The organism is Pseudomonas sp. GW821-FHT01E10 (assembly GCF_059422365.1).
Genome location: NZ_JBWKWT010000012.1, coordinates 55083 through 110567, shown reverse-complemented (window position 1 = coordinate 110567; position 55485 = coordinate 55083). Strand labels below are relative to the sequence as shown.

Below are 55485 nucleotides of genomic sequence, written 5' to 3'. Positions count from 1 at the left end.
CACCACGGCGGTGAAACATGCGTCGTTCATGGACTTTGTGATGAACATCATCCCCGACACCATCGTGGATGCCTTCGCCAAAGGCAACGTCCTGCAAATCTTGCTGTTCTCCATTCTGCTGGGTGTTGCCCTGGCGCATGTCGGGCCGCGCGCAAAAGTGTTCGGACCTTCAACCCGAACGGCCAGGCGATCCACTACACCATCGCCGCGATCTTCATTGCCCAGGCGACCAACACGCCGCTGACCCTCATGGACCAGTTGATCGTGCTGGCGGTGCTGATGTTCACCTCCAAAGGCTCGGCGGGAGTGACCGGTTCGGGGTTCATCATCCTGGCGGCGACGCTGTCCTCCCTCGGCACCATCCCGGTGGCGGGCATGGTGCTGTTGCTGGGCGTCGATCGGTTCATGTCGGAAGCACGCGCGATCACCAACACCATCGGCAACGGCGTCGGCACCATGGCCATTGCCAAATGGGTCGGCGCGTTGGATACGGTGAAGATGAACAAGGCGCTGAACGGGGAGGGCGCGGAGGCAAAGCCCGAGATGGCTCAGGCGGACGTTATTGCTGTTCCTTCATCGATGACAGCAGGGCGGTTGAGCAACTAGCTTCTTCCCCTCGCAGCTGACGGCTCATGTCATCGCAGCTTTGCGACCAGGCCGTCAGCCACATCGACATCTCGGGAGACTGTTCGGCCAACCCCAGCTCGCGGACGAACTCGACCGGTGCAACCGTGCCTTTGGCCGAGCGGAACAGACCCCGCATGATGACGACGCCGATTACCCGGCCTTTGCTCACGAAGCGGTGCTCCATAAAGCTCCATTTATCGTCCCAGCCGAGTATGCGGGTATGAATCTCGAACGATTCGAACAGCTTCAGTTCACGCCGAAACTTGCCCCAGGTATCGCCAACGATCGGTACAGCCTTGTTGCGCAAGGCTACTCGAAAGGCGCCGCTGCGCAGCGTGAAATCGATGCGGCCTACGTCGGCCAGGGTGAAATAGCGGCCATTGGTGACGTGGCGGTTGAGGTCGAGGTCGAGCGGCCAGACGCGCATATGGATGACGGTGGTGGCCAGGCCGTCCACCGGTTTGCGCCATGGGCGACGGAACAGCATGAGGATAAGTCGAAACCAGAGATTCATAAGTACGCCGAGGATTGAATGACCGGTGAACTTTAGGGGGCGGAAATCGGATAAGGTAGGTGCACAAATGACTTTTTTCATGCGAAAAGCGCAATCTGGATGATTCATGCACGTCACCCTGCTACTGGCTGATCAATGCTCCGCCGCCAGCGCCACCCTGGCGCTGGAGGTGCTCAGTGCCGCCAACCTGTTCGCCGATACCGCCAGTGCGCCGTTTGAGGTGGTTGCCGCCTCGCTGGATGGCGCTGATGTCGCCGCATGGGGAGGGCAAACGCTGCGCGTGGACCGATCCATCGCCGACATCACCCGAACCGATCTGGTGCTGATCCCGGGGTTTCTCTTTACCCTGAAAGACGCCTTGCCGGCATTTTCCGGTTATGGGCAGTGGCTGCGTCAACAGCACGCGCAGGGTGCCGTCGTGGCTTCCATGTGTACGGCGACGTTCATGCTCGCAGAGGCGGGAATGCTGGACGGCGTTCGTGCCACCACGCACTGGGCCTTTGCCGATCTTTTTCGTCGCCGGTATGCAGACGCCTGTCTGGAGGCGGCGCAGATCCTCTGCGAGGACAATCGCGTAATCACCAGCGGCGGCGCGACGGCTGCCATGGACCTGTTGCTGCATCTGATCCGCCGCTTCGCATCACTGGAGCTGGCGCAGAAGTGCGGCAAATACTTGCTGGTCGACAATGCGCGCAGCGAGCAATCGGTCTATGTCATGTGGTCGATGCCGAAGAACCATGGGGATGGCGAAATCCTGCAGGTTCAAGCGTGGCTGGAAGATCACTTCCATCAGCCGCTGCTGATCAATGACATGGCCGAGCGATTCGGATTCGGCGTCAGGAACTTCAAAAGGCGCTTCAAGGAAGCCACCGGTTACACGCCGCTGACCTACCTGCAGACACTGCGTCTGGAAAAGGCAAAGCAGTTGCTCGAATCCACACGAATGACCCTGGACAGCATCACCTACAAAGTGGGCTATGAGGACAGCAACTCATTTCGCAGGCTTTTCCAGCAACGCGTGGGCCTGCTGCCGGCGGCTTACCGGAAGAAGTTTCAAGCGAGTGGGAGTTGAGTGGCATCCGCTTTTTATCGAGCCGCAGCGTTCGGACGAACATAGTAATTGTCGAACTCGCCGCTTTCGACGAATTGGAAGCCATGACGGATGTAAAACCGATTCGAAGCGCTCTCTTTGAGCGCGCCCACCCTGACAGGGAGCGCGGCGGCATCCGCTTCTTTGAAAATCTGTTCGAGGACAGCAGAACCTACACCTGTTCCCTGAGCATTCGGTCGCACATACAAGTGGTCAAGTAGCAGTTCGTTCAGCTGAGGCTTGACCACAATAAAACCGACTCGCTCACCGGCCAGCTCAATGTGACGCGTGTTGCGACAATCAAAACCGTTGATAAAACGCTCACGTGCACGTATCGGATCAAATCGCCCAATCCGTTCAAGACTTTCGCGCATGGCCTCAATTCGAATGGCCACAAGATTGTCCAGGTCGGCGGGGTGAGCCGGAACCAACATTACTAGAGGACTTTCAACAGGTATGACGGACATCGTTTGCACTCTAATTATCATCACGGGGAGCCAGCGCCAGTACGATGGATTTCATTCTGGCTCTCCTGCAGCGGCGTTAATGGAGCAAAGAGAGTTATAGATTAGCTTCAAGGCTTCGATGTGGGCGCCAGTCATGATGAAATAGCCACCCGCTTTTGCTGTCAGCCGCACCTGATTTGGAGCCGAACATGAAAAACGCCGTCGTACTCACCTTGGCCTTGATGCTCAACATGGGGTTGTTCAGTACGCAAGCAGCAGCGGCTGGCGATGCCGAGGCGGGCGAGAAACTGTTCAAGCGAATCTGTGGCGGCTGCCACCAGGTAGGGAGTTCGGCGCGGGGTTTTTTTGGTCCGCAACTCAATGCGATTTTCGGGCGCCCTGCGGGCAGCACGGCGGACTACCAGTACTCAGACGCGATGAAATCATCAGGCGTCGTCTGGACCCGCGAAACTCTCACCGCCTACATCGAAGCGCCAAAAACAGTGGTCCCCGGCACCCGCATGATTTTCTGGGGCCTCAGCGATCCGGAAAAGATCGAAAACCTGTTGGCCTATCTGCAGACGTTTCAGCCGCAATGATCGGAGCCTTATCGATCCGCTTTTTTCAGTGCTGAGTGATATCAATGGGCCACTTCATCCGTTAGAGTATGCGCCGCCCGAGAGATGGATCCCGGGTATTTCTAATGGAGTGACACAGTGAATTACCTCAGCAAAGCGGTTGCCGTAGCCCTGTTTGGCCTGGTTCTGGCGGGTTGCACCGGCACCCCGATGAAGACCCAGCAATACGACAGCAGCCAGTACACCGTTGTCGGCCACAGTGAAGCGACCGCCACTGGCCTGCTGCTGTTCGGCGTCATCCCGATCCAGCAGAACAACCGCTTCATCCGCGCTCAGGACGCGGCCATCAAAGCCAAGGGCGGCGATGCCATGATCAACACCCAAGTGCAGGAAAACTGGTTCTGGGCTTGGGTCCTGACCGGCTACACCACCAAAATCTCCGGTGATGTGGTCAAGCTGAAAACCGTTCAGTAAGTGCAGTGCGCCTTCAGTCATTTCAGCTGCGGCGCATTCCTTGTAGCAGCTGCCGAGCTCGCGAGGCTGCGTTCGGCTGCGAAGCAGTCGTGAATCCGACTGACGCGGTCTGCCTGATGCACCGCAAGTTCTGATCTTACGACTGCTGTGCAGCCGAACGCAGCCTCGCAAGCTCGGCAGCTGCTACAGATCGCATTACGGCTTAGGACATCGACCGGGGTGAGGCACATCCAGATGCCATCACCCGGCTCATTGATCGAACCTCACGCCCACGCTTTTCCGAGTTCCTCCAGACCGGCGTTTTGCAGGTCCTGCGGGTTCATGACCACACGGAATTTGCAGTTGGCCTGGAAGTTGAGGAAGAAGGGTTCCGCATACCCGGGTATTTCGGAGGGATCCACGATATCGATCAAAAAAATCCCATTTCGCATGCCATCTTGCTCAGTGAAATAAGTCGCCTCGGGCTTAATGGTGTCCAGGATACGGTTCATGATTTCGCCGACCTTCCCCGACCTGACAAACGCGTTGAAAGGCTCATGGGGAAACTCGACCATCAGTAGCATTTTCATTATTTGATACTCAGTTTGAAGTGGCGCACTCCTTACCCGGATCCTTACTCCTGGTTTTGATGCCGCAAGCCGTGCCCGCGGTGTGGTTAAGAATAGCGAAGGGTGAGAGGGCGTCGGGGCGGGGTTACGGACGGTCGTTGTTGATGATTCAGCGCGGGCGCTAATTCGCTGAAACCCGCATCTATACTGCTTCGGGCGAGCATCGATGTAGTCGGGTACTAAAAAAAGCATGAAAAAACCCGGCTGATGAGGCCGGGTTCTTTGGTCGAGTGTTGCGGTAAAGCCACTCACTCATGCTGCACGGTTTTCGATCAGACGATCCGAACCACCTTCAGCGACGCGATTCTCGATCAGACGATCCGAACCACCTTCAGCGACGCGGTTTTCGATCAGACGATCCGAGCCGCCTTCAGCGACGCGATTCTCGATCAGACGATCCGAACCACCTTCAGCCACACGGCTTTCAATCAGGCGATCCGAGCCGCCTTCAGCCACACGGCTTTCAATCAGGCGATCCGAACCACCTTCAGCGACGCGGCTTTCAATCAGGCGATCCGAGCCGCCTTCAGCGACGACCGGGTGAGCAGGGGAAGCGGCGAAAGCGTTTACTGCAAAAACCGAGAAAGCGATGCTGAGAAGGGTTTGGCGTTTCATGATGGTGTGCTCCGGGGTGTTATTGGTTGGGTATGGAGCGGATGTTACGCCGGGGATTTTTTATGAGAACTTCATTGACGTGATGGTGACTATCGACGTCAACAATGGTTGAAACGTGGTGGACAACCCCAGCCAATCTGGCGGTGCTGGGAGTGATGCTCTATGCCGCTACAGCCAGGCTGACAACGGCGGTCAGCGGTGTAAAGAACCACTTACTTCAGCGTGAATGTTGCTTTGAGCGGCATGACTACCTTGCGCAAGTTGTCTTTGAGGGTGATCTCCAGCGTCCAGACGCCTACGGGATCGTCAGGCTCACCGATGAAACCGATCACGGGGGCGGCGAGATACATGTTGTTCGGATCCCCTTTAAGACGCCCTTGAAAACAAACGGCATCTCGCTGATTGATCGATTCTGTACCGTTCGGCCTTGTGGCTTTCAAATCGCACGTGATGTTGGCTTCGTGATTGGCATTGAGCTTCGGGTTTGCAAAAAACGTAAGCGCGAAGATCCTTTCACCTCGGGTGACTATTTTGGCTTCGGTAAATACTGGAGTGGTTTCGGCCGGTGTATTCCACTTTTTCTCCCAATCGGGATCGGAAGTGATGAATAGCGAGCCACCAAACTCCCCGATGGTTCGTCTTGATTCAGAGTCCGGGATTGGATTGCCGTTTGAATCCTTCCAGTAGCCGGCCTGTGCACTTGTCCATGAAAGAGAAATCACGATGAAAGCGGTGAGCAATCGACGGTTCATGAACGACTCACTCTCAATAGACGATGGAAATGGCGTAATGCCTATGTGAAATGCCTTGCTCCGCTTGAGTGTAGCGGCAGAAAACGCGCTTACACGAACAGGTCATAGGACAGTTTGCCGATCAGGATCAGCAGCAACACCAGGAACAGCGCCCGGACAAAGGGCACGCCTTTATGAACCGCCAGCCAGGTGCCGGTCAGCGCGCCGAGGATGTTGAATGCAGCCATGGGGATGGCGATCAGGTAGAGCACGTTCCCCGTCGGAATGAAGAACATCAGCGCTGCTACGTTGGTCGCGATGTTCACCAGCTTGGCCGACGCCGAGGCATGCAGGAAGTCGAAGGCGAAGCAGCGGATAAACAGGAAGATCAGGAAGCTGCCAGTGCCGGGCCCGAACAGTCCGTCGTAGAAACCGATGGCGCCGCCGATGACGATCGCCAGCAGTTTTTCCTTGGTGCCGATGTGCATGGGCTTGTGCAGGGCGCCGAAGTCCTTTTTCCAGAAGGTGTAGATCGCCATCAGCACGATCAACACCAGCACCGCTGGCCGGATCACCGACTGGGGCACGAACGACACCGTGGCCGCTCCGAAGAAGGACATGACAAACGCCGCACTGGCGGCGGGGATCACCAGACTCCAGTTGATCACCACCTTGCGCACGAAGGATCGGGCGGCGAATGCAGTGCCGCAGGCTGCCGCAACCTTGTTGGTCCCCAGCAGCGCCGCTGGTTGTGCCGTGGGTAGCACGTTGAACAGCGCGGGTATCTGGATCAGTCCACCGCCGCCCACCGCCGCATCGATCAGGCCGGCAGAGAAGGCGAATACGCAAAGGATGACAATATCGATCATGGAATCAGGCTCTGACGGTGAAAGGTGGGTGAGAGTCCGGGGTTGAACGGAAGGTTAACCAAAGCGCTTTTTTTGTGTTGCAATGCCACGTTGTGAAAAGTGCAACGAGGTGGCGCATGGCATTGGATATGTTGGGGGAACTTGAAGCCTTCGCGACGGTGGCTCGCAAGCGCAGCTTCGTCGCGGCGGCACGTGCTCTGGGGCGCTCCCCCAGCGCGCTGACCCGCGCCGTTCAAGCCCTTGAGGAAAGTGTCGGGGTCAAGTTGTTCAATCGCTCCTCCAATGCCGTGAGCTTGACCGAGGCGGGTGAGCGCTTGTTGCCCCACGCCTACAAAATGCTGGATCTGCAACGTGAGGCGGATGAAGACCTGGCCGGCATCAGCGGCCAGGCCTACGGCTGGGTCCGCTTTTCCGCCCCCGAGTTTCTCGGGCGCGGGGTATTGCCCCGGCTGATCGCGCAGTACGCCGAGCGTTATCCGGACGTGAACGTCGATGGGATTTTCACCGATGAAACCATCGACCCGGCCAAGAGCAAACTGGACTTCTCGATTCGCGGCGGGTATCCGCAATCCAGTGACCTGATCGGCTTTCCACTCTGGAGTTATTCACGTTATCTGTACGCCAGCCCCGAGTATCTGGAGCGGCACGGGATACCCGACTCTATCGAGGCGCTGGAGGCGCACTCGCTGATCCTGCACACGGCGCCGCGGATTCTCAAAGAGTGGAATTTTCGCAGTGAGGTGCAGGCCATCAGCGTTCGGGCTCATCCCAAGTTTCGTTTCAACTCCGGTTCGGCGGTGTTCCAGGCGGCCCTGGCAGGCCTCGGCATTGCCCGCCTGGCGGACTGGCTGGCAGAGCCCGAAGTGCAAGCGGGGCGCCTGCTGCGGGTCTGTCCCGAGTACAAACTCACCTCCAGCAGCGGTGAGAGCCCGCAGATGCACGCGGTGTACCCGGCCGGCAATCTGCCGCTGCGGGTGAAGTCGTTGCTGGAGATGATCCGTGGTTTTGGTGAAAGTCTTGATCGAAAGCATGCAGTAACGCTCCAGGGTGGCTGATGCATCACCAATCGCGGACACAAAAAACGGGCGCCCCTTCAGGTGCCCGTTTTTATTTGCTCCATCGCTTGCGCGCAAGCGCCAAACGACCGGTTCTAACGCTTGATCAGGGAAATCTTGGTGCCTTCGATGCTGACCCCAGCCATTAACCCTTGCTGGTCGAAAATGAACGCGTAGGCATCGCCCTTCAGCGTCGTGCTGGACAGATTTTTCGCCACCCCCGCATCAACCAATACAACAGTGGGGCCTACGCCGATTTCCCAACCCTTGGTTTTACGGACATAGTCCACGGCTTTGTCGGTCATCAGGAAAACCGCATAGGCATACGACTGTGCACCTGCCTGTAGCCCCCAGGACCCGGTTACGGTGTTGTAGTAATTCTCTACTTTCTTGTTCTTCAACAATACGCCTTCGCCGTAGCTGCCGCCGAATACAAGACCCGCCTTGACGATATTCGGGAAGACAAGAATCGCTTTGGCATTGTGCGAAATGGATTCGGCCAGTGGTGTGGACTTGTAAAGAGTTTGCAACGCTTGCTGAGAGTCGGCATTCAGATCCTCAGCAGTTGCCGCACCTGCGGTGTTCGGGAAACTTGCCGATACCAGTGAAGCTGTCGCAAGGACGATCGATAAGAAGAACCGCATTGACTGAGTCATGTCAGGTACTCCAATACGGGAGCATTGGATGTCAGCAGCAGCCAGCACTTGCCCCGGCAGAATCCGGGCCTGCTGAAATTATCCGGCGCACCCTAAAGTGGTGTGAGCTACTGGCTTCGCCCTTGAATGAAGCAGGCCAGCGGCCTGTGATCAGTAGCGATGCCATCACTGGTTTCGACCTCTGCGTGTTGGCCGGGTTCGAAAAAAACAACACGGGTGCCTGACAAGGCGCTGGCATCATTCAAGTACTGACAAACCGAGTACACACCTTGCCAGCAGGGTGAAATGATTTGAATCCAATGCGCTCCTTGTAGAGAATCGCCGTCTTTGCCTCGAAAGGATGCGGGCGATGAAGTTCGAAGGGACTTTCCAATACATGGGCATTCACGGGATCGTCTTCAACGTCTCGCAGATCACCCTTACCGACAGCGAACGTGGACGCCTGCGCGAGTTGCATTTTTCACTGCCGCCACCAAGGCCGTGGCCCCCTCTTACGTGGCAATACCTGTAGGCGCCGGTGTGCGCACGTATGCCAATGAAATCCTACCCACCTACCATGCGGGCGACGTACTGGTCAGCATTGAGGCGCAGGTCAACGGCGGTATCGGCCCGCAACGCACCCTTTCGACATTGATCATCAAGACCTGACTGGAGACGTACATGTCCGTAATTACTCAATTGGTCATTGCCTTGGTGTTGTCCTTTCTGCTTGATCAATTCCTCAAACCGTATCTGCTACGCAAGTGGCTAGGAGTGGTGTTGGTGGCGGCGGGTGCGGTTGGCTGCGTTGTGGCAGGTCAGATCCGCTTGTTGGGGTTTGATCTGGGGTTGCTGTCGGTTTTTGCCGTGGCGATAGGGATGGGATTGTTCATGAAGCGGCGGCGGTTCGAGCAGATTGACTGAAGGGATGTAGGGATTTATCGCTACCAGGGATTAGTCCTATCGCTATGCAGGAGCTGTACAGCATCGCGATAAAGCGTTCACGCCATATCAAAAAAAAACGGGCGCCGGTCAGCACCCGTTTTCATTTACTCCGCAGCCTGCGCCCGCAAGCGTCGGCCAATCACATCCATCAAGTCACAGCCGTAGGACTCGTATGTAAAGCTGGCGTGATTCACTCATCCGTCGATCGTTCGCTTTCGGCCTAGCCCGGAAGCAGCCATTACACATCCAAATCCACAAAACAGGACCGCGTTATTCCCAGTCCCCTAGCGTAGAATTTCCAAAACGCCAGCCCCCACCCGAGACGGACCCTCAATGCAAACCCCAGCCAAACCCCAGCACCCCCTCTGGCAAACCTACCTCCTGTTCCTCGCCCCCATGGTCCTCTCCAACTTCCTCCAGGCCATGTCTGGCACCGTCAACAGCATCTACATCGGTCAATTGCTCGGCACCCAGGCGTTAGCGGCGGTGTCCGGCATGTTCCCCGTGGTGTTCTTCTTCATCGCCCTGGTCATCGGCCTCGGTGCGGGCGCTGGGGTGTTGATCGGTCAGGCCTGGGGCGCCCGGGAGCCGCATCTGGTGAAGGCCATCGCCGGTTCGACGTTGCTGTTGGGGGCGATGATCGGGTTGGTGGCGGCGGTGTTGGGCAGTGTGTTTGCCCGGCCTGCATTGCAGGGGTTGGGCACGCCGGGGGATGTGCTGGACGATGCGGTGGCGTATGCCCATGTGATGATGTGGATTTTGCCGTCGCTGTTGGTGTTTGTGTTGTTCACGCAGTTGCTGCGTGGGGTGAGCGATACGCTGTCGCCGTTGTTGGCGCTGGTGGTGTCGACGTGTGTCGGGCTGGCGCTGACGCCGGCGTTGATTCTCGGGTGGTTGGGGCTCCCGCCGATGGGGATTCAGAGTGCGGCGTGGGCGGGGTTGGCGGGTAACTTGTCGGCGATGGGGTGGCTGGCGTGGCGGTTGATTCGCAAGGGACATCCGTTGGCGCCGGATCGGGAGATGTTTGCGGCGATGCGGCTCGACAGGGTCATCCTCGGCAAGGTGTTGCGCATCGGGCTGCCGACCGGGTTGCAGATGGTGGTGCTGTCGTTGTCGGAGTTGGTGATTCTGGCGCTGGTGAACCAGCACGGGTCCCAGGCGACGGCGGCGTACGGGGCGGTGACGCAGATCGTCAACTACGTGCAGTTCCCGGCGCTGTCGATTGCGATCACGGCGTCGATCCTTGGCGCGCAGGCGATCGGGGCAGGGCGCCTTGAGCGCATGGGGGAGATTTTGCGCACCGGGTTGTTGATCAACGTGTGCCTGACCGGCGGCCTGGTGCTGTTGGGTTATCTGCTGTCGCACTGGTTGCTGGGGTTGTTTCTTACGGATGATTCCACCCGGGCAATGGCCGAGCACTTGTTGCACATCATGCTCTGGAGCCTGTTGGTGTTTGGTTTTCAGGCGATTGTCGGCGGTATCATGCGCGCCAGCGGCACGGTATTGGTGCCGGTCGCGGTGTCGATCGTTTGCGTGGTCGGGGTGCAGTTGCCGGTGGCGTATCTGCTGGATACGCGCTTCGGGCTGCCAGGGGTGTGGATGGCGTTTCCGGTGGCGTATCTGGGCATGCTGATGCTGCAGACGCTGTACTACAAAATGGTCTGGCAGCATCAGAAGATCGAGCGGTTGGTCTAGGGGGCGTTCTCCGTTAGTTTCCCGGCCCTTCGGGTTGTGCCTTAAAGCGGGCCAGCCTGCGTTGCAGGCCTTGGAAAGGGAACAATCATTCCCAGCAGCCTGCGCCTTGACTGGCTCGCTTTAAGGCGACAACGCGGCGGGGAAACTAATGGAGAACGCCCCCTAGGCCCTCGACGGCCCCTCAACTATTGCTCTTGAGCCAGGTTTCGAAGCGTGTCGGCCCGACGATGGGGTGCTCTCCCGGCGTCAGCGAGTGGTCATCGATCGGCGCGCCGAAGTAGGGGACCGTGTCGTCCGGTTGGGCCTGGCGCGGGTCGTTGGTGTGTTGCAAAAACAAGCGCACGAACTCCACCAGCGGCCAGCGCTCAGGCCCGGCCACTTCCAGGGTGTTATTGCTCGGCGCTTGCCCCGCGACTTTCGCCAGCGCCATCGCGACATCGGTTGCGGCAATCGGCTGCAACGCGGCGGAGGTCAAGCGCACGGTGTCGCCTTCCTGTACGCCCGAGTGGGAAATGGCCCCGATGAATTCGAAGAACTGCGTGGCCCGCAGGATTGTGTAAGGAATGCCTGAGTTCTTGATGAGTTGTTCCTGGGCCATTTTTGCCCGGAAATAGCCGCTGTCGAGCATGCGCTCGGTGCCTACCACCGAAAGCGCGACATGGTGTTTGACCCCGGCGGCCTTCTCGGCGGCGAGCAGGTTGCGTCCGGAGGTTTCGAAGAACTCGAGCACGGCAGCATCTTCGAAGGAGGGCGAGTTGGCCACGTCGACCACCACATCGGCGCCTTGCAAGGCGTTTTGCAAGCCCTCGCCGGTGAGGGCGTTGACGCCGGTGCTGGGTGATGCAACCAGGGTTTCATGCCCCAGGTCTTGCAGGTTTTTGCAGAGCTGCCTGCCGATCAGCCCGGTACCGCCAATCACGACGATTTTCATGACGAGTCTCCCGATGCGTGCGCAGTGGGGTGCGAGGTGTCAGCCCCGCTTGGACATCGTGTTTCTGGTCGGAGTGGGGGGGGGCTGGCTTGGAGTCCTGCAACCATTAAAGCTCCTGAATTCGTTCAATGGCAGCAGTGGCGGGAAGATCTTTTTGTTGTCCGATAGGTGGTCGAATGGGCTAATGCCGGTCAGTTAAGAAAAGGACGTACCAAGTGCAGACCTGTGGCGAGGGGCTTGGCCTTCACTTAACTGGCAGGCATTAGTCAGATGCTGCGGTTTTTCAAAACCATGTCAGCACTTTCCACACTCCTAGCACGTACAGCATGAAGGCAATCACGCTGTGCCATTGCCCACGATCCATGGCCAGTAACGGTGTCAGTAAGAAGTATCCCCCCAAGACAACCAGGAACAGCACCAACAGCATGAGTTGAGGTGCATAGTGTCCGAGCCCTACAGTCCACGGGCTTCTTTCACGGGCAAGATCGGGTTCAGCGGGTTTGTTTCCATCAAGAATGAAAGAGGCGATGACGTCCCAGTTTTCCTCTTTCAACGCAGCGCTGTGACCTCCTTTCACATATTCCGATTCGAAGAGTTCTTTGTCTTTCTGCTCGAAACCGTCATGGCCTGCGCTGCCAAGATCCTGCAACCTGAGCATCTGGAAAGTGCGGGGGAATATGGCAACGACCCAATCGGCACTGGCAACGAAGTTCACGACACGTTTGACCCGACCCAAACCGGTCAAGGTCTTCCAGTCATAATTGACGTTCACCACACTTCCGGCGAAAGCAATGTGTTTGAAGCGCAAACATGAATAAGTATTGAGGGCTTTGGCCAGCATATAGGTGCCGTGGCTGTGCCCAACATAGGAGAATGAGGCATCAGGGTAGACCGCTTTGTTCTCCGCGTAGCGATCCATCAACCACTCCACTCGTTTTCGCCGAATACTGGGTAGCAGAAAGGGCAGCATGGCGAAGTATCCGTAACTGGACGTCTCGGTTTTGATGATTTGTTTTTGCGGTGTCGGCCCAACAGTATTGGTGTTGATATGACGGTCAATGATCTTGTTCCGTTGGCGAGCCAGGGCAACAATCCGTCGGGCGATTTTCTGCGTCCAGTAGCCTTGGTCACGGATTCCATGAATGACAAACACCACATCGGTGATGGATTTGTCGGGTTTTGGCAGATTCTGGTCTGTCGGAAGGATAGATAAATCACTGAGTTCCTGCCGGGATGAATTGATGGCTTTGATGATCACTTGTCGCCGTAGATGACCCGCCGCGGTGTCATCGGCGTCGACCACGTTGACATGGCCTGACTTGGGCACGTCGAGATAATAGAAGTCATCGCCGGCGACAAGGTCGATGTTGTCCTCGGGAGAAACCAGGTCATCGGTAGAACCCAGTAATTGAACGGTGATGGCAGACGTTGATGATTCACTTTTGGCTTGCCTGCGCATCGCCATCCACTGAAGGCGCAGCTGTGTCAAAAAGGGCGCACCGTGATGAGTGGTGAAGGCCAGTGGCGTTAATCGGCCCATGGTTATCGCCATTACCATGTTACCGAGTGCAACCCCGGCCCCCCACCGCAGAAAATTAATAAAGGAAAGGTGAGGGGACAGACGCCAGCCTCGATTGATCGCTGCAAGCAGGATCACCCGCTTGACGCGCGAAGCCCACGGGCGTTTTACAGAACCTTTTAGCTGAGGCTCAAAAGGCGCTTCCGGCGTTTCTCCGCAGGCGCATACATAAACCTTGCGTGCCAGCAGAGCGCCCATGCTGTGCCCAATCAGGTAAATACCTGCAAAACCGTGTTCCGAGTTTTGCCAGAACCCATCGATTTGTTCCATTACAGATAGCGTGATGTCGCAAGGATCCGCGAAAGACAAGGTTCCAATCGGTAAGTTAGGGATGAAGATAATCGGCGCTGGAGCTTTACGCTGCTCCCAGGCTTGCAGAACCGCAGTCTTAAGATGTTGCAGCTGTTTTTCGGAGCCGCCCATGGCATGAAACAGCACAATCAGATCCTTCTGTTCCTCTGGGCCGGTGATTTGGTCATCGTAGGTAGGCTTTTCCATGTCCTCTCCCAAGTTCTGAATGTGCTGAAACGGTGGTATGGGGCTCGAATTGGAATATAGCCAAGAATCTGGAGATGGAGACGGACTTGCAGACCTGCCGAGTCGATCCCGGATCGCCGGGCTCGACTCGACCATTTCAGAGCGCAGTGTTGGTGCTGCATCAGGCCTGCACGCGAAGAGGCCGGCCCACCCAGCACAAAACCCATTAAGGCTTCTGCTGATTCTCCGCCACAGCAGCTTTGGACTTGGAGAACCGATAGAACAGGTTGGGCTCGCTCACAATGTACAGCTCGCCGGAGGTGTCCATGGTCATGCCTTCGGCTTGCGGTATGGTTTTTTTCAGGTCATTCAGGCCGAGCAGGGAGCGGAAGCTGACGAAGTTGCCGTCCTGGTCCAGTTCGGTCACGTTGCTGGATTGCTCGCTCAATAACAGCAAGTGACCGGTCCGCGGGTCATAGTAACCCTCGGAAAGGTCCAGGCCGAAGACGCTACGGTCGATCCAGTGGGTCAAGTCCTGGATGTGCACCTGCAACGGGCTGCCGATGGATGCCAGCATGCCCGTGACCGTAAACAGCTGCCGCGGATCGCGTTCCTTGATCGCGAAGATACGGTCATTGGCCGCATCATAGGTCACGCCTTCAAAGCCCTTGTTGTGTTCGCTCAGGTTGATCTCGATGGCAACGAACGGGGCGTTCTCGACATGGATCGGGCCAGGGCTGTCCGGCAAGGTGATGACGTACAGTCGCTGCAACTGTTCATCGGCGATCACTACGCGTCCGTTACCCAGGTAAGCAAGGCCTTCGGTGTCCTGGAAGCCGATCAGCGGGTAACGTTCAAGCAGATCGCCGTTGCGGTTCATGGCCACAATCTGCATGGGCCCACCATTGGTGATGCCCAGCAGTCGATCATGGTCCGGGTCATAGGCGATGCCGGACAGATTGGTGATGTCCGCGACAGGCTTGGCCTGGATCACGGCTTTATAGTCCGGCAGCCAGATATTTTTATCGGGCGCCTGATTACCATGCCAAAGAGTTTTCCAGTACGCATACAGCTGCTGGTGAACCATGAAATGTGCAGAAACCACGTAGGCGCCAAGCAATACAACAATGAACAATATCCCCAGCTTCCCTCTCTTGCTCATGACTTGTCCTTGTCCCAGCTGAAGCGATAGACCTTTTTGGGTTGTCCGGGCTGGCATTGGCCGTTATCGGCATCGGCGCCGACGATCGACCATTGCGCGCGAGACGTTTCGCCGAGCTCATGAGCGGCCTCGGGATTGAAACACTTGCTCAGCACTTCGTCCGGGACCAGGGCGTAGGCATCACGGTGTTCGCGTAGCCATTGCGCCGCTTGTTCGACCGAGGAACTGCTCATCCCGAAATGCACGATCGGCTGCCGGGCGAATAACCAGTGGCCCTCGCGCCAGTCGACCAGCACCAGCTCGGCACCGTGGGTCATGGTCGCCGCCTGCGCCATGATCGCTTCGTGGGGGTTGGGACCTTCCTTGATCGGCTCGATGAACCCGCGGGCGAACCACAGAACGAACCAGCTCACCACCAGCGCCTGGAATACCCGCATACCGCGCGGACGTTTTCCGAACCAGCGCTTGAGCAGCCAGGGAATCAGCGGCGCCGCCACCAGCACCAGACCGGGCAATGCCGGATAGATGTACAACTTGCGCTTGCCGGTGCTCAGGCAGAAAAACAGCACCACCAGCACGACCCAGCTCAACAGCACCAGCACTCGACCGTCGTGCTTGCGCAGTTGCTTGCGCCAGGCCGGCACCAGCCACGGCAGGGCCAGCACCAACGGCAGCCAGTATTGCGGGATCACGTTGACGAAGAAGTACCAGAACGGTTCGCGATGGTCCCACGCGGCGGCATAGCGTCCCGCTGTCTGGCGCAGCAGGATTTCTCGCGCATAGGCGACTTCTTCCGCGGTGCCATTGAGCACAATGGACAGTGCCAGAGGCAGCAGCCAGATCGCGATAGCCCCGAGCGCCACCAGAAAGCCCAGGAACCATTTGCGCTTCTGGCCGGGCATGGCCACCACGCCGGACCAGTTTTTGCGCACCGCGTAGGCATACGGAATCAGCATCAAGGCCGGGACGAAGCCGACCCCTTTGGTGATTATGCCAATGCCCATGGCGGCGCAGCCCACGTAAAACCAGCGCCAGGCTGGCCCGAGCAGCAGGTGCCGCGCCAGTCCGTACAGGCCCAGGGAGGTGAACAGAATCAACAGGCTGTCGATCTGGCCGGTACGCAGGATGCTGTAAGTCTGATAGGTGGCCAGGTACAACAGCGCGGCTATTCGACCGATGCGCTGATTCCACAGCCGGCGGCCCAGGTCGTAGACCACGGCCGTGACCGTCGCCGCCGACAACATCCCCGGAATATACAGGGCGAGGGCGGGCAGGCCGGTGAGCCACGCGAAGAACGCCACCATCCACATGAAGACCGGCGGTTTATCGCCGTAGATCTCCGCAGCGCGGTGAGGGATGAACCATGACCCGTTGTGCAGCATCTCCAGCGCTACGCCGAGGAAACGTTCCTCGTCGACGTTTTGCGGTTGACGCAGCCCCAGGCCAGCGCCGATCAACAGCAAGGCAAGCAGCACCAGGCCCAGGCATTCGATGCTGGGCGACAGGGTTTTACGCATGGCTCAGTCCTTCAGGTGTTTGGTGCGGGCAATCAATTGCAAATTGCGCAGATAGACGATGGAACCAAAGGCCTGGCCAGCGATGAACACCGGGTCTGCCCGGTAAATGGCATAAGCGAGCAGCAGCGCGCTGCCGACAATGCTCAGGTACCAGAAACTCACCGGGATCACGCTGCGTTTTTTGTACTCGCTATACAGCCACTGCAGGATGAAGCGACCGGTAAAGGCGATCTGGCCAGCGAAGCCGACCACTAGCCACAGGGTTTCGCGGGAGAGGTTCATCCTTCGATCTCCTGCGCGTTGGTGTTCAACCGCGTGCGCTTGATCAGCCACCACACACCGAACAGGTCAAGAATACCCACCAGGGCGCGGTCGATGTTGCCGTATTTGGACACACCCGCGGTGCGGGGCCGGTGGTTGACCGGGTGGACGATCATTCGGCCGTTGTGACGCTGGATCAGCGCGGGAATGTACCGATGCATGTGGTCGAAGTACGGCAGGCGCAGAAACGCCGCGCGTTCGATCAGTTTCAGCCCGCAGCCGGTGTCCGGGGTATCGTCATTGAGCAGGCGGCGACGCAGCCCGTTGGCAAAACGCGAAGCCCAGCGTTTGCTTGCGGTATCGCGGCGGTTGACCCGGTGCCCGGCTACCAGCTGAACGTCGACCAGACCCTTTTCACCGCGCACCAGCGCCAACATCCCGGGGATGTCCGCGGGGTCGTTTTGACCGTCGCCATCAAGCGTGGCCAGCCATTGCCCCCGGGCGGCGATTGCCGCGTGGTAGAGGGAGGTGCTTTGCCCCAGCGAGCGCTCATGGCGCAGGATGCGCAACGCGTCCAGGCCATTGTTTTTCAGCTGCCGCAGCTCATGCAGGGTGGAGTCGGTGCTGCCATCGTCCACCACAATAATTTCGTAGGCCTCACCGTTCAATGCGGCGTGGACTTCCTCAAGTAACGGCTTGAGGTTGTTTGCTTCATTCTTTGCTGGAATCAATACAGATACAAAAATGTCTTGGCTCATAGAGTCCTCTCCCTTGCTCCCTGGTCTATTTTTATCAAGGGCTAACGTTTTATATCTGATAGAAGTGGCGATACCACTTCACAAATTCCGCTACGCCAGTTTCAACCGCCACTTGAGGGCGGAAATCGACCCACTCGGCCAGCGCCGAAATGTCGGCCCAGGTCTTGATCACATCGCCTGCCTGTAGCGGCATGAAATTGCGTTGGGCCTTGATGCCCAGCGCCGATTCCAGGCAGTCGACAAACTCCAGCAGTGGCACGGGTTGGCCACGGCCGATGTTGAAAATCCGGTTTACGCCAGCGCCCGGCTCGTTCGGCACCGGTGGCTTGGAGCGCAGGCGGGCGACGCTTTCAACGATGTCGTCGACATAGGTGAAATCGCGCGACATCTGGCCATGGTTATAGATGTCGATCGGCAAGCCTTTCAGGATCGCCTCGGTAAACTTGAACAGCGCCATGTCGGGGCGCCCCCAAGGTCCGTAAACGGTGAAAAAGCGCAGGCCGCTGGCCTTCAGGCCATAAAGGTGGCAATAGCTGTGCGCCAGCAGTTCATTGGCGCGTTTGCTGGCGGCGTACAGCGAAATGGGGTGATCGACGGCGTCTTCGACACAGAACGGCATTTTGCTGTTGGTGCCATACACCGAGCTGCTCGAGGCATAGATCAAATGCGCGGGGCGATGGTGCCGGCAAGCTTCCAGCACATTCAGAAAGCCCACCAGATTGGACTGCGCATAGACATCCGGGTTGTCCAGTGAATAGCGAACACCCGCCTGGGCGGCCAGGTGCACAACCTCGGTGAAAGCATGTTCTTTGAACAAGGCCATCAAGGCCGGTTTGTCGACGATGTCCAAGGCCTGGAAACGAAAGCCCGGCAAGGATTCAAGCTCTTTGAGCCGTGCGTGTTTGAGTTCTACGCTGTAATAGTCGTTGAGATTGTCGATACCGACGACTTCAAGGCCTTCTTGACACAAACGCTTGACGGTGTGATACCCAATAAAACCGGCGGCGCCAGTAACCAGAACCGTCATGAGGCCTGCGCCTGTGCGTGACTGATTCCGATTCTGCGCAAAGGGCGCTTTTGCATCACAATCCCCTGTAAGTACTCGCTGATCAGTATATTTTTTGGGCTTTTTGCCACCATTGGCTCCATGCCTTGCTCCATTGTATTGGTAAAGTTCTGTGCAGTGCACATCATGAGCCGCAGAAATGGCAGCCGTATACCCTGCCAGTTGGATTGTAAAAAAAACGTTAAGTAATTACTTCGTTTTTCTGACCGCCTGCTTAAAGGCGTGCTGGTATGAGGGTGCTCACAACGCGGCGCCTAGCATTTGCAGGTAGTTGGGGCTCTCGGAGATCGAGTTGTGGCCCGTGTCCGGTATGACCTGCAGCGAGGCCACGCCTTTGGCGAAATGGGTGTAGAGCCGGTCTGTGCTTGCGCGCGGTATGACTTCGTCGTGCTCGGCCGCAACCAACAGCGTCGGGACGGTGATGTGAGCGGCGTATTTCCAGGATTCGAACTTGTCCTGCAACAGCCATTTCACCGGGAACCAGGGAAACTGGCGGGCGGCGAGGTCTTCAAGGCTGTTGTAGGGCGTGATCAGGATCAGCCGCGACGCCGGGCGCTGGCTGGCCAGGCGCACGGCAACGCCTGAACCCAGGCTGCGTCCGATCACTGCAATATCGGGATGGCTGTTGTAGACATAGTCGAACAAGGCCATGGCGTCACGCTGAATCGCCTCCTCGGACGGCGACCCGGTACTGCCACCGTAGCCTCGGTAATGCAGCAAGTAGATCGCATGATCCGCAAACGCTTGCGAAAACCCAGGCAGGCTGCGGGAAACGTCCTCGGCATTGCCACCAACGTAGATCAACGCCTTCGGCCCGTCGTGCGGCCTGACGGTCACCAGCACCTGCGCGTCGGCGACTGACAAGGTAAGAAGCGATTCGGGTGTGTCGATGGCGCGAGGTTGCGGGTAGTAGATGAGGGCCCGTTGAAATACGAACAGCGCGACGCAGAGCAGCAGGTATGCAACGGCAATGAAAGCGAAGAGAGACACCAGGGTTCGCGACATTCGGCTAAGTTTAGTGGACGGCATGGACTGCTTCGGGCCTTGAGACAGCTATTGCTGGAGCGTCGCCAGAGTGTAGTCCAGCAATTTCAGCTGTGCAGAAGCGCCGCCCAATGCCCGTGTGGGTGCGAGCACCTGTGGCGAGGGGGCTCGCCCCCGTTGGGTCGCGAAGCGGCCCCAAAACCTGCAATCGCGGTACACCACATGCAATGGTTTACGACTGCTGCGCAGCCGAACGGGGGCAAGCCCCCTCGCCACACGGAGGCAAGAACATGCTGACCCGAGCCATTCCTTCCAGCAACGAGCCGTTGCCCATCGTCGGCCTGGGTACTTATCGCGGTTTTGATGTCACGCCTGCCGACGCTGCTTACAAGCAACTGCAGGCGGTGCTCAGCGCGTTGTTCGAGAAGGGTGGAAAGGTGATCGACAGTTCGCCCATGTACGGTCGCGCCGAGCAGACCACTGGTGAGCTGCTGTCGATCCATCGCCCTCGCTCGCCGGCCTTCCTGGCCACCAAGGTCTGGACCCGTGGCCGCGAAGAAGGCATCGCGCAGATGGAGCAGTCGTTCAAACTGTTGCAGACCGACCGGATCGACCTGATGCAGATTCACAACCTGCTGGACTGGAAAACCCATTTGCCGACCTTGCGTCAATGGAAGGCAGAAGGGCGCATCCGCTACATCGGCATCAGCCATTACACGGCGTCGGCCTACGACGAAGTGGAGGCGGTGTTGAAAGGCGAGCCGATGGATTTTTTGCAGATCAACTATGCCCTGGACGACCGCGCTGTCGAAAAGCGAATCCTGCCGCTGTGTCGTGAGCGCGGTGTGGCGGTGATCTGCAATCGGCCCTTCGGTGGCGGCGGCCTGATCGCTCGATTGAAAGGCAAACCGCTACCGGGGTGGGCTGCGCAAGTGGGGATCAACAGCTGGGCGCAACTGGCGCTCAAGTTCCTGCTGGCTCATCCGGCGGTGACCTGCGTCATCCCCGGCACCGGCAACCCGCGCTACATGGCGGAAAGCGCCGGTGCCGGTTTTGGCCCGATGCTCACGGATGCACAGCGCCAGCAATTGATTGCGCTGGTGGGGTGACGGCTACCTTGTAGCAGCTGCCGAGCAGCGCGAGGCTGCGTTCGGCTGCGCAGCAGTCGTGAGTCCGACTGACGCGGTCTGCCTGATGCACCGCAAGCTCTGGTTTGACGACGGCTTCGCCGCCGAACGCAGCCTCGCAGGCTCGACAGCTGCTACCAGCGAACGCAGCCGCTGCTCGGCAGCTGCTACAGGCTTACGGCGGCTGGCATTACTTGCGCCATCTCCAGCGGAATTTCCAGGGTAAAAATCGCTCCCTGGCCGGGTCCATCGCTATGGACGCGAAGGTGCCCGTTCATTTCCACCGCCGCGAGTGCGCAACTGTGCAGGCCGAACCCATGACCTTCCTTGCGCGTGGTAAAGCCGTGATTGAAGATGCGGGCCATGTTCTCGGCGGCGATCCCTTCGCCCTGATCCTCTACGCTGAAGCGCAGCGTTGCGTTATCGATAATCCTGACGCCCAGCGTCATACGGCGCTGATGATCGCTGACCCTGGACATCGCATATTTGGCATTGCTGATCAGGTTGATCAGGATCAACAACAGTCGGTGTTTGTCGCCGATGATGGTCGGTGTGGCCTGGTAGTCTTTAATGACCGTGACATGGTGCCGGCTCAAGGCGCCGGAATTCATGCGTAACGCATCTTCGAACAGATCGACGACATTCAACGGCTCGACCAGCCGGGCGGCGCCGGCATAGGCCTGTTGGGTGGCAACAATATCCTTGATGTGATCGATGCTCTTGGTGAGTTGCGCCAGCTCGTCAACGATGCTCGATTGCTCGGTCGCGATGGAATCGACCAGTTGATTGAAGTAAAGGGGCAGCAGTTTGCCTTTTTCATCGTGCGTCATGAACTGCCCCAGGTCTTCGGCATGTTCATTGATCATTTTTACCGCTTTTCCCAGGCCGAGGGTTTTGCTGGTCGACAATTTGCGGGTGATCAATTCCGCGGAGACGTTAACGCTATTCAACACATTACCGACGTTGTGCAGCACGTTGGTCGCGATCTCTGCCATACCGGCCATCCGCGCGGCGTCGATCAGTTCGCGCTCGGCTTCCAACAGTTCATGGGTGCGTTCCTCGACGCGTTGCTCCAGTCGCTCGTTCGCTGTCTGCAATTGGTTGTTCATCTTGTTGATCAGCGCATAACTGCGAATCAGACGGGCGGCCAGGTACAGCAACAGTAGCGCCATGATGCCGGCGCAGATCCCCAGGTAAAGGTGGTATTGGCGGTCTGTCGCGGCTGTGCGCCGTTGTGTCTCGTTCAATAACTCGTTGATGCTGTCCAGTTGCTGTGCGACCGGAATGACACTGATGCGATCAACCAGGTCATTGACGATGGGCTGCTCTCGCACAATGGCATTCACAGCGTCTACAAGTGCAGTGAAAGTCGGGCGCCGTTCAGGCGGCAGTTGATTGATGTACTCATTCAGATATTCCAGATGCCCGGAGATTTCCTCAGCCCGTTCGCTGCTGACATAGAGGGCGTACTCAAGGGTGTCCAAGGTAAGATCGAACACCACTGACGCCGCCCGAGCATCCACCGACGAGAGTTTGTCGTTGGAATCTTCCTGCAGCACCCGAATGGCATCTTCCAGCGTAGGCAGGGCCTCGAATGCTGTTCGCAAGGCCGTGTTGTGCTGTTTGAATTGCTCAACCAACCGGGCTTTGTTTTCTACCGCTTCCAGATAACCCTGGCGTCGGGTTTGCCAAAGGGTCGGGAGCGGGCCGACAGCGTTGAGGCTATCGAGCTGTTGCCAGCGCTCTTCCGCTTCAGGCGGCGCCACCAGCAACAGGTTGTTGTTCATGCCGATTTTTGCTCGCAGGAGCTTCACGTTCCAATTGGCATCGTATTGCTTGAGTTGACGCACGAAGTCGCGCGACTCGAAGTAGGTCGATGTGTCGTACGTGTAGGATTTGATCAGCAAAAATATCAGTACGCTGAAGAGGGTCAGTGCAATGGCTGCCAAGGCAGACCATTTGTAATGATTAGAAATCTGCATGGCGGCATTCCTCCCTGATACAGGCTGTCCTGAGAGAGAGAGGCTGCCAACGGTCAATTAATTCCATTTTTTGCGCTCCCTGCAGAATGACGAGGCATCGCCGCGTCATCCGTAAGCCTAGCGTTGTTAGTGGACGGTGCCGGAAAAAACACCGAACGGCAGGGGCGAGCGTCAGGGGACGAGCACGATCGCCCCTTTGACCTGACCGGCCCGCAGGCTTGCCAGCGCCTGATTGGCATCGTCCAGGGCAAAACAGGTGACGTCGCTGTGCACGGGCGTATGACGCAGCTCTGCAAAAAACGCCGTGCCGTCTTCGCGGGTCAGGTTCGCCACCGAGCGGACGCTGCGTTCGCCCCACAACAGTCGATAGGGGAAGCTGGGGACGTCGCTCATGTGGATGCCGGCGCAAATCACACAACCGCCCTTGGCGCTGGCCTCCAGCGCCAGCGGCACCAGCGCACCGACGGGGGCGAAGATCAGGCTGGCATCGAGCGGATGCGGTGGCGGCTGATCCGAGGAACCTGCCCACACGGCTCCCAGCGTCCGGGCATAAGCCTGGCCCTCGCTGTCGCCCGGTCGAGTGAAGGCGTACACCTGCTGTCCTCGGCCCCGCGCCACCTGAATCGCCAGATGCGCTGCCGCGCCGAAGCCATAGAGGCCCAGGTGGCGTGCACCTTTGGCCATTTGCAGGGCGCGAAAACCGATCAGCCCGGCGCACAGCAGCGGTGCGGCTTCGGTGGCCGAGAGCGTGTCCGGGAGGGGGAAACAGAAGTGGGCATCGGCAACCGTGTAGTCGGCATAACCGCCATCCCGATGACAGCCGGTGAACTGCGCCCGGTCGCAGAGGTTTTCCCGGCCCGAGCAGCAAAACGTGCACTCACCGCACGTCCAGCCAAGCCAGGGAACGCCGACGCGCTTGCCGACCCAGTCGGGCGAAACGTCGCCACCCACCGCTGTCACTTCACCGACGATTTCATGGCCCGGCACCCGCGGCAGCACTGCTTGCGGCAGTTCACCGTCCACTAAATGCAGGTCGGTGCGGCACACGCCACAGGCCAAAACCTTGATCAACAGTTGCTGCGCGCCGGGCTGCGGCACGGGACGTTCTTCCCGTTGCAGCGGCTGGCCGGGGGCATGCAGAACCATGGCGCGCATGACGATTCTCCAAAAGCCGATGCACCGCAAGGCGTTACAGGGGGGATTCCCGGTGGCAGCCGGCGACCAGTTGCTTGAGCCCGTCCAGATTCAGCACTTTGACGTTACGCCCGGAAATCTCGACCAGTTCCGAGTCCCGTAGATGAGCGATGCCCCGACAAATGGTTTCCAGACGCAGGCCCAAGTAGGAGCCGATCTCTTCGCGACGCATCTTCAGCACAAAGTCTCGGGACGAGTACCCCCGAATGCTCAGCCGTTGCGACAGGTTCAGGAGGAAGGCGGCCAGGCGTTCATCGGAGTTCATGTTGCCCATCATCATCAGCAGGTTGTGCTCCCGGACGATTTCCCGGCTCAGGATCTTGTTCATGTTGTGCTGCAACGAGGGCAGCTCCAGGGCGAGTTTCTCCAGTTGGGCGAAGTTGAAGGGGCAGACTTCACTGTCCTCCAGGGCAAAGGCACTGCAAGTGTGATGATCGTCGCTGATAGCGTCCAGACCGAGCATCTCGCCGGGGATCTGAAACCCGGTGACCTGCTCGCGGCCGTCGACCGACAGCATGCTGGTCTTGAATGAACCGATCCGCACCGCGTAGAGCGAGCGCAACGGATCGCCGGCCCGGTACAGGGCTGCACCTTTTTTAACCTTTACACGCTGAATGATCAGGGTATCCAGTCGTTCGACTTCGTTGCTGGTCAGGCCAATCGGCAGACACAACTCCAGAACACTGCAATTGGAGCACGCGGCTTTCAGATAGTGATGTTGATATGGCCGGGTTTCAGGCATTGCAAAAGTTCCCCCCCTGACAGGAGCTTAAAGCATAGTTCGGATCCCCCGTTTCAATCGGGCGTTTACAGATAGAGTCGATGAGCGGGGGAAAGCTTGTTCCTGTTGAGCCGGGATAGACGGCCTAAGATTTGATGTAAATCAAGTCTTAGGCCGTGCAGACACCCAGAATCGACGCATGTCTTGCGGTTTAAACCGAAGCCCAGGCGGAGGACGTCATGAGCGATTTTCTGAGTGCCGAGCAGCTGGAAGGGCTGGATGCCTACTGGCGGGCGTCCAATTACCTGGCGGTCGGGCAGATCTACCTCAAGGACAATCCGCTGCTGGCGGTGCCGCTGACACTGACGGATGTAAAGCCACGGTTACTGGGGCACTGGGGCACGACGCCGGGGTTGAACCTGATCTATACGCACCTCAATCGCCTGATCACGGCCCACGACCTGAACATGATCTTCATCGCCGGCCCCGGGCATGGCGGGCCGGCCATCGTGGCCCAGACCTACCTGGAAGGCACGTACACCGAGCTCTACCCGTCGGTGGGGCGCAATACCAATGGCCTGGCCCGACTGTTTCGGCAGTTTTCCTGGCCGTATGGCATTTCCAGCCATGTGTCGGCGCAGATTCCGGGGTCGATCCATGAAGGCGGCGAGCTGGGCTACAGCCTGGCCCATGCCTATGGCGCCGCGTTCGACAACCCGGACCTGATCGTGGCGTGTGTGATTGGCGACGGCGAGGCGGAAACCGGGGCGTTGGCGGCCAGTTGGCATTCCAACAAGTTCCTCAACCCGGCGCGTGACGGGGCGGTGCTGCCGATTCTGCATTTGAACGGATACAAAATCGCCAACCCGACGGTGCTCTCCAGCATCAGCGAGGAGGAGTTGTCGGCGTTGATGTACGGCTATGGCTACGACCCATATTTCGTCGAAGGCGATGACCCGACAGAGGTTCATCAAACCCTGGCCAGAACGCTGGACACCATCGTGCAGGAGATTCGCGACATTCAGCGGGGCGCGCGTCAACGATCGTCGTCCCGGACGCTGGAGCGGCCCCTGTGGCCAATGCTGATCTTGCGTACGCCAAAGGGCTGGACGGGGCCGACATTCGTCGATGGCCAGCGGGTCGAAGGCACCTGGCGGGCGCATCAAGTGCCCTTGGCCGACTTCCAGCAGCCGCAGCATCTGCGGCAACTGGAGGAATGGCTCCGCAGCTACCGCCCCGACGAATTGTTTGACGCCAATGGCACCCTGTTGCCCGAGATCGCGGCGTTGGCGCCGACCGGCCATCGGCGAATGAGCGCCAACCCCCACGCCAACGGTGGGCTGCTGTTGCGCGCGCTGGATCTGCCACGGTTCACCCAGTATGCGGTGAACGTCGAGACGCCCGGTGGCCTGCGGGCAGAGGCCACGCGGGTGCTGGGCCGGTTTTTGCGCGACGTGATGAAATGCAATCTGACGTCGAGCAATTTTCGCCTGTTCGGCCCGGACGAAACCGCCTCGAACCGGCTGGATGCGGTGTATGAGGTCAGTGCCAAGGCGTGGATGGAGCCGCTGGGGCCTGATGACGTCAATCTGTCGGCCGATGGCCGGGTGATGGAGATTCTGAGCGAACAGGTGTGCGAAGGCTGGCTCGAAGGTTATTTGCTGACCGGCCGGCATGGGGTGTTTTCCTGTTACGAGGCGTTCATCCACATCGTCGACTCGATGTTCAACCAGCATGCCAAATGGCTGAAAGCCGCCGCCGAAGTGCCGTGGCGCAAACCCGTAGCCTCGCTCAACTATGTGCTCACCTCCCATGTCTGGCGCCAGGACCACAACGGCTTCTCCCATCAGGACCCGGGGTTCATCGATCTGGTGGCGAACAAAACGGCGGACGTGGTCCGGATCTACCTGCCGCCCGATGCCAATTGCCTGCTGTCAGTGGCCGATCACTGCCTCAGGAGCCGCAACTACATCAACGTGATCGTGGCCGGCAAGCAACCGGAGTGGCAGTGGCTGGACATCGATGCCGCCATTCGTCATTGCCAGGCCGGTATCGGACGCTGGGATTGGGCCTGCCGCGATGACAGCGATCCGGACGTGGTGATGGCCTGTGCCGGCGACGTTCCGACCCTGGAAACCCTGGCGGCGGTCACTTTGCTGCGCGAATACGTGCCGGATTTGCGGGTGCGGGTGATCAATGTCGTCGACCTGATGGTCCTGCAGCCGTCGTACCACCATCCCCACGGTTTGCCCGACAGCGTCTTCGATGAACTGTTTACCGTCGACCGGCCGGTGATCTTTGCTTTCCACGGCTACCCCGCGCTGATCCACCGGCTGCTGTACAAGCGCACCAATCATGAAAACTTCCATGTTCGCGGCTTCAAGGACGAGGGGGCAACCACCACGCCGTTCGACATGGCGGTGCTCAATAATCTGGATCGGTATCAGTTGGCCCTGGATGTCATCGAACGCGTGCCCCGGCTGCACGATCAACTTCAGACCGCCCGGGCGCGCTACTGGGCGACGATGGAGAAACACAAGCTTTACCTCATCGAACACGGGCAGGACATGCCCGAAGTGATGGAGTGGCAATGGACGCCTGCGCCGGGCAATCAGGGTTGATGGGCGGCGCCGGGCGTTACTTGCTCTTCCAGTATTTCTGCATCTCCAGAAACAGGAACGAGGCGGTCCAGGAAATCAGCACCAGCCCCGTCAGTGCCTCCAACCCGGTCAGGTACTTGAGGTTACCCATGGGTGAAATATCGCCGAAACCGATAGTCGTGAACGTGGTGAAGGAAAAGTACACGCAGTCCATGAACGAACCATCGAAATTGCCGCGCAGGCTACCCCATTCACCGGAGCGGATCAGCAGGTAATAGATCAGCGCGAAACACCAGACCTCTAACGCATGGGCCACCATGGCGCCGAATACCCCGACGACGATCCGAAAGCGGCTCCAGAGTTTGAGCCTGGGCAGCCAATCGTTCAGACGCAGCAGGCATTCGTAGTGGATCACCACCGTGATGACCACCACCAACGTGTTGATTAGCGTGACTGCGAACATGATGGGCCTTCAGCGATGGGGGCAGGGCGCCGTCTGCGGGCGATTGTTCGCAGCGTCACGGGGCTGGTAATGCCGGGGTGGGCTTGAATGGCATCAGCGCCGGGAACTCCTCGGGCGTGAGGGTTTCCTTTTCCAGTAACAGGCGGGCGCCCTCGTCCAGGTCGGCCCGACGACTCTGAAGCAGCGCCTTGGCCCGTTGGTAGGCTTCATCGAGCAGGGCGCGAATACCCAGGTCGATTTCCCGGGCTGTCTGTTCCGAATAATCCTTTTCGCCCATCGTGGCCATGCGATCTCCCAGATACGTTGGGGTTTGCTTTTCCAGCACCGACTGCCCGAGCTCGGGGCTCATGCCGAAGCGGGTGATCAGTTGCCGGGCGATATCGGTCGCGCGGCCCAGATCGTCGGCGGCCCCGGTGGAGATCTGGCCGTAGACAAGGTCCTCGGCGGCGCGTCCGGCCATCAGCACGACAATCCGGTCCTTGAGTGTCTGGCAACTGATCAGGAAGTGATCCTCGGTCGGTCGCTGCAAGGTATAGCCCAGCGAGCCGATGGCCCGGGGCACGATCGAGACTTTATGCACCGGGTCCATGGCCGGCAGGCTGCTCGCGGCCAGGGCATGCCCCATCTCGTGATAGGCCACCACCCGGCGCTCGTCGGCATCGAGCAGGCTGCTCTTGCGTTCAAGCCCCGCGATAAGGCGTTCCACTGCGGCGGTGAAGTCGTTCAGGCTGACCGCCTCGGCACCGCGACGGGTGGCGACGATGGCTGCTTCGTTCACCAGGTTGGCCAGGTCGGCGCCGGTGAAACCAGTGGTGATTTCGGCGATACGTGCGCTATCGAGGCCTGGTTCCACGGTGATTTTCTTCAGATGAACCTTAAGAATCGACTGCCGCCCTTTGCGATCGGGACGGTCGATCAGAATCTGCCGGTCGAAGCGCCCTGCGCGCAACAGCGCCGGATCAAGGACCTCCGGCCGGTTGGTCGCAGCCAGCAAAACCACGCCCTCACGCGGATCGAAGCCGTCCAGCTCGGCCAATAACTGGTTGAGGGTCTGTTCTTTTTCGTCATTGCCGCCCAACACGCCGACGCCACGCATCTTGCCCAGCGCATCGAGTTCATCAATGAAGATGATGCAGGGTGAGGCCTGGCGGGCCTGTTCGAACAGGTCGCGGACCCGGGCCGCACCGACCCCGACGAACATTTCGACAAATTCGGACCCCGAAATCGAGAAAAACGGCACACCGGCTTCACCGGCGATGGCTTTGGCCACCAGGGTCTTGCCGGTGCCTGGCGGGCCCACCAGCAAGGTGCCCTTGGGAATGTGTGCGCCCAGGCGTGCGTATCGGGCCTTGTCCTTGAGGAACGAGACGATTTCCACCAGTTCGGCCTTGGCTTCGTCGATGCCCGCGACATCGGCGAAGGTCACTCCAGTGTCCCGTTCGACAAAGATCCTGGCCCGCGACTTGCCGACATTCATCAACCCGCCAAGGCCTTGTTTGTCCGCCATCCCGCGAAACAGGAAATGCCAGAACACCATGATCATTATGAACGGCAACAACCAGCCCAACAGGCTGTTCATAAAGGTGTTTTCATTGACCCCGGTAAAGCCGACGCCCGATTGGGAGAGTTCGGTCGCCAGCGCCGGATCGACCCGCACCGTGGAGAACCGGTCGCGTCCGTCGATGGGTTCCACCAATTTGCCGCTGATCCGGTCCTTGTCGATCTGCAAGTCACTGACTTTTTGCTCGTTCAACAATTGCATGAACTGGCTGTAGGGCAGGGGCTGCACGGCCTGGCGCTCGACAAAGAAGACCTGCATGAGGCCCATGACGATAAAAGCGATCGCGAAGTAGGACAGGTTCCACCGGTCGTTCTTTTTCATGGCCTTGGCTCAGAGTGTGAACGCATATCGGTAAGCCAGCGGCCATCCCGTTTACTATAAAGATAGCCTGCTTCAGCTTCTCCCTCGCGCAGGGCGCCGGATGATGTGCACAGAGACCTCGGGTCTGGATCACCTCACCTCGTGCCGGTCATTCAGGAAACGGTGGCTGGGCAGGCGATTCCTTTTCTGGAATATCCGTCATGGTCGCCTCGGTGAGCAGCAGGACACTGGCAACCGACACGGCATTTTCCAGGGCAATACGCACCACCTTGGTCGGGTCGATGATGCCGGCTTCGTACATGTCCACATAACAATTGGCTGCCGCATCGAAGCCCACGTTGCCCGGTTCGGCGAGCATGCGGGCAATGACCACGCCGGCATCCACCGCCGAGTTTTCAGCGATGAACCGGGCCGGTGCTTCCAGAGCCCGGCGCAGAATCTGCAGGCCGGTTTTGACATCGCCCTCATGGCTGGCTTCCTCGGCTGCGATCATCGGCACCGCCTTGAGCAGCGCCAGGCCGCCACCTGGAACAATGCCTTCGGCGATCGCTGCCCGGGTCGCGGAAATCGCATCGTCGAGTGCATCCTTGCGCGATTTCATTTCCGCTTCGGAAGGCGCGCCGACGCGGATCACCGCCACGCCGCCAGACAGCCTGGCCAGGCGTTCCTGAAGTTTTTCCCGGTCGTAATCGCTGGTGGTGTTGTCCATTTGTACGCGGATCTGTTGCAGGCGCGCCTCGATAGCCTCGCGTGCACCTGCGCCGCCAATCAGCGCGGTGCTGTCTTTTTGCACCACGACGCGATGAGCCCGGCCCAACTGGCTCAATTCCACCTGTTCGAGGCTGATCCCCAACTCATTGGAGATCAGGGTTGCGCCGGTCAGAACGGCAATGTCCTGAAGCATTTCCTTGCGTCGATCACCGAAACCTGGCGCCTTGATCGCCACCGCGCGCAAAACTCCCCGAATCTGGTTGACCACCAACGTGGTCAACGCTTCACCTTCTATGTCGTCGGCGATCAGGACCAGTGGCTGGCCACTTTTGGCAATCAATTCCAGCAATGGCAGCAGGTCTTTGAGCACGCCGATCTTATGGTCACAGAGCAGCAGGTAGGCATCGTCGAGTTCGGCCTGCATCTTCTCGGTATCGGTTACGAAGTAGGGCGAGACATATCCACGATCCAGGCGCATCCCTTCCATGACCTCGACCACTGTTTCGGTGGTCTTGGACTCTTCGACACTGACAACACCTTCAATGCCGACCTTATCCAGAGCGTCGGCCACCAGCTGACCGATGACCGCGTCGTTGTGGGCCGAAAGCGTGGCCACCTGGGCCTTTTCCTTGGGCGTGCTGACCGGGCGCGATTGCGCCAGCAGTGATTGCATGACCAGAGAAAGCCCCCGGTCCATACCGCGCTTGAGGTCGATCGCACTGGCACCGGCGACGACGTTGCGGATGCCGTCGGCCAGGATTGCATGGGCCAGGACCGTCGATGTGCTGGTCCCGTCCCCCACGGCCTCGCCGGTGCGTTCCGCCGCCTGACGCAGCATTTGCGCACCCAGATTCTCCTCGGGGTCCAGCAGGTCGATCCGTTTGGCAATCGTCACGCCATCGTTGCAGACCGTCGGATTGCCCCATTTATTCTGGATCAACACCGATTTCGATTTCGGTCCCAGGGTCACCCGGACAGCGTCCGCCAATTGTGTGGCTCCGCTGAGGATTTTCTCGCGAGCGCCAGCACGAAACAGGATTTTAGTGTGAGCCATCAGGTTGTTCTCCTGAAGAGTTCTGCATTGTTTCAGCTTCTATGAAATGGCACGTGCAGCGTTGATTTTTATCAACAAAGTCACACAGGCAGGCGTGCAGTCGCAGTACGTACCGTTCGGATGATCGACCGTCGGTTGTTGGCCCGAATTGACAAATATCAACCTGCGCCGCAGCAAACCGGGCCCAAATGAAATCTTCAAATCCACCGTGTTTTCAGTGGACCTGACTGGAAGGGGGGGCGATTTGAAAACACGGTTCGCGTGGGATTTTTAGCCAACTCATTTGCGAGGAAAGACCATGGACAAGTTTCAGCAGAGTCAGAAAAACCAGCTGTTCAAAACACCGGCCCATGATCCTTATTGCTTGCCGAAAATCGAAGGCTCTGCCGTCTGCCCGCAGTGTGGGGCCGCTTACCAGGCAGGTAACTGGACCTGGAAAGTTCCTGAAAACACGGTGGTTCATGATGCGCAATCAGTGACCTGTCCAGCCTGTCAGCGTACCAATGACAATCATCCGGCGGGTACGCTCACGCTATCGGGCAGCTTCTTGCCCGCGCATCGGAACGAAATCATCAACCTGATCGCAAACACCGAGAAAAAGGAAAAAGCGGAGCATGCCCTGGAGCGCATCATGAGTCTGACCGATTCGGAGGGGGCGCTGGTTGTGACCACCACGGGCATCCATCTCGCGAACCGCCTGGGTCATGCACTGAAAGCGGCCTTCAAGGGGCACGCCGATTATCAGTACAGCGATGACGAGTTCGGGGTGAACATCGACTGGACGCGTGACGAGTAGAACCGGGGGAAGGTGTACTCGACGCTACAAAACTTGAAGAAATGACAGGAGGTCGGGATCGAGGAGTACGACCATGATCGCCAATGATTCAACGACAAAATCCGCCGCCTGTTCTGAATCAATCAATCGTTGCGCGGAGCTCTTTTCCGGAGCCGACCGACTGAGCAAACAAGCCTATGCGTTGTTGAGCGAGCCTGTTTCGACCCAGACGATACAGCGATTTTCTGCAGCGAAAAAACTGGCGGATGACAAATACCGTCAAGCCCACCAGCAATGGTTGAAAACCATGAACAAGAGCGACTCATGATGGAGGGCTGCTGCCGGTAACCTGCCCGGCGAGGGTATTTGATTTATATCAACGCCAAAGCGATTCCAACGGAGGAGTCTGGGGTGACGCTGGTGCCTGGTCCAGCGAGGGCGCAACGACCGCGCCCTCGCAACAGGCCATGGCGCGTTGAAGCCCACCTGCCTGGAGTCAGATCATGAGCCAGTATCAACGGTTGTTATTGATCATCAACCCGGCCCTGCGCCAGTCTCCTGCGATACAACATGCGGCGGCCCTGGCCAAGGCCAGCGGGGCACGTTTGCATATCGCTGCCTTGATAAAGTCGTTGGATATTCTGTCGCTGCTTGAAGAGGGCGTGCGGGAAACGGCGCGGGAAACCTACCTGCAGGACCACCGCGACTGGTTGAAGTATCAGGCAAAAAATATCCGTGGCCTGGGGATCGAGGTGACGGCAGAAGTGGCCTGGGCCGATGACCTGCAGCAGGACATTCTGGATCACGTCACGGAAATGCAGCCCGACCTGTTGATCAAGGAGGTTCAGCATGAATCGGCGCTCAAGCGCGCGTTCTTCACCCCGCTGGATTGGCACTTGCTGCGCCACTGTCCAGTGCCGGTCTATCTGATGGGCGGCAGTGGCCATACCTTGCCGCACAAGATCGTGGCCGCCGTTGACGCTTCGGGTACCGATGCCGACAAAGAGTTGAATGACCGGATCATCCAGCAGGCCAATGGCCTTGCGCTGCAGTGCAATGCCGAGTTGCACCTGCTGTATGCCTGCGACACGACAGACTATCTGGGCGATATGGGCGGCGGCGGCCTGACTCTGTCGCAGCTGACCAAGCAGCTGCGCAGGGAGCTGGAAAAATCGTTCCTGGCGCTGGCCGGTCGGTACGGTGTGGCCTCTGACCGCCGGCATTTCATTCTGGGGCACCCGGTCTCGGCGCTGAGTGAGTTTGCCGAGGAAAATCAGGTGGACGTGATCGTGATGGGCAGAGTCCAGTCCCATGGATTGAACAAACTGGTGGGCAGCACGACCGAACATATTCTGTATCAGGTGCCATGTAGCGTCCTGGCGATCTAGGGACGGCCCGACAAAACCCAATAGGCTGGACAGCCATCGATAGGCAACCAATGACGCTGCCCATCAATACAACAAAGCCTCCTGCCGTAGCCGCGCGAAGCGCGCAAGTGGCACCGCGTCGAGCGCTTGCGCCGCGTCAGGTGTCGCGCCATCGCGAATCGCCTGCCACACGCTTTGCGAGCCGATTGAATCACGGGTCGCCGCCAGGTCGAGTATGTGGGGATAGAGCGTGTGCAAGGTGGCGAGCAGGGTCAGCCCCAGGCTGGCTACAGGGCGTTGCGCAGGCGTTGAGAGGCGGGTGATGCTCACACCATGACAGAGCCGACCGTGCCAGTTTGATTCGGTGGGGACGAAGTCGACCGGCTCGAAATGCGCGCCGACGTCAAACGCATTCAGTGCGTTTGCGAGCCGGGTCGCGTCGATCCACGGCGCGCCGACCCACTCGAACGGATGCGGCGTGCCACGCCCCACACTCAGATTTGCGCCTTCGAGTAAACCGATATCCGGGTACAGGTCCAGCTGGGAGAGCGTGCGCAGGTTCGGTGAGAGCGGCACCCATCCCAACCCGGTGTCGGCAAAGGTCATCGCGCGCCGGTATCCCAGCATCGGCACAACGCGCAGATCCGCACCAATGTGCTTGTTGCGATTGAATAGACGCGCCAGCTCGCCGACGGTCATGCCGGGCTGCAGCGGTGCAGGGAAATAGCCGGTAAACGATTCACGGCGACTGTCCATCACCGGGCCGCCGAAACGTTGTGCGCCGAGCGGGTCGGGCCGGTCCAGCACGAACAGCGCAATGCCTTGCGCCGCGGCGGCTTCGAGTGCGTAGCCGAGTGTCGTCTCATAGGTGAAGAAGCGCACGCCGGCGTCCTGAATATCGAAGATCAGCGCATCCAGCCCTTTGAGCGAACCGGCCGGGAAGCGCTGCGTTGCGCCGTAGAGACTGTGCACGGTGAGGCCCGTCGCCGGGTCGCGGGTGTCGCCGACTCGTTCGTCCACGTCGATGTTCAGCCCATGCTCCGGTGAGAACAATGCCGCCAGCCTGACACCTGGCGCGTGGGCGAGGACGTCGACGGTACGTCGGCCTTTGGCGTCGAATCCGCTGCGATTGGTGATCAGGCCCACGCGCAGGCCGGCGAGCGGGGCAAACTGCTGTGCCTCAAGCACATCAATGCCTGTCTGCACCGGGCCCGTCGAGGTGGGCAGGCGATCGGCGGCACGCAGCGCCGGCAACGCTGAGGGCAACAACCGGCCGATTTGCGCGCCGCTTGCAGGCGCCCCGCGACTGGCCATCAATGCGAGCAATTGCGCACGAAGCGGGCGCGCGTCACCGCTGTCATCGGGATACACCCGGTTGCTCAGGATGACGATGAATTGGCGGGTCACCAGATCAATCCACAGCCCCGTGCCGGTGTATCCGGTATGGCCGATGACGCCAATCGGCGGTAGACGATCATGGTTCGATACGAACGGTGCGGCCAGTTCCCAGCCGAGGCCGCGCCACGGCACGCTGTCGAGCGGCGAAGCGGCGCTCGCCAGGGCGGCGATGCTCGCCGGCCGCAGAATCTGCCGGCTGCCTGCGCGCCCCTGGTTCAGCACCATCTGCGCGAAACGCGCAAGGTCGTCCGCCGTGGAAAACAGCCCGGCGTTGCCGGAGACGCCGCCCATCCATTGCGCCGTCGGATCGTGTACGTGCCCCCGGAGCGTGCCAGCCTTGGTGGCGAGTGTCGGTGCGCTGCGTATCGCTCGCAGGGTATCGGGCAGAAAAACCGTGTCGCGCATGCCCAGCGGCCCGAAGATGTGAGCCTGGCAATAGGCGTCGAGCGAGCTGTGGGTGATGCGTTCGACCAGCTCGCCGAGCACCACGAAATTCAGGTCACTGTAAATGACTTGGGCACCCGGTGCGTTGCGCAGCCGCTGCGCCGCGATGGCGCTCAACACACCTTTGCGGCCCGCACCGGGTGGCCGCCCAGGCAAATCTGGGCGCAGCCCGGACGTGTGTGCAAGCAGGTCACGCACCTTCACCGCCTCTTTGCCCTGCGCCCCAAAGGCCGGCCAATACCGTGCAACGGGGGCGTCCAGGTTGATGCGGCCCGTTTCGGCCAGTTGCAGGATGGCCGTGGTCGTCGCGATGACTTTGGTCAGCGATGCCAGATCGAACTCGGTGTCCAGCGTCATCGGCTCGCGGGGGGGCGTCGTCGTGCGTTGTCCAAAGGCCTGACGATAGAACACCTTTGTGGCGTCACCGATCAGGACAACCGCCCCCGGAACGCGTCCGGCGGCGATCTGGCCCTCGACGATTTGTGCGGCTTGTAGGCGCGTCGTCGCATCGAGATCAGCGGCGCATGCGATGTGCGCCGCCATCGCCAGGCCAAGCAGCATCGCCCAGCGCTTCAGCGCTGTGGCAAGTCGGCGGCCTCGTAGTGATTGCGTGGGTTCCATAACATCCATCCATCGGTGCCGGCTGCGTCGGCGGCGTGAACCTGAGCACTGATCGCGGCCGCGTCAAACGGGCGACGATCGAAGGCATAGTCACGAAAGGCCTGCAACCAGGGACGAAAGCGCACGCCCGGCAGGTGGGTGCGCTTCATCGCCTCCGCCAGGGTACGCCTGACAATCTGGCCGGGGTCGGCTGTCGGGTTGGTAAAGCCCGGCAGCCCCCATGTGAAACCGGACGGGTACAGCATTGGCGAAATGTAGTCGAGCTCCGCGCCCAGCAGTTCGATTTGCTGGCCGATCGCCGTATCGTCGAGGTTCCAGCAGACGTAGCCGAAGATGTCCGCGGAGACGAATACATTGTAGGGGGCGAGCCGTGCGCGTGCGGCTTGCAGAAAGCCGATGATCGCCGCGGTCCGGTTGGCGCGGTTATTGGGGAGGGCAAAGCGTAGCCCGCTCTTGTCGGGAAAACGCACATAGTCGAACTGGATCTCGTCGAAACCCATCTGCGCGGCCTCCTCGGCGACATCGAGATTGTACTGCCAGACCTCGTGCGAAAACGGATCCATCCATTGCAGTTTTTCGAGATCCCGCCACGGCTGGCCGTCAGCGGTGTGCACGCTCCACTCTGGATGCGCACTGGCCAATGGATCGTCCTTGAACACCACGATGCGCGCGATCAGGTACGGGTGTTGCGCGCGCAGTTTGGCAAGCAATGCCGGCAAGTCGCGCATCTGAGGTGCCCGTGTGGTCAAGTGGGCCGTTGCGCCGATTGCCTCGCGCGCCGCACTGCGATAGGGCGTCAGGCCACGGTCACCCTTGACGTCGATCACCAATGCGTTGATCTCGGTGTTTTCAGCAAGGCTGACAGCGTTGTTGCGCAGGGTCGAACTGGTCACACCGAACACCGACAGATAGACCGCTTTGGGGCGAAACGGGGTCAGTGCGAGCGTCACGGGCGTTTCGTCGCTCACTTTGGCCTCGGTGCGCAAATACCCTGGGGCGCGGGCGGCGACACTCTCGACCGCCTCGGCCGTCTCGAACCGCCCGTTTTCGTCGGTACGCATCACGCCGGCCGAGGTCGTGATGATTGCGTCGGCGAGCGGGTTCTGCGTGCTCGAGTCGAGCACGACACCGGTGACAGCCAGTGCGCTTCGCCCGGTCAGCAGGGCCGTGACGACGAATAGCGCCGGGATCGCATAGCGCCTCAATGCGCGGATAACGGTCATCGCGGGTTCCCTGTTGTCGGCTGAGTGTCCGGTTCACCGAGCAACTGCGCGAACGCGTGTGCGCCATAGGCATCACTCATCAGAAAGCGCGGCAGGGCGAGCAGTCGCGCGTGCCGGTCAGCCTTGCGCGCGTCTAGTGTGAAGGCCACTGCGTAACCCTCTTCGGAGGCGAGTGCGATCAACTCGTCGTCATAGATACCGAACGGCCACGCGAGCATGTCGACCTGCTGCGCACCGGTTTGCGACTCGATGCGTTGACGTGATTTTTGCAGTTGGGTACGGACGAATTGCTGGAAATCCGCCGGCGTGCGGTGCCTGCGCTCGACGTTGAAATTGGGATGCCAGTACGTATGCGACTGGATGTCGAAGAGCCCGGTCTGTTTCAGGGTTCGCAACTGCTCCCAGGTCAGCGCATAGGACGCGTTGGAGATGGCCGATGGATAGATAAACAGGGTCACCGGAAAACGCTCGCGCTGGATGACGGGCAGCAGTTTGTCGAAGACCGAACGATGCCCGTCGTCGACGGTGATCGCCACCGGCTTCGACGCTAACGTCGCATCGGGATTGCGCAGCCAGTCGACCACCTCGCGCAGCGACACGATGTGATAACCGTGCTCGCGCAGGACGCGCAACTGGGTTTCGAAGGTGCTCATGCGCACGGTCATCGAGTCGTCCGCCGTGTCCGAGAAACGGTGGTAAACGAGGATCGTGACGCGTGGTTCGACGTTCTGTGCGGTGCTCTGTGCGGCGCCGCCCGTGCTCCAGGCCAGTGCGCAGACGCTTGTCAGCATGATGCGGATCAGCAGCCGGAACGCGACACTCCCACCGATACACGCCATGATTTTCCCGCACATGTCAGCGCTCCTGCGCGAGCCAGACGCTTGCAGTGTGTATTGAGCGTTCATCGTCTATCTGGTGCAGATCAATTTCGCGCAATGTGGTCCGCTCCGAGGGGGGCGAGTCGTCAGACAAAACGGGAGGCCGGTTGTGCCTTGATTTGATTTAGATCAACAGCAAGCCCTCGTGGGCGGATGACTTTATAAAGGATATGACACTCTTTTGAGGTATGCCCCCCATGAACATCAATAAGGCGATCTTGGGCCGTCGCTCGACACGGGAGTACACGACAGAAGCGGTTGATGAAGACATCATTCGTCGTTTGATCAGTGCCGCTGCGCAGGCGCCCAGCGCGATGAACCAACAACCGTGGACGTTTACCGTCATACGCGACCAGAGCCTGCTGGATCGGGTCTCGCGCGAAGCGAAGGCTCACCTGTTGGCGACGATACCCGCCGAGGCCCAGCCCGAGCACTTCCATACGTTGCTCGATGATGAAAACTATCAAATCTTCTACCACGCGCCGGTACTCATCCTGATTTCGGGAACCGCGCCGGGTCAGTGGGTCGTCGAAGACTGCGCACTGGCTGCCGAGAACCTGATGCTCGCGGCCTACGCTGAAGGGCTGGGGAGTTGCTGGATCGGTTTTGCCCAGGGGTTTCTCGGTACTGCGCAAGGAAAGCATGCACTTGGCCTTCCCACCGAGTGGACGCCAGTGGCACCGATCATCGTGGGGCACCCGAAATCTGCCCCCGCGCCCGTGCCCCGGAATGAACCCGTGATCCGCTGGATTGGGTGACAGCACCGTGGATAACGATTGTTGGCCGCTCCTCTTACGGGGCAGCTCGACCGTTTATCCACTTGCCCGACGGTCTGCCTGTTTTCTGATGTGGATCAGATACGCCCCCAGGCCGACTCCTATTCTCGAATCAACCCACGGTATCGAGATGAACTGAAATGAACAGATCAAGCCTGATCGGCCAATGCATTTTGATGGCGGCAAGCGTGTTGCTGGTGCCCTCTACCAGCGTCTTCGCCAACCCGCCGACGTCTGCTGCGCAAGGTGGTATGTATCATCGTTTTCAGGATTTCGACTGGGTCAAATACACGCAACAAACCCTGGACGATCTCAAGGGCAAGCTCAATCTCAAGCCGGAGCAAATGGCTGCCTGGGACACATGGGCCACGGGGGTCATGGCGGACGCCAATCAGCATCAGGAAAAGGCCAAGGCCGAACGTGATGAAAGCGCGAGCACGAAGAGGGCGTCGACGGATGAAACGACCCCCGAAAGAATGGCCAGAGAGATAGAGCGTTTGCGCACACAAACCAAGTGGATGGAGGCGCATCTGGAGCGCATGGATGCTGCGCTGGTGCGTACCAAAACTTTCTACGGGGTATTGGATGCTGAGCAGAAAACCATTTTCGACCTGTTCTGGACGGTGGTGCATCACCGGCTCTACGGCAATGACCGTTGGCAGATGCCGATGCACATGGTCAGACCACGAATGATGGAAGGCGACCAGGACGAAAAAAGCAAACCGTAAGCGCTACTCACTGTTCGATTACGCATGTTGCGCCGTCATCGCGCGGCGCCATGCCGCCAGACTTCAATACAAAACTCCCTTTCGTAAGGGGGCACGTTGCATTCGACGATGTCAGTGGCGGCCACTTGCAGATGCACGCCGACGATATCGGCATGGATCGGCTGCTGGCAGACGTGCCGGTCGACCAATACGGCCGTGTAGACCCGACGAGCACCGAGTTGCGCCAGATACGCGCAGGTACGCAGGAGCGAATGGCCTTCAAACAGCACATCGTCGACAACGAGCAGGGTGGTGCTGGCAAGGTCCAGCTCGCCCAGCTGCGGGTTTTCGGTCAGTTCGGTGTGGGCATGCAGCACTTTGAGGTCATCGGCATAGCGCTTGACCTTCAAGGGGTAGAGCGGCAGTCCTGGCTGGCCGGTCTGATGTGACAGATGCTGCTGTAAACGCTGCGCCAGAGGTTCGCCGCGGCGCTGGATGCCAATCAGTGCCGTTTGAGTGGGCGGCAACAGTGCCGCGGCCTGGCGCGCCATTGCCTGCAACACCGAATCGAGTTCATCGCTGTCGTACAAGCGCAATCGCGGGCTCGCAAATAAGGTCGGCATGACAGTCTCCCATAGCGCGCCGCTGCGGGGCGGCGCTGTCCACTATTGGCAACGTAATCCATTGCGCCCCAGCCTGATTGATATTGATCAACAACGGCGAAATGAAATGCCCGGTCCCTTGCGCGGACAGGGTTGGCCTTGCGCGCGAGCTTGATAAAAATCAACGACAAGGAGACTCCAGCGGAGGATTTTTAATAAAAACTGATGCTTGATCCCGCAAGGACGTGGAGAGGTCAAGGCTGTGTGATACGAACCGACAGGTGTGCTCGCCTGGGGAGGTTTTCAAGTGATTTATAGTCCCTCAACGCAAACCCTCCTGCGTGACCGGGTTGATGCCGGTCGAAGGCTGGTGGAGCCGCTGCTCAAATACGCTCATCGACCCGATGTCATCGTTCTCGCCTTGCCCCGTGGCGGCGTGCCGGTGGCCTATGAAATTGCCACGGCCCTGGAGGTTCGCCTGGACCTGATGCTGGTCCGCAAGCTCGGGGTGCCATTCCATGAGGAGTTCGCCATGGGCGCGATTGCCAGTGGCGGTATCCAGATCGTCAATGACGATACGCTGCGGGCGAACCGTATCGATCAGCGCACGCTCGATAACGTGGTGGCACGGGAAACCCAGGAGCTGTTGCGTCGTGAACGCCTGTACCGGGGCTCGCGTGCCCCCTTGGCGCTCAAGGATCAGGTGGTGATTCTGGTCGACGATGGCCTGGCGACCGGGGCCTCGATGATGGCGGCGGTCCAGGCGGCGCGCCTGCAAGCGCCGTCGCGGATTGTCGTCGCCGTGCCGGTGGCGCCACCGGAGACGGTAGAGGCGCTGTTTAGCGAAGTCGATGAGGTGATCTGCCCGCTCACCCCCGAGTGGCTGATGTCGATCGGCAATTGGTATTTGAATTTTTCCCAGACCTCGGACGAAGAAGTCATCGATCTTTTGCATCGGGCCTGGCGCAGAGAATCCGGCACGAGTGCTTCCGGTCAGGAGAACTCCGATGTTTGAGCTTCGCTATCGAAAGCTGGACCTGGGGAACGTGGAGCTGTCTGCCGACTTGCGTCTGCCGGTGCACGCTGGCGGCCTGGTGGTGTTCGTTCATGGCAGCGGCAGTGGTCGTTCAAGCCCGCGTAATCAACAGGTTGCGCTGTCGCTGGCTGAGCGAGGGTTGGGCACGTTGCTGTTCGATCTGCTCACGGAGCCAGAGCAATACCTGGATAACCAGACCCGGGAATTGCGTTTCAATATTGCGCTGCTGTCCAACCGACTGGTGAAGGTGATCGACTGGATTGGTCGGGACGCCGAACTGCAACCGCTACCGATCGGATTGTTCGGCGCAAGTACCGGTGCCGCGGCGGCACTGTTGGCAGCGGCCGAGCGGGCGGACGTGGTGCATGCGGTGGTGAGCCGGGGAGGGCGGACCGATCTTGCGGGTGAGGCGCTGTCCCGAGTGAAGGCGCCGACCTTGCAGATTGTCGGCGAGCGGGATCCGGTGGTGCTCAACCTCAATGTGCAAAGCAGTCGCGCCCTGCAGTGCGAACAGCGGCTGGAAGTGGTGGCCGGCGCGACACATCTTTTTGAGGAAGCAGGAACCCTCGAAGAAGTCGCCAGACTGGCCGGCGACTGGTTCGAGCAGTATTTGCGACGGTAGTCATCCCACGCAGACGACCACCGTCCGATGCCTGTCATATGCCGAATGGAAAGGTTTCGTCTTCCGGTTCCAGCGCCTGGCTTTTTGGCAGGGGCAACGCGGTTACCGGTTGCGTCTGTTCAATCCAGACCATGGCGTCGAATTGTTCGGTCAACACTGACTCGAAGTAGTGGCTGCTGCGCTCGCTGGCGGGTCGATAGATCACACCGATGGCCCGTTCCAGCAGCGGTTTGGACAGGGCCCGGCGCAGCTCTTTTCGCTGTGGATCCCGCCAGTCGGTCAATGAAGCCGGGACGCCGGCGTCGAGGAACTTGCGCTCCCAACTGTCTGGCCGGGAGGGCCGGATGTCCTTGATGAGCATCTCGCAGTCCCAGTCGTCGGCCGCGGCCACCTGGCCACGGTCGGTGCTCATGCCGATCAGAACCACATCGCGCCCATAGGCATTGCGGCACAGTTGACCGATATTGAACTGACCTTTCCAACCCATCTCTGTCGCGGCCGCATTGCCGATATGGGAGTTGTGCGCCCACACCACGGCCTTGGCTTGCGGACCGCGGTGTTCGAGCAACGCACGTAACGTGTCGAACATGTGCCTGTCGCGCAGGTTCCAGGAGGCCGTCGAACCTCGATATATCGCTCGGTAATATTGTTCCGCCGCCAGGATGACCCGGGCGTTCTGGGTCGCATCGAAGAACGCTTCATCGTCCTTGATATCCCCGGCCAGTTGCTCGGCGAGCATGGCATTGAGCTGTTCGACCACCGCATGCTCGCAGGGCATTATGCCGTCGCGTTCGACGAAGTGGCCGTACAGCGCAGGATCATCCTGCCACGGGGTCAAACAGCCATAGCGACGCCGTGCTTCGTGTGCCAGTTGCGGGTCGACACGGTCCAGATAGCTCAGCACCTCATGGATGGAATTGCGCAAACTGTAAACGTCCAGACCGCGAAACTCGACGCGCTGTTCAGGTGCGTGTTGGTGGTTGTATTGATGCAGCCAATGGGTGAACGCTCTCACATCGGTGTTGCGCCACATCCAGGTCGGGAACCGGCTGAAAATGTGCCGCGTCCACGCCGAGCGCGCCAACCCTCTGACATAACGGTCTACATGGCCCGCGTCCGGCCAGTCTGCTTCAACGGCCACGATATTGAATCCGTGTTGCTCGATCAGCCGTTGGGTAATCGCCGCCCGGGTCCGATAGATGTCACTGGTGCCATGGCTGGCTTCACCGATCATCACCACGCGCGCATCGGCGAAGCGGTCGAACATTTCGCCAAAGGCCGGTGAACTCAGTTCCGGCAGGGGTTCGGCGTATTGGCGCAAGAGCGGGACGATGGAGGCCTCGTCAATGTGGGTATGCGTGCCATACAGCTGGTTCAGCATGTTCTGGGAAGGTGTGTTCATGAACGTCATCCCCATAAGGGTGGATTGCCCGACGTGCGATGCGGCGCGGCATCACGTCGACTGTCAGGGCAGGGCTCGCACGGGGTTGTTTTCGATCCATTCGACGTCGCGGGCCTGTACCGCCTCTTCAATCATTCCTACGCCTGAATGCAGTCGAGCATTTGAGTTTTATCAATAGTCGGTGCACGAAATGGCCGATGAGTGTTCGGTTGCTGTCTGACCTATATCAATGCCGGGAAGGCTGGATCGGTAATGCTGATTTCATGAAGCCTGTGCGATGGGAGTCATGCCATGAAGCACGCTGTCGCGCCTTTCCAGGCACCTTCGTCGGCCTTGCCGCCCCCGACCAGCGGCGGTCAGGTGGTCGACAACGATCATATCGCTGCGGTTTTTGATGAAATCGCTGACCTGCTGGACATCGAGGACGCCAATCCCTTCCGGATCCGGGCTTACCGCAATGCAGCACGGACCCTGAGGGCGCTGACCTTTGACGTGGCGAAAACCCTCGCTCGTGGCGAGCCGCTACCCAAACTGACCGGGATCGGGGTTGATCTTGCCGGCAAGATCAATGAAATCGTGACCACCGGTGATTGCTCGCTACGCCAACGCTTGCGTTCGACATTGCCACCCGGGCTGGTCGGGCTGCTTTCCATTGCCGGGTTGGGACCCAGGCGCGTCAAAAACCTTTATCACGACCTGGGTATCGAAACTGCGCAGCAGCTCTGTCTGGCCGCTCAACAGGGTCGCATTCGCCATTTGCCCGGTTTCGGTGAGCGGATGGAAGCGCGGCTGTTGAGTGCCGCGCAGACTGACCGAATACCTGCAGCAGATGCCGGGAGTCGAGCAAGCAACCACTGCCGGAAGCCTGCGACGCATGCGCGACACCGTCGGCGACATCGATATTCTGGTGGCGGCAGCGCCTTCGGTGGATGTCACCACGCAGTTCATCAGCCATCCGGACATTTCCACCGTACTGGTCAAGGGGCACACGCGTGCAAGCGTCATGCTGAACTCAGGCATGCAAGTGGATGTGCGTGTCGTCGAGCCGGCGGTGTATGGCGCTGCACTGGTGTATTTCACCGGTAGCAAGGCTCATAACATCGCGATTCGTCAGAGGGCTCAGAAGCTGGGGCTCAAGCTCAATGAATATGGCGTGTTCCGGGCCAAAAATCGCCTGGCCAGCACCACCGAGGTTTCGGTCTATCAGGCATTGGGCTTGCCGTGGATCACGCCGGAACTGCGCGAAGACCGTGGCGAAGTCGCTGCGGCATTGGCCGGCCATTTGCCTGGGCTGATTGAGTTGACCGACCTCAAAGGCGACCTTCATGCGCATACCCGCGCTTCGGATGGAGGCAACAGCCTGGAAGAGATGGCGCTGGCGGCCCGGGAGGCCGGGCTGGAATACCTGGCGATCACCGACCATTCACAGTCCCTCAGGGTGGCCCATGGGCTGGGAGTCGAGCAATTGTTGAAGCAAATCGACCAAATCGATGCGCTTAACAGCCGCTTGCAGGGCATGACGTTGCTCAAGGGTATCGAGGTGGACATTCTCGAAGACGGCCACCTGGATTTACCCGACGATATTCTGGGACGCCTGGATCTGGTGGTGGGCGCCGTCCACAGTCATTTCGGCCTGACGCTGCGTCAACAGACCCAACGCCTTCTCAGGGCCATGGACCATCGCTACTTCACCATCCTGGCCCACCCCCTGTGTCGCCTGATCAACGAACGCGATCCTCTGAACCTGGACCTGCCGGCAATCATCAAGGCTGCCGCTCAGCGTGGTTGCTGCCTGGAACTCAACGCGCAACCGCAACGCATGGATCTGTTCGACCTGCAGTGCCAGTACGCCAAGGATGAAGGTGTGCTGATCAGCGTCAATTCGGATGCACACCGCGCCGCTGATTTCGCCAACTTGCGTTATGGCGTCGCTCAGGCACGCCGTGGCTGGCTGGAAAAACACAACGTGATCAATACCCGCTCGCTGGCCGAGCTCAAGGCATTGGTTGGTCGATAAGAGCACCACAACGTTCAGGAGATGAAGGGCGAGGTTGTCTGGTACCCATAAAAAAACCCTTGTCGGTTTCCCGACAAGGGGCAGGCCCGGGACTCAGTTGCCTTTGATCGGCACGACCTTGTCAGCCTTCAGGGCTTCAGGCTTTTTCGGCAACGAGATGCTCAGTACGCCTTTGCTGTAACTGGCTTCGATCTTATCGGCATCCACCTCTTTGGGCAGGTTGAACATCCGTTCGAAGGAGCCATAGCTACGTTCGCTGAGATGGTAGCCTTTCTTTTTTTCTTCCTTCGTTTCTTGCTTTTCCCCTTTGATGATCAGGCTGCCATTGGACAGTTTGATCTCAATGTCTTTCTGATCCATGCCGGGAAGCTCGGCAGTGATTTCGAAGCTTTTATCTTTCTCGACGATGTCTACCGCAGGCATGCTCTGACCGATCAACTCCCGGTCCCACAGGGGGGCGACATCGAACAGTCCACGGTTGAACAGCGACAACCCCGAGCCAAGACTGAAGTCTTCGAACAGATGGTCGACCTGTTGCCGAAGCTTTTCGAAGGGGCGCATCAGTTCAGTTGTCTTTGGGCGCGGAGCGGCTTTCGCTTCGGTATGAACGGGTACTTTCTTCACGGAGTTGCTCATTTTCTTTTCTCCTCTTGGCGAATAAGGTGAGCCGCGAGCATTGGTTTCGGCCCACCACGACAAAACAACAACCCGGCACTCGCCCTTACAAGGCCAGTGCTCCGGACCACAACATCCAGCCGGCGATGGCTGCCGCCACCCAGATAATGATCAACAGTCCCGTCTCGGGGCCGTTGAGCGCTTGTCCCTGACGAGCTTTCATGGTGCCCAGGTAAATCAACGAGCCGGGGGCGTAGAGCAAAGCGCTGAGCAACATGTATTTAGGCCCGGCGGCATACAGCAACCACAGGCAATACAGCGTGGCGACCGAGGCAATGGCCATGTCACGCAGTTGCAGGCCACGGTGACCGGCGTAGGTCTGGCCCTGCCAGGTCAGTTTCAATGCGTACAAACCGCTGAACAGGTACGGCAGCAGAATCATCGAAGTGGCCAGGGAAATCAGGGTCAGGTAAGTGGCGCTCGAGTACAGCGTCAGCAGCAGGAACAGCTGTATGCAGCCGTTGGTGATCCACAGCGCATTGGCGGGCACGCCACGGGTGCTCTCCATGGCGAGCGTACCCGGCATGACCTTTTCCTTGGCCGGGGTGAATATCGATTCGGCTGCCAGCAGCGTCCAGGCGAGCAGGGCGCCACCGACTGAAATGATCAAGCCGATGCTGATCAGCATCGCGCCCCACGGCCCGACAACTGCCTCAAGTACGCCCGCCATCGAAGGGTTTTTCAGGGTCGCCAGCTCCGGTTGTCCGAGAATGCCCAGCGACAACAGGGACACCGCAATCAGCAGCAACAAGGTAATGACGAAACCGATAACGGTGGCACGGCCGACATTGACGCGTTCTGCCGCTCGGGCGGAAAACACGTTGGCACCCTCGATCCCGATGAACACCCAGACGGTCACCAGCATGGTGCTTTTGACCTGATCCAGCGTGCTGCCCAGTGCGGGAGAACCCCAGAAGTCGACCATGAAGGTTTTACGCTGGAAGGCCGCGATCACCAGCCCGATAAACAGCAGCAAGGGCACGACTTTGGCCAGTGTGGTCAGGGCGTTGGCTTTGGCCGCGGTGCGCATGCCCCGCAGGATCATCCAGTGCAATGACCAGAGCACCACGGACGCCCCGACAATCGCCGCTTTGTTGTTGCCTTCGCCAAACAGCGGGAAGAAAAAACTCAGCGCGGAAAACAGAATCACCATGTAACTGACGTTGCCGACCCAGGCGCTGATCCAATAGCCCCAGGCGGAGTTGAAGCCGAGGAACTCACCGCCCAACGCCCGGGCATAGGCAAACACGCCGTTGTCCAGGGTCGGCTGACGGCTGGACAAGGTTTGATAGACCAGTGCCAGCGACAGCATGCCGACGCCGGTGATCAGCCAGCCAATCAGGATGGCACCGGCACCCGCACTGGCGGCCATGTTTTGCGGCAGGCTGAAAATGCCGCTGCCGATCATCGAGCCGATCACCAGAGCCGTCAGCAGGCTCAGGGACAGGCGTTTAGGCTCCAGTTGTCGCCAACTGCCGGCCAGGGGTTGGGGGGCAGTCGGCGGGAGAATCGGTTGCGTGCCGTGCAGATGAGTCGCCATGTCAGGCCTCCACGAAACGAAAGAAAGAGCGCTGACCGCAGATACGACGGTGTGAACGCTGACTCTAAATGTCTACGTGAACGGCCCCTGGCTGTTTGATTTAAATCAGAAAGAAAGCACACAGCGATTTTGTCCCGCAGCGGCCATTGCGCTAACGCCAGACGAGGCTTCAATTGATAGCGCGCAGCGAACATGCCGGGCATTCCAGACCTAAGCTCTACCCATGACGGCGATGAGCCGCAGGCATTTGTACAACGAGGGCTGCGCAGCGTTTCTTGAGGAACCCACATCGATGTTCAGTAAGTGGCTGGACCCGGTTTTATTGCTGCTCACCACCCTGACCCTACTGGCCGGGGGCATTGCGCAGCTTGCTCACAAGTCTGACTGGGCCTCGATTTGCTGGGCCGCGGGCAGTCTGGTGATGGCCCTGGTGCTGCTCGTCGAGATTGTCAGGCGCCTGGCCCGGCGCGAGGCGGGTGTGGACCTGATCGCCCTGCTGTCGATTGCCGCCGCGTTGTTTTTTCAGCAGACGCTGGTGGCGGCGGTGATTGCCTTGATGCTGGCGTCGGGGCGCATCCTGGAGTTCTTCACCCAACAACGCGCCGAACGCGAACTGCGTGCGCTGGTCGACCGGGCGCCACGCGTTGCCTGGCTGCAGGAGAACGGCAATTTACGGCAGATTCCGGTCGAGCAGATCCAGCCGCATCAGACGCTGCTTGTGCGCCTGGGGGAAGTGGTACCGGTCGATGGCCGTCTACTCAGCCCCACGGCGATTCTTGACGAGTCGGCGCTCACCGGCGAGTCATTGCCGGTCACCCGCCTGGAAGGAGAGCTACTGCCCAGCGGGGTGACCAATGTCGGTACGCCAATGCTGCTGACAGCTACTCGAACCGCAGCGCAGAGCACCTACGCCGGGGTCGTGCGCCTGGCTGAAGCCGCACGGCGATCGCGCGCGCCTTTTGTGCGTTTGGCCGACCGTTACGCGTTGTTCTTCATACCGCTGACATTGCTGATTGCCGGCATCGCCTGGTACCTGAGTGGCGACTCTTTGCGCGCGCTGGCAGTTATGGTGGTGGCCACGCCTTGCCCGTTGATCCTGGCTGTACCGATTTCGATCATGTCAGGTATTTCCAGGGCAGCGCGGCGCGGGATCCTGATCAAGGACGGCGTCACCCTGGAAGCGCTGGCCGAGGTCAAGCAAGTGTTTCTCGACAAGACCGGCACGTTGACCAGCGGCCACGCGCGTCTGCAATCGATCGAGACCAACGGAGCGCTCGATCCGCAGCGTCTGCTGAGCCTGGCCGCTTCACTGGCGCAGGCCTCGACGCACCCCATCTCCCAGGCCATCGTCGAGGCCGCCTGTCAGCGTGGATTGCCGCTCAGCGTGCCGCAGGCGGTCGAGGAAAGTCCGGGTTCTGGTCTTTGCGGGTTGATCGATGGCCTGCGGGTGCGTTTCGGCACGTTGTCCTTTGTTCAAAATGAATCGCCGGTTGGCGACTGGGCTGCCACCATGTTGCGTCGCATGGATTACCTGGCGTGCAGCGGCAGCTTCGTTGAAGTGGACGGGGCACTCGCGGGCCTGCTGATCTTCTCCGACAAGCTGCGTCGGGAAACCCCGCTGACCCTGCGCCGACTGCGCAACCGAGGCATCGAGCGGATCGTCATGCTCACGGGCGATCGCGTGGAAACCGCCGAGATGATTGCATTGTCGGCCGGGATCGACGAGTTGCGTGCCGGGTTGAGTCCTGGGGACAAGGTGCGTGCGGTACAGGATGCCTGCCAGCACGCCAGCACACTGATGGTCGGTGATGGTATTAATGATGCCCCCGCCCTGGCGGCGGCCAATGTCGGGGTGGCCATGGGGGCGAGCGGTGCCACGGCGTCCGCGCAAGCGGCGGGTGTGGTGCTGCTGGTGGATCGTCTGGACCGTCTGGTCGAGGCGCTGGACATCGCCCGTCAGACTCGCCACATCGCCCGTCAAGGCGTATTGGCCGGCATGGGCATGTCGGTGCTGGCCATGGGGGTAGCCGCCTTCGGCTACTTGCCACCGCTGGTCGGTGCCGTGGTGCAGGAGGGTATCGACGTGGTGATCATCTTCAATGCCTTGCGTGCATTGGGGCCGTTACCGGGTTTGCGCCAACGCAAGCTGGCCGCCGAGCATATCGATCACCTGCAGGACGAACACGACCAGCTCGCTTCGGTACTCAGCGATCTGCATCAACTGGCAAGCGACTTCGCCCAGCGCCCACTCGAGCAAGCGCAGAGCGACTTGCTGGCGCTGGTAAAAAACCTGCAGGAATCACTGGCCCGCCATGAACGGGACGACGAAAAAAACCTGTATCCGCTGTTGACGCAAAGCCTGCCCGGCGAGGACCCCATGTCGGCGATGAGCCACGTCCACCGCGAGATCTTTCGCCTGATCCATTTGCTGGCGCGCATGAGCACAGATTTCAGTGCCGACCCTGCAACAGCTTCTGTCGATGAGATCCAGCATCAGTTGATCCGCCTGGATACCCTCGTGCGACTGCACTTCGATCAGGAGGAAGAGTTGTTTCGCTACCTTGATAAGCGCTGAAAAGCTATGCTGCGTCAGTGGAGGGCCACCGAATGGCAACCGGCGACCAGCTGCTTGAGCCCGTGCATGTTCAGCACCTTGACCTCACGACCGGCTATTTCCACCAGCTCCTGTTCCCGCAGGTGGGCGATACCCCGGCAGATGGTTTCCAGGCGCAACCCCAGGTAGGAGCCTATTTCGTCGCGCCGCATCTTGAGTATGAATTCGCTGGATGAGTAGCCACGCATGCTCAAGCGTAGCGACAGGTTCAGCAGAAAGGCGGCCAGACGCTCATCCGAGTTCATGTTGCCCAACATCATCAGCAGATCGTGATCGCGGACGATTTCACGGCTCAGAAACCTGTTCAGGTTGTGTTGCAGTGCCGGCAGCTCCCGGGCGAGTTTTTCCAGCTGAGAAAAATGGATGGGACAGACTTCACTGTCCTCCAGAGCAAATGCATTGCAGGTGTGCTCTTCGGCGCTAATGGCGTCCGGGCCGAGCATCTCGCCGGGCAACTGGAATCCGGTGACCTGCTCGCGGCCATCGAGCGACAGCACGCTGGTCTTGAATGAGCCAATACGGATCGCATACAGCAAGTGCAAGGGATCGCCTGCGCGGTAGAGGGGGGCGCCTTTCCTGACCTTGAACCGTTGCAAAATCAGCTTGTCCAGGCGCTCGAGTTCCAGTTTGTCGAGACCAAAAGGCAGGCAAAACTCTAATACACTGCAATTGGAACAGGCAGCCTTGAGGTGTTGACCCTGAAGCAGGCGGACTTCGGTCATGTCAATGGCGCCATGGGGGTTATATATAAAGCATAGGTGTTGTGCGCCAGGGCACGGATTCCGTTCGGAAGATCGCCGGAAGCAATCGACAAACGGAGAACCGTTGGCCCGTCGCAAGTGCTTGGTATCCCGGGGAATTACAGGTTCCCCGGGCTCATTGACTCAGGCAATGCGCAGATGATCATCCACTTGCCTCACCCCCGGTACTGACCAGGCGGCACGTTCGGCGATCTGACGCTCACGCCACAAATGAACCTTGCCTTCAAGCTTCACCACATCGCCTTCGACCTTGATGTGAATTGCCTTGGCATCGACTTCGGCATTGCGTTTGAGGGCTTCTTCGATACGACGCTGGATATCGTCTACGTTCACTTGCGGACGAAGGACGAGCCGATTGTCCACACCTACCACTCCCGACAGCTTGCGCACGGCCATCTCGGCGGTTTCTTTCTGGTACTGCCAGTCCACTTCGCCTTCAAGGGTGATCCACCCTTTCTGCACAATGACTTTGATGTCCTGTTCGGGAATGTCGGAGCTCCAGGTGAGGATATTCAAGGCGCGGGAGGCAATGGCGTCGTCCGCCGTGCCCGCGCTTTTCATCGGCCTGACCTGAATTTCTTCGGCCACGGCGCGTACCCCTTTTATGCTTTTTACCGCGCGTTCCGCGCTGACTTTTTGCGCGTAGCTCTTAACGTGCCCGGTGAGCGTGACGACGCCATTGTCCACGGTCACACCGATGTTGGCGGCATCGATCTCAGGCTGGAATTCAAGCTCATCCATAATGCTCTGACGCAGACTCAAGTCGTTCATGGTGATGTCCTTTGTCTGAAAGGTTGGTAGGCCAGGTGCGAAACAGCCCTCTACAGTTCCTCAGGTGAAACCACCCAGACACTGCACGGCATTTTGTACAGCAGATGCTCCACCGTGCTGCCCACCAGTCGACCCACGCCCCGGTGGCCGACCCGGCCCATGACAAGCACGTCGATGTCGTAGGCATCGGCGTATTGGGTAAGAACCTTGGTCGGGTTGCCCATGATCATGTGCTGTTGCTCTGGCGCAATACCATTGCGCTCAGCCAGTTCACGGAAGGCATCGGCCTGAGCATCAAACAGTGTCTTGGCTTTGCCTGGGGAAAACAGCGCTGAGCTACTGTCGAAATCGAACTCGTCCGCACTGAGGGATGAAAGATCGTGGGCGTAGATCACGTCGAGCTGGGCGTTACAGGTGCTGGCCAGTTTTGAGGCCTCGCGCAAAATCCTGTCGTTGAAATCCTTGTACTGGGTATTGCTATGGAAGGGATCGACCGCGGCGACGATTTTGCGCGGCAGCGCGTGCTTCACGTGGCTGACAAAATGCAGCGGTACCGGGCATTCGCGCAGCAAATGGATATCCAGGGGCGTGAACATGATGCGTGACAGCAGCGACTCGTATTCCAGTGCCTTGATCAGTACCGCCATCGGCTGTTCTTTGAGATGAATGAGGATTTCCTGCAAAGGTCGTTCAACCCAGATCACCTCCGTGGTGACGGGCACCCCGATTTTACGCAAGGGGCGGGCCTGTTCTTCGAGCCATTGCCGATGGCGCTCGACATACCCCAGCCGCATCTCCTCCAGCGCTTGTTCGTTGACCATGCTCGCCGTTGCCAGGCCTTGCAGGTAATCGAAGGCGACGATATGCAGGGCCGCGCCCGAGGCCTTGGCCAATGCAGCGGCGCGGTCGAACGCGGGGCTGTTTTCCATCAGGGGCGAGACGACCAGCATGAAGCGTGAATGCTCAGACATGACCAAACTCCCGTCAATAATCGTAGATATTCCTGTACTCACTGGCACCCCTGCGTTTGGGCAGTGGTCCTCTGGCTTTTATCCTGCCGCTGACCGGGGGGCCGGGATTGATCTTTATCAATCTGGCGAGTGATCCAGCTTGTAGCCCGACGTGTGGCGGGGGGCGCCAGGTCCATCTATAAAACATTGACCACTATCAATCTCTCCTGCGTCATGCCGGTGCAGTCTTGGGGTTGTGGCTTATACCCGGACAGGAGTCATATGAACGAAACCTTGGGCCTGACAGGGGCGGCAGCTGCGCTGGGGATCGGCATGCTCGTCGGCCTTGAACGTGAACGGCACAAGGGGCGGGGGGACAGTCGCGCCTGTGCCGGATTGCGTACGTTCGCGATCACCGCGTTGCTGGGTTATGTGGCGATGCAAATCGGTGGTGGTTTGCTGGTGGGCATCATGGCGGTTTCGGTGGCCTTGCTGGTCACTGTGGCTTACTGGCGAAGCCTGGGCACTGACCCTGGTGTCACCAGTGAAGTGGCGTTATTCACGGTATTGGCACTGGGGGCGTTGTGTAACAGCGCGCCCGAACTGGCCATCGCCATCGGCGTGGTGGTGGCGGGGCTGCTGACGTATCGCCAGAAACTGCATCATTTTGCGCGCAGCCAATTGACTGAAAGGGAGATGCGCGACGGTCTGGTGCTGTTGGTCGCTGCCCTGGTGGTGTTGCCATTGGCGCCGGATCGCTTTATCGGCCCCTATGCCGCCATCAATCTGCGCACCATTTGCACCCTGACGGTGTTGCTGATGGCCGTCGGGGCGGTCGGGCATATTGCCGTTCGTACCCTGGGTGCCCGTTACGGCTATGTGGTCAGCGCCATCGCCTCCGGGTTTGCTTCCAGCATCGCGACCATCGCCGCGATGGGGCACCTTGTCGCCAAGGAGCCAGGCAACATCAAAGTCTTGAGTGCGGCAGCGATGCTGTCCAACCTGGCGACCATCATTCAGGTCGGCCTGATCCTGGGGGCGGTCGACATCGGTCTATTGCGCTACATGTGGGGGCCGCTGTTGTTGGGTGCCGCCGCCACGGCGCTGTATGGCTTGAGCCTGATGTTGCCCAAACCTGCGAGTGGCGACAATCAGCCGGTCAAGGTCGGCGGTGCGTTCAACCTCAAGCTGGCGTTGGTCATCGCACTGACCATGACCGGCGTTACCTTTGTGTCTTCGATGGTGCTCAATCACTTTGGCGAAGTGGGCGTGATGGTCACGACGACGCTCACCGGTTTCGCCGATGCCCATTCTTCGACGGCGTCCATTGGCGCCCTGGCCAAGGCCGGACTGTTGCCGTTCGACGCCATTGCCGGGCCCACGCTGGTTGCCATCAGCAGTAACTCCCTGAGCAAATGCCTGGTGGCCTGGGTCAGCGGTGGGCGACGGTTCGCCGCGTATGTCATTCCCGGCCAGGTCTTGCTGACGTTGGCGATGTGGGTGGGCATGTTGCTGCATTAACGGGCATCCGAGCGCTGTAGCTGACAAAGATCAAGTCGCCCGAATCTGCCGCGATCACTCTAGGGTTCTACTCATTGCATCGAGATGGCCGCGTGCCGAGGTGTCCCATGTCGCAGACTCAGCGTTTACTGTTGATCGCCCCCCATTCCATGACCCGTACTCCGGCGTTCGACCGGGCCGCCGCGTTGGCCCGCGCGATGCAATCGCCGCTGCACATCGTGGCATTCGATTACCTGCAGGCCTTGGCCGTCGCCGGCCTGTTCGCCCCCGAGCAAATTGCCCAGGCCCGGGAAGGCTATTTGCAAACCCATCGGCAATGGCTTGCCGAGCAAGCCCATTTGATAAGCAAGCACGGCGTCGAGGTCACCAGCGAGGTGGTGTGGGTACAGCACCCTTACGAGGAGATCCTGCAATTCGTCAACGAGATGTCGCTGAGTCTGATCATCAAGGACGCCCAGGAAGAGTCGGCGTTGAAACGGGTGTTTTTCACTCCGCTGGATTGGCAGTTGTTGCGCGATTGCCCGGTGCCGGTGCATCTGGTGACCAACGCCCGGAACGCGCGGCCACGTAACGTGCTGGCCATCGTCGATGTGCTGCGCAGCGAAGAGCAGGACCTGGTGTTCAATGACCAGATTATCGACGCCGCCACCAAGCTGGCTGAACAGTGTGAGGCGCAGATCGAGTTGGTGCATGCGTATGACTGGACAGCCGTGTATGCCCTGGACATGGGCGTTGGCGCACTCCCGTTGGCCTCCGGTCTTTACGAAGCCATGGGCACGGCGCAACACCAGGCGTTCACGGCGCTGGCCGAGCGTCACGGCGTGCCGTCGCAGCGTCGGCACTTCATCGAAGGTGCGCCAGTGCCGAGTATTTGCAAGTTCGTCGAGGACCATCACACCGATGTCATTGTGATGGGGACGGTGCAGCACTCGGGGTTGAACAAGCTATTGGGGACCACTGCCGAACAGCTCTTGCACCGAGCCCCTTGCAGTGTGCTGGCGATCAAACCCGACAGGTCGTTGTAACCCTGAACGTAGACTTGCCCCACGGCGGACCGTTGGCCGGTACGTCGTGGGGCAATCGGCTTTTATGACATATACAGACGATGGATGACCTGACGACTGTCGTTGGGGTCATTGTGCCGCTCGAAACCCATGGCTTTGGCCAGGTCGCGCATGGGGGTATTGCTTGCAGCATCGATCGAATACATCTGATTAAAGCCGTTTCTGCGGGCGGCCTTGATCAGATGCTCCATCAAGGCGGTGCCGAGGCCCAGATGCTGCCATTCATCGGCGACTGTCACCGCGCACTCACACTCATGTTCCGACGTGGCGGCGTAGCGGCTGATGCCGATTTCGATCAATTTGCCGTTTTCGTGAACCAGCGCAATGTAAGCCATGCGCTGTTTGTTATCGGTGTCCATCAACTGATCGA

51 protein-coding genes and 3 pseudogenes (2 of these 54 running past the window's edge) are annotated in these 55485 nt (G+C 59.4%); 22 read left to right on the top strand and 32 right to left on the bottom strand.

Features of this window, described 5'->3' with window-relative positions; genetic code table 11:
* A pseudogene (locus AC07V0_RS20745) lies at positions 1–606 on the top strand (cation:dicarboxylate symporter family transporter) (its annotated part extends 29 nt beyond the left edge of the window); the annotation flags it as partial.
* On the opposite strand, the gene AC07V0_RS20740 reads toward AC07V0_RS20745, so the two are convergent.
* Positions 560–1141: a thioesterase family protein gene (locus AC07V0_RS20740; protein WP_086945334.1), complete on the bottom strand. Its 582-nt coding sequence runs from the start codon at positions 1139–1141 to the stop codon at positions 560–562. The pseudogene AC07V0_RS20745 and the gene AC07V0_RS20740 sit on opposite strands and share 47 nt — an antisense overlap.
* A gap of 106 nt (positions 1142–1247) precedes the next feature.
* Here AC07V0_RS20740 and AC07V0_RS20735 point away from each other — a divergent pair, with 106 nt between their 5' ends.
* A complete protein-coding gene (locus AC07V0_RS20735) occupies positions 1248–2213 on the top strand; it encodes a GlxA family transcriptional regulator (protein ID WP_495019844.1) in 966 nt (321 codons plus the stop codon).
* 14 nt (positions 2214–2227) lie between these two features.
* On the opposite strand, the gene AC07V0_RS20730 is transcribed toward AC07V0_RS20735, so the two are convergent.
* Positions 2228–2698 carry a GNAT family N-acetyltransferase gene (locus AC07V0_RS20730; RefSeq protein WP_495019843.1) on the bottom strand — a complete coding sequence of 157 codons (471 nt, stop codon included), beginning with the start codon at positions 2696–2698 and terminating at the stop codon, positions 2228–2230.
* 188 nt (positions 2699–2886) lie between these two features.
* Between AC07V0_RS20730 and AC07V0_RS20725 the strand changes: the two genes are divergently transcribed.
* A complete protein-coding gene (locus AC07V0_RS20725; protein WP_018928236.1) occupies positions 2887–3276 on the top strand; it encodes a c-type cytochrome in 390 nt (129 codons plus the stop codon).
* Between the two features lie 117 nt (positions 3277–3393).
* A complete protein-coding gene (locus AC07V0_RS20720) occupies positions 3394–3729 on the top strand; it encodes a hypothetical protein (protein WP_018928235.1) in 336 nt (111 codons plus the stop codon).
* 263 nt (positions 3730–3992) lie between these two features.
* Here the strand turns inward: AC07V0_RS20720 and AC07V0_RS20715 are convergent, their stop codons facing one another.
* The 4 genes from AC07V0_RS20715 to AC07V0_RS20700 form a co-directional block, all read right to left on the bottom strand.
* Entirely contained in the window at positions 3993–4298 is a 306-nt protein-coding gene (locus AC07V0_RS20715; protein ID WP_018928234.1) for a hypothetical protein, read from the bottom strand.
* A gap of 291 nt (positions 4299–4589) precedes the next feature.
* Positions 4590–4952, bottom strand: a complete 363-nt coding sequence (locus AC07V0_RS20710) for a hypothetical protein (RefSeq protein WP_495019842.1) — start codon at positions 4950–4952, stop codon at positions 4590–4592.
* A gap of 212 nt (positions 4953–5164) precedes the next feature.
* Positions 5165–5704, bottom strand: a complete 540-nt coding sequence (locus AC07V0_RS20705) for a hypothetical protein (protein ID WP_495019841.1) — start codon at positions 5702–5704, stop codon at positions 5165–5167.
* An 89-nt stretch (positions 5705–5793) separates the two neighbouring features.
* Positions 5794–6552 carry a sulfite exporter TauE/SafE family protein gene (locus AC07V0_RS20700; RefSeq protein ID WP_019649478.1) on the bottom strand — a complete coding sequence of 253 codons (759 nt, stop codon included), beginning with the start codon at positions 6550–6552 and terminating at the stop codon, positions 5794–5796.
* 116 nt (positions 6553–6668) lie between these two features.
* On the opposite strand from AC07V0_RS20700, the gene AC07V0_RS20695 reads away from it, so the two are divergent.
* Positions 6669–7607, top strand: coding sequence for a LysR family transcriptional regulator (locus tag AC07V0_RS20695; protein WP_495019840.1), 939 nt, complete (start codon positions 6669–6671; stop codon positions 7605–7607).
* A 95-nt stretch (positions 7608–7702) separates the two neighbouring features.
* Here the strand turns inward: AC07V0_RS20695 and AC07V0_RS20690 are convergent, their stop codons facing one another.
* The gene (locus tag AC07V0_RS20690) at positions 7703–8263 is read right to left on the bottom strand and encodes a lipid-binding SYLF domain-containing protein (RefSeq protein ID WP_495019839.1); all 561 of its coding nucleotides are present in this window, start codon (positions 8261–8263) and stop codon (positions 7703–7705) included.
* 495 nt (positions 8264–8758) lie between these two features.
* On the opposite strand from AC07V0_RS20690, the gene AC07V0_RS20685 reads away from it, so the two are divergent.
* From AC07V0_RS20685 to AC07V0_RS20675, 3 genes are all read left to right on the top strand, one after another.
* On the top strand, positions 8759–8911 hold the full coding sequence (locus tag AC07V0_RS20685) for a hypothetical protein (RefSeq protein WP_477745983.1): 153 nt from the start codon (positions 8759–8761) through the stop codon (positions 8909–8911).
* A 12-nt stretch (positions 8912–8923) separates the two neighbouring features.
* Complete coding sequence (locus tag AC07V0_RS20680) at positions 8924–9166, top strand: hypothetical protein (protein ID WP_258613428.1); 243 nt, start codon at positions 8924–8926, stop codon at positions 9164–9166.
* A gap of 354 nt (positions 9167–9520) precedes the next feature.
* Positions 9521–10882, top strand: coding sequence for an MATE family efflux transporter (locus AC07V0_RS20675; RefSeq protein ID WP_064616898.1), 1362 nt, complete (start codon positions 9521–9523; stop codon positions 10880–10882).
* Positions 10883–11063: 181 nt separating this feature from the next.
* Here AC07V0_RS20675 and AC07V0_RS20670 read toward each other — a convergent pair whose 3' ends face one another.
* From AC07V0_RS20670 to AC07V0_RS20635, 8 genes are all read right to left on the bottom strand, one after another.
* Positions 11064–11813: an SDR family oxidoreductase gene (locus AC07V0_RS20670; RefSeq protein ID WP_495019838.1), complete on the bottom strand. Its 750-nt coding sequence runs from the start codon at positions 11811–11813 to the stop codon at positions 11064–11066.
* A gap of 283 nt (positions 11814–12096) precedes the next feature.
* Positions 12097–13890, bottom strand: a complete 1794-nt coding sequence (locus AC07V0_RS20665; RefSeq protein WP_495019837.1) for an alpha/beta fold hydrolase — start codon at positions 13888–13890, stop codon at positions 12097–12099.
* 205 nt (positions 13891–14095) lie between these two features.
* Positions 14096–15031, bottom strand: coding sequence for an SdiA-regulated domain-containing protein (locus tag AC07V0_RS20660; RefSeq protein ID WP_064616900.1), 936 nt, complete (start codon positions 15029–15031; stop codon positions 14096–14098).
* A complete protein-coding gene (locus AC07V0_RS20655; RefSeq protein ID WP_064616901.1) occupies positions 15028–16548 on the bottom strand; it encodes an ArnT family glycosyltransferase in 1521 nt (506 codons plus the stop codon). Before AC07V0_RS20655 ends, AC07V0_RS20660 begins: the two co-directional genes overlap by 4 nt.
* A gap of 3 nt (positions 16549–16551) precedes the next feature.
* A complete protein-coding gene (locus AC07V0_RS20650) occupies positions 16552–16830 on the bottom strand; it encodes a lipid-A-disaccharide synthase N-terminal domain-containing protein (RefSeq protein WP_018928220.1) in 279 nt (92 codons plus the stop codon).
* Complete coding sequence (locus AC07V0_RS20645) at positions 16827–17567, bottom strand: glycosyltransferase family 2 protein (protein ID WP_018928219.1); 741 nt, start codon at positions 17565–17567, stop codon at positions 16827–16829. Before AC07V0_RS20645 ends, AC07V0_RS20650 begins: the two co-directional genes overlap by 4 nt.
* Before the next feature lie 49 nt (positions 17568–17616).
* A complete protein-coding gene (locus tag AC07V0_RS20640; RefSeq protein ID WP_086945350.1) occupies positions 17617–18594 on the bottom strand; it encodes an NAD-dependent epimerase in 978 nt (325 codons plus the stop codon).
* Positions 18595–18873: 279 nt separating this feature from the next.
* Positions 18874–19662 carry an alpha/beta hydrolase gene (locus AC07V0_RS20635; RefSeq protein WP_495019836.1) on the bottom strand — a complete coding sequence of 263 codons (789 nt, stop codon included), beginning with the start codon at positions 19660–19662 and terminating at the stop codon, positions 18874–18876.
* A 245-nt stretch (positions 19663–19907) separates the two neighbouring features.
* Here AC07V0_RS20635 and AC07V0_RS20630 point away from each other — a divergent pair, with 245 nt between their 5' ends.
* Positions 19908–20726: an aldo/keto reductase gene (locus AC07V0_RS20630; RefSeq protein WP_495019835.1), complete on the top strand. Its 819-nt coding sequence runs from the start codon at positions 19908–19910 to the stop codon at positions 20724–20726.
* A gap of 185 nt (positions 20727–20911) precedes the next feature.
* On the opposite strand, the gene AC07V0_RS20625 is transcribed toward AC07V0_RS20630, so the two are convergent.
* The 3 genes from AC07V0_RS20625 to AC07V0_RS20615 all read right to left on the bottom strand — a co-directional run bounded on the left by AC07V0_RS20625 (position 20912) and on the right by AC07V0_RS20615 (position 24662).
* Positions 20912–22726, bottom strand: coding sequence for a DAHL domain-containing sensor histidine kinase (locus AC07V0_RS20625; RefSeq protein WP_495019834.1), 1815 nt, complete (start codon positions 22724–22726; stop codon positions 20912–20914).
* A gap of 171 nt (positions 22727–22897) precedes the next feature.
* Positions 22898–23881, bottom strand: coding sequence for a zinc-dependent alcohol dehydrogenase family protein (locus tag AC07V0_RS20620; RefSeq protein WP_495019833.1), 984 nt, complete (start codon positions 23879–23881; stop codon positions 22898–22900).
* 34 nt (positions 23882–23915) lie between these two features.
* The gene (locus AC07V0_RS20615) at positions 23916–24662 is read right to left on the bottom strand and encodes a cyclic nucleotide-binding domain-containing protein (protein WP_111453726.1); all 747 of its coding nucleotides are present in this window, start codon (positions 24660–24662) and stop codon (positions 23916–23918) included.
* A 215-nt stretch (positions 24663–24877) separates the two neighbouring features.
* Between AC07V0_RS20615 and AC07V0_RS20610 the strand changes: the two are divergent.
* Positions 24878–27262 (top strand): annotated as a pseudogene (locus tag AC07V0_RS20610) (phosphoketolase family protein); the annotation flags it as partial.
* Between the two features lie 16 nt (positions 27263–27278).
* On the opposite strand, the gene AC07V0_RS20605 reads toward AC07V0_RS20610, so the two are convergent.
* The 3 genes from AC07V0_RS20605 to groL all read right to left on the bottom strand — a co-directional run bounded on the left by AC07V0_RS20605 (position 27279) and on the right by groL (position 31351).
* Entirely contained in the window at positions 27279–27704 is a 426-nt protein-coding gene (locus AC07V0_RS20605; RefSeq protein WP_018928210.1) for a potassium channel family protein, read from the bottom strand.
* 55 nt (positions 27705–27759) lie between these two features.
* A complete protein-coding gene (ftsH, locus tag AC07V0_RS20600) occupies positions 27760–29586 on the bottom strand; it encodes an ATP-dependent zinc metalloprotease FtsH (protein WP_018928209.1) in 1827 nt (608 codons plus the stop codon).
* A 148-nt stretch (positions 29587–29734) separates the two neighbouring features.
* Positions 29735–31351: a chaperonin GroEL gene (groL, locus tag AC07V0_RS20595; RefSeq protein WP_495019832.1), complete on the bottom strand. Its 1617-nt coding sequence runs from the start codon at positions 31349–31351 to the stop codon at positions 29735–29737.
* Between the two features lie 298 nt (positions 31352–31649).
* Between groL and AC07V0_RS20590 the strand changes: the two genes are divergently transcribed.
* From AC07V0_RS20590 to AC07V0_RS20580, 3 genes are all read left to right on the top strand, one after another.
* The gene (locus tag AC07V0_RS20590) at positions 31650–32147 is read left to right on the top strand and encodes a BCAM0308 family protein (RefSeq protein WP_086945357.1); all 498 of its coding nucleotides are present in this window, start codon (positions 31650–31652) and stop codon (positions 32145–32147) included.
* Positions 32148–32220: 73 nt separating this feature from the next.
* A complete protein-coding gene (locus AC07V0_RS20585; RefSeq protein ID WP_495019831.1) occupies positions 32221–32454 on the top strand; it encodes a hypothetical protein in 234 nt (77 codons plus the stop codon).
* A gap of 175 nt (positions 32455–32629) precedes the next feature.
* Positions 32630–33514 (top strand): universal stress protein, encoded by an 885-nt coding sequence (locus AC07V0_RS20580; protein WP_086945359.1) that lies wholly within the window; start codon positions 32630–32632, stop codon positions 33512–33514.
* A 63-nt stretch (positions 33515–33577) separates the two neighbouring features.
* Here the strand turns inward: AC07V0_RS20580 and AC07V0_RS20575 are convergent, their stop codons facing one another.
* From AC07V0_RS20575 to AC07V0_RS20565, 3 genes are read right to left on the bottom strand one after another with little or no spacing between them, the layout of a single operon-like run.
* Entirely contained in the window at positions 33578–35956 is a 2379-nt protein-coding gene (locus tag AC07V0_RS20575) for an exo-beta-N-acetylmuramidase NamZ domain-containing protein (RefSeq protein WP_495019830.1), read from the bottom strand.
* On the bottom strand, positions 35908–37179 hold the full coding sequence (locus AC07V0_RS20570) for a putative glycoside hydrolase (RefSeq protein WP_495019829.1): 1272 nt from the start codon (positions 37177–37179) through the stop codon (positions 35908–35910). The genes AC07V0_RS20575 and AC07V0_RS20570 overlap by 49 nt, the downstream gene beginning before the upstream one ends.
* Entirely contained in the window at positions 37176–38033 is an 858-nt protein-coding gene (locus tag AC07V0_RS20565; RefSeq protein WP_086945362.1) for a polysaccharide deacetylase family protein, read from the bottom strand. Before AC07V0_RS20565 ends, AC07V0_RS20570 begins: the two co-directional genes overlap by 4 nt.
* Before the next feature lie 221 nt (positions 38034–38254).
* Here AC07V0_RS20565 and AC07V0_RS20560 point away from each other — a divergent pair, with 221 nt between their 5' ends.
* Positions 38255–38815, top strand: a complete 561-nt coding sequence (locus AC07V0_RS20560; RefSeq protein WP_086945536.1) for a nitroreductase family protein — start codon at positions 38255–38257, stop codon at positions 38813–38815.
* Positions 38816–38973: 158 nt separating this feature from the next.
* Positions 38974–39561, top strand: coding sequence for a Spy/CpxP family protein refolding chaperone (locus AC07V0_RS20555; RefSeq protein WP_173861145.1), 588 nt, complete (start codon positions 38974–38976; stop codon positions 39559–39561).
* Between the two features lie 35 nt (positions 39562–39596).
* Here AC07V0_RS20555 and AC07V0_RS20550 read toward each other — a convergent pair whose 3' ends face one another.
* On the bottom strand, positions 39597–40163 hold the full coding sequence (locus tag AC07V0_RS20550) for a phosphoribosyltransferase family protein (RefSeq protein ID WP_018928194.1): 567 nt from the start codon (positions 40161–40163) through the stop codon (positions 39597–39599).
* A 289-nt stretch (positions 40164–40452) separates the two neighbouring features.
* On the opposite strand from AC07V0_RS20550, the gene AC07V0_RS20545 reads away from it, so the two are divergent.
* Both AC07V0_RS20545 and AC07V0_RS20540 read left to right on the top strand, forming a co-directional pair.
* Positions 40453–41157 carry a phosphoribosyltransferase gene (locus AC07V0_RS20545; protein WP_086945538.1) on the top strand — a complete coding sequence of 235 codons (705 nt, stop codon included), beginning with the start codon at positions 40453–40455 and terminating at the stop codon, positions 41155–41157.
* Complete coding sequence (locus AC07V0_RS20540; protein ID WP_086945363.1) at positions 41150–41800, top strand: dienelactone hydrolase family protein; 651 nt, start codon at positions 41150–41152, stop codon at positions 41798–41800. The genes AC07V0_RS20545 and AC07V0_RS20540 overlap by 8 nt, the downstream gene beginning before the upstream one ends.
* 34 nt (positions 41801–41834) lie before the next feature.
* Here AC07V0_RS20540 and AC07V0_RS20535 read toward each other — a convergent pair whose 3' ends face one another.
* The gene (locus tag AC07V0_RS20535) at positions 41835–43202 is read right to left on the bottom strand and encodes an erythromycin esterase family protein (protein WP_086945364.1); all 1368 of its coding nucleotides are present in this window, start codon (positions 43200–43202) and stop codon (positions 41835–41837) included.
* Positions 43203–43493: 291 nt separating this feature from the next.
* Between AC07V0_RS20535 and AC07V0_RS20530 the strand changes: the two are divergent.
* Positions 43494–43949: pseudogene (locus AC07V0_RS20530) on the top strand (DNA polymerase III); the annotation flags it as partial.
* 49 nt (positions 43950–43998) lie between these two features.
* Positions 43999–45219 carry a DNA polymerase/3'-5' exonuclease PolX gene (locus AC07V0_RS20525; RefSeq protein WP_495019828.1) on the top strand — a complete coding sequence of 407 codons (1221 nt, stop codon included), beginning with the start codon at positions 43999–44001 and terminating at the stop codon, positions 45217–45219.
* Between the two features lie 93 nt (positions 45220–45312).
* On the opposite strand, the gene AC07V0_RS20520 is transcribed toward AC07V0_RS20525, so the two are convergent.
* Together AC07V0_RS20520 and arcD are read right to left on the bottom strand one after the other, a co-directional pair.
* The gene (locus AC07V0_RS20520) at positions 45313–45855 is read right to left on the bottom strand and encodes an Hsp20/alpha crystallin family protein (protein WP_086945366.1); all 543 of its coding nucleotides are present in this window, start codon (positions 45853–45855) and stop codon (positions 45313–45315) included.
* 85 nt (positions 45856–45940) lie between these two features.
* Complete coding sequence (gene arcD / locus AC07V0_RS20515) at positions 45941–47434, bottom strand: arginine-ornithine antiporter (protein WP_086945367.1); 1494 nt, start codon at positions 47432–47434, stop codon at positions 45941–45943.
* 292 nt (positions 47435–47726) lie between these two features.
* Between arcD and AC07V0_RS20510 the strand changes: the two genes are divergently transcribed.
* Positions 47727–50009: a heavy metal translocating P-type ATPase gene (locus tag AC07V0_RS20510; protein ID WP_086945368.1), complete on the top strand. Its 2283-nt coding sequence runs from the start codon at positions 47727–47729 to the stop codon at positions 50007–50009.
* 14 nt (positions 50010–50023) lie between these two features.
* On the opposite strand, the gene AC07V0_RS20505 is transcribed toward AC07V0_RS20510, so the two are convergent.
* The 3 genes from AC07V0_RS20505 to AC07V0_RS20495 form a co-directional block, all read right to left on the bottom strand.
* The gene (locus AC07V0_RS20505) at positions 50024–50770 is read right to left on the bottom strand and encodes a helix-turn-helix domain-containing protein (protein ID WP_086945369.1); all 747 of its coding nucleotides are present in this window, start codon (positions 50768–50770) and stop codon (positions 50024–50026) included.
* Positions 50771–50932: 162 nt separating this feature from the next.
* Positions 50933–51580, bottom strand: a complete 648-nt coding sequence (locus AC07V0_RS20500; RefSeq protein ID WP_086945370.1) for a BON domain-containing protein — start codon at positions 51578–51580, stop codon at positions 50933–50935.
* A 50-nt stretch (positions 51581–51630) separates the two neighbouring features.
* A complete protein-coding gene (locus tag AC07V0_RS20495) occupies positions 51631–52551 on the bottom strand; it encodes a universal stress protein (protein WP_495019827.1) in 921 nt (306 codons plus the stop codon).
* Between the two features lie 261 nt (positions 52552–52812).
* On the opposite strand from AC07V0_RS20495, the gene AC07V0_RS20490 reads away from it, so the two are divergent.
* Both AC07V0_RS20490 and AC07V0_RS20485 read left to right on the top strand, forming a co-directional pair.
* Complete coding sequence (locus tag AC07V0_RS20490; RefSeq protein WP_086945371.1) at positions 52813–54051, top strand: MgtC/SapB family protein; 1239 nt, start codon at positions 52813–52815, stop codon at positions 54049–54051.
* 107 nt (positions 54052–54158) lie between these two features.
* Complete coding sequence (locus AC07V0_RS20485) at positions 54159–55076, top strand: universal stress protein (protein ID WP_018928182.1); 918 nt, start codon at positions 54159–54161, stop codon at positions 55074–55076.
* A 62-nt stretch (positions 55077–55138) separates the two neighbouring features.
* Here AC07V0_RS20485 and AC07V0_RS20480 read toward each other — a convergent pair whose 3' ends face one another.
* Positions 55139–55485 carry the 3' portion of a GNAT family N-acetyltransferase gene (locus AC07V0_RS20480; RefSeq protein WP_086945372.1) on the bottom strand. It continues 220 nt past the right edge of the window, so the window shows 347 of its 567 coding nt (coding positions 221–567); its start codon lies off the right edge, out of view — the gene reads right to left on this strand; it ends in the stop codon at positions 55139–55141.

What these genes read in the sequence shown, in the direction of transcription:
- AC07V0_RS20740 (WP_086945334.1), bottom strand. Translation starts at nt 1,141, where the DNA reads ATGAATCTCTGGTTTCGACTTATCCTCATGCTGTTCCGTCGCCCATGG.
- AC07V0_RS20735 (WP_495019844.1), top strand. Translation starts at nt 1,248, where the DNA reads ATGCACGTCACCCTGCTACTGGCTGATCAATGCTCCGCCGCCAGCGCC.
- AC07V0_RS20730 (WP_495019843.1), bottom strand. Translation starts at nt 2,698, where the DNA reads ATGTCCGTCATACCTGTTGAAAGTCCTCTAGTAATGTTGGTTCCGGCT.
- AC07V0_RS20725 (WP_018928236.1), top strand. Translation starts at nt 2,887, where the DNA reads ATGAAAAACGCCGTCGTACTCACCTTGGCCTTGATGCTCAACATGGGG.
- AC07V0_RS20715 (WP_018928234.1), bottom strand. Translation starts at nt 4,298, where the DNA reads ATGAAAATGCTACTGATGGTCGAGTTTCCCCATGAGCCTTTCAACGCG.
- AC07V0_RS20710 (WP_495019842.1), bottom strand. Translation starts at nt 4,952, where the DNA reads ATGAAACGCCAAACCCTTCTCAGCATCGCTTTCTCGGTTTTTGCAGTA.
- AC07V0_RS20705 (WP_495019841.1), bottom strand. Translation starts at nt 5,704, where the DNA reads ATGAACCGTCGATTGCTCACCGCTTTCATCGTGATTTCTCTTTCATGG.
- AC07V0_RS20700 (WP_019649478.1), bottom strand. Translation starts at nt 6,552, where the DNA reads ATGATCGATATTGTCATCCTTTGCGTATTCGCCTTCTCTGCCGGCCTG.
- AC07V0_RS20695 (WP_495019840.1), top strand. Translation starts at nt 6,669, where the DNA reads ATGGCATTGGATATGTTGGGGGAACTTGAAGCCTTCGCGACGGTGGCT.
- AC07V0_RS20690 (WP_495019839.1), bottom strand. Translation starts at nt 8,263, where the DNA reads ATGACTCAGTCAATGCGGTTCTTCTTATCGATCGTCCTTGCGACAGCT.
- AC07V0_RS20680 (WP_258613428.1), top strand. Translation starts at nt 8,924, where the DNA reads ATGTCCGTAATTACTCAATTGGTCATTGCCTTGGTGTTGTCCTTTCTG.
- AC07V0_RS20675 (WP_064616898.1), top strand. Translation starts at nt 9,521, where the DNA reads ATGCAAACCCCAGCCAAACCCCAGCACCCCCTCTGGCAAACCTACCTC.
- AC07V0_RS20670 (WP_495019838.1), bottom strand. Translation starts at nt 11,813, where the DNA reads ATGAAAATCGTCGTGATTGGCGGTACCGGGCTGATCGGCAGGCAGCTC.
- AC07V0_RS20665 (WP_495019837.1), bottom strand. Translation starts at nt 13,890, where the DNA reads ATGGAAAAGCCTACCTACGATGACCAAATCACCGGCCCAGAGGAACAG.
- AC07V0_RS20660 (WP_064616900.1), bottom strand. Translation starts at nt 15,031, where the DNA reads ATGAGCAAGAGAGGGAAGCTGGGGATATTGTTCATTGTTGTATTGCTT.
- AC07V0_RS20655 (WP_064616901.1), bottom strand. Translation starts at nt 16,548, where the DNA reads ATGCGTAAAACCCTGTCGCCCAGCATCGAATGCCTGGGCCTGGTGCTG.
- AC07V0_RS20650 (WP_018928220.1), bottom strand. Translation starts at nt 16,830, where the DNA reads ATGAACCTCTCCCGCGAAACCCTGTGGCTAGTGGTCGGCTTCGCTGGC.
- AC07V0_RS20645 (WP_018928219.1), bottom strand. Translation starts at nt 17,567, where the DNA reads ATGAGCCAAGACATTTTTGTATCTGTATTGATTCCAGCAAAGAATGAA.
- AC07V0_RS20640 (WP_086945350.1), bottom strand. Translation starts at nt 18,594, where the DNA reads ATGACGGTTCTGGTTACTGGCGCCGCCGGTTTTATTGGGTATCACACC.
- AC07V0_RS20635 (WP_495019836.1), bottom strand. Translation starts at nt 19,662, where the DNA reads ATGCCGTCCACTAAACTTAGCCGAATGTCGCGAACCCTGGTGTCTCTC.
- AC07V0_RS20630 (WP_495019835.1), top strand. Translation starts at nt 19,908, where the DNA reads ATGCTGACCCGAGCCATTCCTTCCAGCAACGAGCCGTTGCCCATCGTC.
- AC07V0_RS20625 (WP_495019834.1), bottom strand. Translation starts at nt 22,726, where the DNA reads ATGCAGATTTCTAATCATTACAAATGGTCTGCCTTGGCAGCCATTGCA.
- AC07V0_RS20620 (WP_495019833.1), bottom strand. Translation starts at nt 23,881, where the DNA reads ATGCGCGCCATGGTTCTGCATGCCCCCGGCCAGCCGCTGCAACGGGAA.
- AC07V0_RS20615 (WP_111453726.1), bottom strand. Translation starts at nt 24,662, where the DNA reads ATGCCTGAAACCCGGCCATATCAACATCACTATCTGAAAGCCGCGTGC.
- AC07V0_RS20605 (WP_018928210.1), bottom strand. Translation starts at nt 27,704, where the DNA reads ATGTTCGCAGTCACGCTAATCAACACGTTGGTGGTGGTCATCACGGTG.
- ftsH (WP_018928209.1), bottom strand. Translation starts at nt 29,586, where the DNA reads ATGAAAAAGAACGACCGGTGGAACCTGTCCTACTTCGCGATCGCTTTT.
- groL (WP_495019832.1), bottom strand. Translation starts at nt 31,351, where the DNA reads ATGGCTCACACTAAAATCCTGTTTCGTGCTGGCGCTCGCGAGAAAATC.
- AC07V0_RS20590 (WP_086945357.1), top strand. Translation starts at nt 31,650, where the DNA reads ATGGACAAGTTTCAGCAGAGTCAGAAAAACCAGCTGTTCAAAACACCG.
- AC07V0_RS20585 (WP_495019831.1), top strand. Translation starts at nt 32,221, where the DNA reads ATGATCGCCAATGATTCAACGACAAAATCCGCCGCCTGTTCTGAATCA.
- AC07V0_RS20580 (WP_086945359.1), top strand. Translation starts at nt 32,630, where the DNA reads ATGAGCCAGTATCAACGGTTGTTATTGATCATCAACCCGGCCCTGCGC.
- AC07V0_RS20575 (WP_495019830.1), bottom strand. Translation starts at nt 35,956, where the DNA reads ATGGAACCCACGCAATCACTACGAGGCCGCCGACTTGCCACAGCGCTG.
- AC07V0_RS20570 (WP_495019829.1), bottom strand. Translation starts at nt 37,179, where the DNA reads ATGACCGTTATCCGCGCATTGAGGCGCTATGCGATCCCGGCGCTATTC.
- AC07V0_RS20565 (WP_086945362.1), bottom strand. Translation starts at nt 38,033, where the DNA reads ATGTGCGGGAAAATCATGGCGTGTATCGGTGGGAGTGTCGCGTTCCGG.
- AC07V0_RS20560 (WP_086945536.1), top strand. Translation starts at nt 38,255, where the DNA reads ATGAACATCAATAAGGCGATCTTGGGCCGTCGCTCGACACGGGAGTAC.
- AC07V0_RS20555 (WP_173861145.1), top strand. Translation starts at nt 38,974, where the DNA reads ATGAACAGATCAAGCCTGATCGGCCAATGCATTTTGATGGCGGCAAGC.
- AC07V0_RS20550 (WP_018928194.1), bottom strand. Translation starts at nt 40,163, where the DNA reads ATGCCGACCTTATTTGCGAGCCCGCGATTGCGCTTGTACGACAGCGAT.
- AC07V0_RS20540 (WP_086945363.1), top strand. Translation starts at nt 41,150, where the DNA reads ATGTTTGAGCTTCGCTATCGAAAGCTGGACCTGGGGAACGTGGAGCTG.
- AC07V0_RS20535 (WP_086945364.1), bottom strand. Translation starts at nt 43,202, where the DNA reads ATGAACACACCTTCCCAGAACATGCTGAACCAGCTGTATGGCACGCAT.
- AC07V0_RS20520 (WP_086945366.1), bottom strand. Translation starts at nt 45,855, where the DNA reads ATGAGCAACTCCGTGAAGAAAGTACCCGTTCATACCGAAGCGAAAGCC.
- arcD (WP_086945367.1), bottom strand. Translation starts at nt 47,434, where the DNA reads ATGGCGACTCATCTGCACGGCACGCAACCGATTCTCCCGCCGACTGCC.
- AC07V0_RS20510 (WP_086945368.1), top strand. Translation starts at nt 47,727, where the DNA reads ATGTTCAGTAAGTGGCTGGACCCGGTTTTATTGCTGCTCACCACCCTG.
- AC07V0_RS20505 (WP_086945369.1), bottom strand. Translation starts at nt 50,770, where the DNA reads ATGACCGAAGTCCGCCTGCTTCAGGGTCAACACCTCAAGGCTGCCTGT.
- AC07V0_RS20500 (WP_086945370.1), bottom strand. Translation starts at nt 51,580, where the DNA reads ATGAACGACTTGAGTCTGCGTCAGAGCATTATGGATGAGCTTGAATTC.
- AC07V0_RS20495 (WP_495019827.1), bottom strand. Translation starts at nt 52,551, where the DNA reads ATGTCTGAGCATTCACGCTTCATGCTGGTCGTCTCGCCCCTGATGGAA.
- AC07V0_RS20490 (WP_086945371.1), top strand. Translation starts at nt 52,813, where the DNA reads ATGAACGAAACCTTGGGCCTGACAGGGGCGGCAGCTGCGCTGGGGATC.
- AC07V0_RS20485 (WP_018928182.1), top strand. Translation starts at nt 54,159, where the DNA reads ATGTCGCAGACTCAGCGTTTACTGTTGATCGCCCCCCATTCCATGACC.